We start from the raw sequence: 55556 nt of genomic DNA, 5'->3' as shown, positions 1-55556 counted from the left end.
AGATTGACGGCCAGCCAGACGACGACGCCGAGCAGGATGACGTACGTGGCATAGCGTTGGAAGACCGCCTTGCGGTCGATCGTGGAGGGCGCCACGACGCTGGTGGCAGTTGCTGCCATGAAGGTCCTCGCGAGGGGTTGGGCTGACGATGTGGAGGGCCGGCCGCGAAGCCGGTCGCGGGGCGGGCGGCACCCGGTCGGATGCCGCCCGCCCCGCGGGCCTCAGGTCAGCTGGTGACGGGCCACGGCTTCAGGAAGTTCTCGGTGTTGTTCTTGACGTTGATCACCGAGATGTCCAGGACGTCGACGTCACCGGTCTTCGGGGAGATGGTGAGCTTCTTGCCCACGGCCGAGACGTCGGCCGGGATGCTGATCCCGCTGCCCGAGAACACCTGGTCCCGGATGCTCTTGCGGGTCCCGTCGGATCCCTCGATCGCCTTCAGCATCACCTGAAGGGCCTCCACCGCGTAGAGCGCGTAGTTGGTGGCCGGATCGGAGCCGTACTTCTTCTTGTAGGCGTTGAGCAGCTTCGCGCCGACGCCGCCCTGCTCGCGCAGGGTCGTGGTGGTCAGGCCCGCGAAGGTGAGGTACGAGCCCTGGGCCTGCGCCAGCTTGTCGAAGTCCGGGTAACCGCTGAAGCCGTCGGGGGCGATGAGCTTCACCTTGGAGTTGTCGCCGAGGACCTTGACTTTGTCCTTGACCAGCTGGCCGCCGTTGTTGTCGAAGATGCCGCCGAGGTAGACGCAGTCCGGGTTCGCCGCCTTGATGCTGGTGAACAGCGCGGTGTAGTTGGGCTGCTTGAGGTCCCAGGCCTGGTTGCCGAGCACCTTGATGCCCTGCTTCTTCGCCTCGTCCGCGAACGCCTTGGCAACTCCCTGACCGTAGGTCTGGTTGTCATTGAGGACGTAGCACTTCTTGACGCCGAGGTCCTTGGCGGCGAACTGGGCTCCCGCCGCGCCCTGGTAGTCGTCGGTCGCAATGACACGGGCGTAATTGCGCTTTCCGGACGGGAAATACTTCTCCGGCTCGCCCGGGTCCCAAGCCTTTGTCAGACCGGGGTTGGTGTTCGCGTGGGACACCATCAGCATGGGGCCCTTCGGGTCCTGGTTCAGAACCGGTACCTCGATCTTCGCGCAGCCGGAGTTGTAGGTGCCCATGACCGCGACCTCTTCGGTGTTGGCCACGTGGTCCTGCGCGTTCTTGGCGCATGTCGCGTCGTCCCAGGCGCCCTTGGCGGCCGTCGAGTCGTCGTAGACCTTCAGCTTCACCTTGAACTTTCCGGCTTTGCCGCCTATCTGGTTCAGGTAGAGCTGCATCGCGTTGACCGTCGATTCGGACGCGTCCTTCGACGCTCCCTGAAGCGGCAGGTCCACACCGATGACGAGCGTGCCTCCGCTCGACGAGCTGTCGTCCGAGCTGCCCGAGGCATTGCCTCCGCAGGCGCTCACTGCGAGCCCGGTCACCGCGACCATGGCGAAAATCTTGGCTGATCTGGACATCCCACTCCTCATCACCGCAGGTAGGGTGGAATTTGGAGTGCCAGTGTTACGGGAGAACACCTTCCATTGTTCTCATTGTGTTTCGGAATTGAACTGTGACCGTACTGCGAAGTAAGCAGAGGACACGCCAAAGGAAGCGGCCAGTAGGCGGATTGGGTCGCCCTGGGCCCGCCATCCACCTGGCAGTAGTGAATTCGCGCTACGCAGCTGTCAATGCTGCCGAAATACTGTGTGCGACCCGGATGACGAGTTGTTTCGGTCGCTTGTTGCCGCCCTTGTCCCTGGACCCGCCACCCCTGAATTGCTCGCGGTTGTACGGCGCGGCGGCGACTCCGCGGCGCCTCACGTGAGGGGAGGAGCTGAGCAGTTCGTCGAGCGCCTCGACCCGCCCCTGGTCCCACGCACGGCCTGCCACAGCTTGTATGGCAGGGGACAGTAGGGAATCGGCCTAGAGCTGTCAATCCTTGATCTCCCTCTTCCCACCCGTGTCCGTTGCCGTGGCACAGCGCGAGAAGGAAAGGAGGGGTGCCGGATGGTCAGGACGGCGCCCCGGTGTCGCTCCATTCCGGCCGCCGGATGCCGTGCAGATTGCGGTAGGCGGCCCGGGCCGGCGGGGTCCAGCCGTCCAGCAGGGCGCTGTCCGGGCGGAGGATCTCGATGCCGAGGGGGCGGCACACGTCCAGGGGGTCGCGGGCTTCGGGGCCCCACAAGGGGACCGACAAGTCACCGCCGGGGCAGGTGGACAGGGCGCACAGCAGGTCGGTCTCGGCGAAGAACTCGAAGTAGTCGCCCTCGCGCGCGGGGCAGTCCTTCATGAAGTACTGGTCGTCGGCGTTGAGCCCGGTGCACTGGAAGACGTTCAGCACGTCGTGCACGTCGAACTCGGTGAGGCCGTACGGCAGGACGGCCCGTACGAGGTTCGAGTGGCAGTGGAAGTCGAAGTCCTCGCCGGTGAGCATCCGGTTGACGTACGGGTCGCAGCGCGTGCCCAGCAGGTCGTGCACGCGACCGCCGTCGGCGTCGACACCGTAGTCGGCGAGACTGTCGGCGGTGACCGTGAACAGGGGCCGCAGGAAAGGCAGGTTGGACCACACCCGGTCGTACGTGGAGATGTGCGCCCGCTGGAGCTGGCGGGTCCGGGCGGCCCACATGCGTTCGCGCGGATCGTGGAGGTTCCACACGTTGAGGTCACCGACCTGCGGTCCCTCGATGGTGACGATGCGACAAAGATGACCCTGCGGAACGGTCCAGGCCCGGCCGGAGCGGATCGGTATCTCGAAGGCCTCCACCGGTTCGTGGCGTACGCCCGCGAAGCGGTCGTAGAAGTCCCGGTCGACGTCGAGGGCGCCGCCCTCGGTCGACCGGTAGGCGGCTGCGGCCTTGGACGGCTGCGTGGTCATGGGGGCGTGCCTTTCGTCCGGGAGTCCGCGCGCACGGCGTCCAGCACCTGGCGTTCGGAGTCGTCGAGGTAGAGCCTCAGAGCATCCTTCGCGTCCTGGCGGCGACCGCCACGTACGAGATTGCAGATTTCGCGATCACGGGCCACCCATGGCTCCTGGTATTCCGCCTCGTCGGCCATGACGGCGAAGGCCAGCCTGAGTTGGGCGACGATGACGCGGAAGAACGCGTCCGTGCGGTGGCTGCCCAGCAGGGCAACCAGGGCCTGATGGAAGCGCAGGGAGGACGTGCCGACTTCGTTCCACGCCTCGGCGGTGACCGCGGCCTCCGCCGTCGCGACCGTCGCCTCCAGCGCGTCGAGCAACGGCTCGGCTGCGAACGGGCTTTCCTCGACGGCGGCGAGCTCGATGGCCCGGCGGGCGATGAAGATGTCCCGCACGTCCGTAGCCGAGAGTGTCGTCACCGCCGTGCCCTTGTGCAGTCGCTGCACCACCAGGCCCTCGTCGTGCAGGGTGCGGAGTGCTTCCCGCAGCGTGTTCCGCGACACCCCGAACTCGGCTGCCAGCGCCACGTCCCGCAGGGGCGTGCCGGGCGGCAGCCGCCCCGCCACGATCCGCTCGCGCAAGGCGTCGGCCACCCCTGCGAAGCGGCCGAGGCCCGTGATGGTCTGCGACATGGCGGCAGGATAGCGCAGGAATGTTGAACAACAACTATGGCGTTACACGGCAGAAACCACCACAGGGCACCCTGTACATCACCCGATTGTTGAACAGTTCCGGGACGAGACCGCGCCGCTGGACAGGAGTGCCGTATGCCCGACCCGATCCGCCCGGTGTCCGGCACCGACGTCCCCCGCTTCGCCGGAACCGGATCCTTCGCACGGCTGCCCGAGATCGACCGGGTCGGCGACTACGACGTAGCCGTGCTCGGAGTCCCCTTCGACGCCGGCACCTCGTATCGCCCCGGTGCCCGGTTCGGCCCCATGGCCGTGCGCCAGGCGTCCCGCCATCTCCGGCCCGGACACCACGTCGAGTTGGACACCGCGCCCTTCGACCGGATCCAGGTCGTCGACGCCGGCGACGTCCCGGTCACGCCCTTCTCCATCGACACGGCCCTCGGCCAGGTCGAAGGGTACGCCCGGGAGGTCGGGTACGGCGGGCGCAGGGTGCTGGCGATCGGCGGCGACCACACCGTCGCGCTGCCGATGCTGCGCTCGGTGGTACGCGAGCACGGGCCGGTCGCGCTGGTCCACTTCGACGCGCACCTGGACACGTGGGACACGTACTTCGACGCCCCGACGACGCACGGTACCGTCCTCCGCCGCGCCTTCGAGGAGGGGCTGCTGGTCGAGGACCACTCCATCCATGTGGGGATTCGCGGCCCGCTGTACGAGCGGGCGGACATGGACGAGGACAAGCGGCTCGGCTTTCGCACCATCCGGGCGAGCGACCTCGACGACCTCGGCGCCTCCGGTACGATCCAGGCCGTCACGGAACGGGTCGACGACCTGCCGGTGTATCTGTCCATCGACATCGACGTACTGGACCCGGCCTTCGCCCCCGGTACGGGCACCCCGGAGTCGGGCGGCCTGACCAGCCGCGAACTGCTGCGTGTGCTGCGCGGACTCACGGACGTGCACCTCGTCGGCGCGGACGTGGTGGAGGTGGCCCCGGCGTACGACCACGCCGAGATCACGTCGATCGCCGCGGCAACGGTCCTGTTCGACATCATCTGCCTCATGTCCCGCAGGTAGAAGGCGCGAACCCGCGGTCCTGCATGACGAGGGGTGCCCGGTCGTCGCCTGTTCCTCCCCCAGGGCGTCGGTGATCCCGTGGGCCGGCCCCAGCTCGCCGTCGCCGGCGGGTCGCGCGCCGACCACGTCCCAGGCCACACCTGCTCGGCCGACCGCGAAGCCGTGCTCGTCCACGAGCGCACCCGATGGGGCTGGCTCGCCTGGACCGTCCCCGGCGACGGCAGTCCGCCCGAGATCCCTCACCAGATCGGACAGGTGCAGGGATCCGGGGAACGGCGCCAGGGCGAGGTGCTGGGCAGGTCGCCGGGTCAGCCGGCGCAGTGTGCTCATCCCGGCCGCGACCTGTGCGCAATGCCTGGCCCACCCCGTGCGTCGCCCTCATCGGCCTGTTCACGGGGCTGGTCGCCGCCCGCCACGGCGTCCCTGTCGACATCACGCGTGCCCACGTGGACATCGACTGGTTCGCCTGGGCGGAGGACGCTCCTGCATTGACCGGCGGCCTGCTGCGTTCCGGCTGTGAGCCGCTGTCCGGGTCGCCTGCCGACCAGCAGCTCGATTTCTGCAAGGAGGACGTGGAGAGCGGCTTCGCTCTCTTGAGCAAGGACCGGTTCGGGCGCGTTGTGGTCGCCGGCGGCCCCTGGGCCGGGGAGGTGTGGCCAGCGGGCATGCTCGATGCTCCTGTTGGCCACATCGGGGCACTGCGGTGCCGGATCATCAGTCCCCGCGGCCAGATCAAGATCAAGCTGATGATGCCGGTTCGGGTTCCGGGCCGGTCCCGCCGCAGGAAGGACACCGAGGACATCGCCCGGCTGGAAGCGGCCCTGCGGGAGCAGGGCACTCGCCCGGCATGAGGGCGTGAACACGCGTGCAGCCGCTGACGTCTGCACGTGGCAGAACCGCTGCGCTTAGGCCAGATCGATGACGACGAGGGCCGCCGGCTGCTGAGAATCATGCGCCGTGGCTCCGGCTCGGTGGTGACCTGGCGGCGCGCGCAGATGGTGCTGCCGTCTGCCCAGGGCATGTCCGTGGTGAAGGTCGCCGAGGTGACGTTCACCAGTGCGGACCGGGGCCCGGGACGTGATCCACAACTTCAGTGCCGACGGCTTTGAGGCGCTCCACCCGAAGTACAAGGGCGGTCGGCCCAGGACGTTCACCCAGCCCGAGCGGCGCGAGATCAAGAAGATCGCCACGTCCAAGCCAGCCGAGCACCGCCTGCCGTTCTCGACCTGGAGCCTGGCCAAGCTGGCCGACTTCCTAGTGCCGCATCAGTCAACGTTCGCCCTGATGAGGAACCAAGCCAACACCGCCACGCCGATGGGTAGCGCAACAAGGTAGCCGACGAGGATACCGACGCCCGGATCAGCGAGCGCAGGAAAGGCCCAGTTCACTGCTGCAGCCACGAGCAGTCTCACCGTTGCCAGCACAAGGAGAGCGGCGACAACAGCAAGCCGACGCGGCGGGGCGGCCCCGCGGTACAACTCAGCCGCAGGCCCGATCGCGATCAGGCCCGTCATGAGGCCGACGAGACCGGTGTCGGGCAGCCACCCGAACGGCCACCCCACCAGAGCGACCAACCCGGAGAAAGCGAGGCCGACCAGTTCCAGCTCGACGGTGGACACCACCGGGTCCCACGAGGGGTGTCGGATCGAGCCGCTCCCACTGTCTTTTTCATCGGCCACGTCGTCAGAGTAGCCATCGGTAGGGCGAACGTTGCCTGATGCGGCGCTAGGTGGCTGTCCCGTGCGGGGCTGGGCGTGCGGCCCTGCTGTTCCCGACAGTCCAGCGGGCCCTCGGCAATGGTGGCGATCCCCGAGCGGCGGCCCGCCGCATCGTCGGCGCAACTGGCCCTGTGACCAATCGATTTCCGGCTCCGGCGTGCCTCCAGCACGTTTTCCGCGGAACACCAGCGGATAGGGTGACATCGAGTCGAACACTCGGGCCAGACCTTCCGCGGGGGCATGCGTTGGTGACGATCGCTGTATTTTTCGGCCTGCTCGCGGGAGCTGTGGGCACGCTCGTCTGGGTGTTACTTCGACGCGACAACGGGCCGACGGAGAATGCAGACGGCCTGCTGATCGAGGAGGCGCGGCGCCAGGCTGCCGACCGCGATCGGAGATCCTTCAACGCGCTGGCCCAGCACAATATGACGCCCACCATGGGGGACAGCTACCAGACCAAGCGCTGAGCCTGTCAGTTATCCAGTGCGGCGGGGTTTCGTGCCGACCTTGTGGTGAGCAGGCCGGAATTGGTGCAGGGGGTTGTGGTCAGCCGTTCTGCGATGAGCGGGTGTCCGCAGTCGTGTCGTTGAGGACGGCTGGGTCGAAGCCGGCCTCGGTCAGTACGTTGGCGGCCACTCCGCGACCGACCTGGGCAAGGCCGATCAGCAGGTCGTCGCAGTCGATGTACTCGGAGCCGTTCTGCTCGGACCACGCCTCCGCGATGGCGATGGCCTTGCGGGAGTAGGGCGTCCATGCGATGCGTTCGGCTGCTTGGGAGGCGCCCATGCTCAGCCGGGTCCCGACGGACCGGTGGACCGTCTCCGGTGAGACGCCGGCGGCCTGCAGGAGCTGGGTGGCACTGTTGTCCTGTGCGGTCAGCCCCCAGAGCAGGTGCTCAGTGCCGATGTAGTTATTGCGGTGCTGCACCGCCGCCTGTTTGACGTGGACCATCGCCTGGCGGAGGTCGTCGGTCATCGTCTCGGGGCCGTATCGCTTGTGCGGTGCGTGGAAACGCTGCTGGACCGCCTGTCGAGTCACGCCCAGGGCGGCTCCGATGTCGGTCCATGAGGAGCCGTGCATCCGGCAGTGCTCGACGTAGTCCTCGACCAGGTCATCTGCCAGCGCCTGCATCTGGCCTGCGAGTTGGGCGGCGACGGTCAGGATGGCGAGCCAGTCCGGCTGTTCTTGTCCGCCGGGGCGGTGCGCGGTGTCGCATCTGCGGTCGACTTCCGCGATGAGATCGTCCAAGTCTGGAAGAGCCATGAGGCAAGTACGCCTTGACAATTCAACATTGTCAAGGCGTACTTGCCTTGCTTCATGCGCGTGTCGGGGGAGTCTCCGCATCGGGATGATGTCGGGACCGGTGGGCAGGGGAGGACGTGCGGCTTCTGGCGTGGCCAGCGGAGCGACGATGGTCACGGGCTGCTGGCAGTGCTGGCAGTGCTGGCAGTGCTGGCAGTTGGGGGTTGCCGCGGGCTCCAACGGGTCTCGTTGGGCGACGAGTTGGTGCCCGGGGCGAGTGACGGCTTTGGGCGGTGGCGGGAATTCTGGCCCTGTCTGCGGCGGTGGAGCGCCGCTTCACCCAGGCGGCGGGCCAGGGCCTCTTCGCGTTCATGCTCGCGCTGCCGTTCGGCATCCTTGCGGCATGCGGGCGAGCAGTGGACCCGCCGCACCGTGGAGGGGGGCGTCGAAGACGTTCTCGAAGGTCGGGCAGGTCCGCAGCTCGTGGTCCTCGCTGCTGTTGAACGCTTTGTGCCGGCACTGGGGAGAGCAGCAGACGCGACGTTTCGCGCGGCCGTAGGCGGTCAACTCGCCTGCGTAGACCGGGCAGGCCATCTGCGTGGGATCTTCTGCCGGTTGGCCTCGCGCCAGGTGGGTGAGCAGAACACCTGCCGGCTGGTGCTGCTGGCGATGGCGAAGACGGTTTCGCAGACCGGGCAGCGTCGGGTCATAGCGTCGGTGCCCTCGGCGATGATGGGCTGGTCAGGAGACACGGGCGTTCACTCCCATCCGCAAGGCGTCCGCCTGGTTCTGGTGGTTGCGCCGCCGGTAGGAGGGGCCGTCGATGCCGACGAGACCGCGGCTCGGTGCAGGAGCCGGTCGAGCATCGTCGCGGCAACGGTGCCGTCGCCGAAAGTGCCTGCCCAGTCGGCGATCCCGACATCGGGCGTCAAGATCGTCGAAGACTTCAGATACCGCTGGTTGATCACCTGGAAGGGCGGAGGCGCCGTCCTCCAGCAGCGGCAGATAGCCCAACTCGTCAACGATCAGCGGTTTGGGGCCGACCATCAAGCGCACGCAGGCTGTCCACGACACACCAGGACCAACGACACCATCGACACCGCCTCCTCAACCGTCACGGTACGAGGAGCACTTCGCCGCAGGAGAGCTGTACCTATCCTCGTTCAAGGCGCTGACATGGCGCCCTGCCGACAGTTGGCACTCAACGGACCGAGGAAGCGTGGCGCAATGACCAGCCGACTCATCGCACTCTCCTTCGACGCGCACCAGCCGGAGCGCCTAGCGCACTTCTGGTCCGGGGTCCTGGGCTTGGAGAGAGCCGACGATTCCTACGACGACGTCGCCCTGATGTCCGGGAATGACGCCGGCTACCGCCTCGGCTTCCGTCCCACCCAGGCGCAGAAGGTCGCCCAGAACCGGCTGCACTTCGACCTGACCAGTTCCTCCTGGGAGGACCAGCAGGAGACTGTGGCCAGGGCGCTCGACCTCGGCGCGCAGCACGCCGATGTCGGCCAGGGACCGGACGCGTCCCATGTGGTGCTCGCCGACCCCGAGGGCAACGAGTTCTGTGTCATCGAGCCGGGCAACAGATTCCTCGCCGGCTGTGGCTTCATCGGGGCGCTCGCCTGCGATGGTTCGCAGGCCGTGGGCTACTTCTGGAGCGAGGCGCTGGGCTGGCCGCTGGTCTGGGACCAGGACGAGGAGACCGCCATCCAGTCGCCGAACGGCGGTACGAAGATCACATGGGGCGGTCCGCCGTTGATGCCGGACCCCGGCAAGGACCTGCACTTCGACCTCGCACCGGACGGCGATCAGCAGGCGGAGGTCGAGCGCCTGCTCTCCCTCGGAGCCAAACATCTCGACTCCTCCCACCGCGAGGACGGCGCGGTGCTGCTGACCGACCCCGACGGCAACAAGTTCCGCGTGCTCAGACACCCGTAGCCGGCACCCACGGGAGCCCCGGTCGGCGGTGGCTGCGGCGGGCAACGCAGCAGAAATTCAAACAGGTACCCATCACCAAAACGGCAGCTCAACGCGTCCCACGAGGAGTGCCACATCCAGCTCCCAATGGCTCTTCCCCGGCCGCCATCCCGGACAGCCGATGAACCCGGTCAGCCTCCAGGCCCATCTGCGCGAGATCGGCGTCCCGCCGCAGCGCGGCAGGGCCTCCGCAATCAGACACCTCGTCCTCCAAGCCCCGGCCCCGTCATCGCGAAGGCGCTCGGCTATCACGACAAGACCACTACCCGCCTGGTCACCGAGGCCGGTGGAACCTGGAGCCGATTCGCCTCCGGCGATCACTGAGAGGTGTGTCGTCCCTGATGGGGCCACGTGCTTGTCAGCCCTGCTCGGTAGGGTCCGCATCGCAGCCAGCCGCGGAAGGACTCTTGCATGACAACGTTTGACGAGCTCACTGCCTGGGCCGGCACAGGGAACGTCACACGGGCAGACTCGGCAGTCGTGTCGGGCTGGCAGATCCCCGAGGATCAGAAGGCACTACTGGTTGAGGTCGGGATCCCCATCGTCGATCAGTTGATCGAGTACGTATCGTTCCAGGTGGAGGCGGCTCCAGCACTCCAGACGGCAGATGGTGGGTCGCTCTACCGCCTCACCCGGAATCACCATGGCGACCTCGTGCCCGGCATGGAATGGTCGTTCGGCGTCGAACCCGGGACAGGCACGGTCCACTACGTCCTTCCCCAAGGCGAGGCATGGTTCGCCAACTCATCCATCGACCTGTGGCTGCGGACCCTGCACCGCTACGGCCTGCACGTCAGCGAGTCCGAGATCCTCAGCGATCCGGATGACCGCGAGGATGAAGCCCTGGCCGAGCTCAGCATGCTCGCTGACGAACTCAAGAAGATCGATCCGCCTGCCTTCGGCGGCTACAACGGGTTCATCTGGGCCGAGTTCCTCGACCGCTGGCTCTGGTAGTTGCCCGTGGCCGCCACGATCCCGAAGCGATCACTCACCGTGTCCGGCGCGTCGAGCGGCTCGCGAATACGCGAGACCGCAACATGCGAGCCCACCAGTCCAGAGGCCGGTCACCGAATGGACCAACGTCCTGACCACCCTTCACCTCAGCTGACGGCCAGCTCGATCGTCGCCCGGCTCACGGACGCGCTGACGTCCGGCAGGTGCCTCTCCGTCATCGACGGCTCGCGCGGCATCGCCCCCGTCTCCGAACAGGCTCAGGTCGCCTACATCGACCTGTCACCGAGTGGCGCCCCGGGCCCGGTTCGCCCACGCCCGAGGTCATCGCCGAGCACGGGGATCTCGCCCGCGAGCCGTGACCGGCGACCCTGTTCTCGGCCACGGCACCTCGCCCTCGGGGCCGGACTCCGCGCGGCCCGGACCCGGCCCTTTGCGCTACTGCAAGGCGCCAGGGGCACTGCGCGATGCCCCCCCCGGTCGGCGATCTCACACGTATGACCTCAACGATCACGGGCAGAAGCCTGGCATGCGGCGGGCTCGCGCCTGCCGCAGAATTCGCCTCAGCGAAGCTGCACGTGGTGGAGAGAGGGTGGAAACGTGGCCGGTGCCGTGTCCGACGGAGGGTCCGATCCGGGGCCGGCGCAGGTGTCGAAGGCGGTCACGGAACTGCCCCGGCAGGTGCGCGAGGAGCTTACGCGCCGGCTGCGGCGCAAGAAGTACGCCTTCCGAACTGACGACGTACAGGTCGTCGAGCCGCCGCTGCTGCGCCGCGCGGTCGGCGCCTCGGCGCTCGGCAACTGCATGGAGTGGTTCGACTTCGGCGTCTACAGCTACCTGGCCGCCACCATCGGCAAGGTCTTCTTCCCGGGAGCCTCTTCGGGCGCGCAGGTCGTCTCGTCCTTCGCCACGTTCGCGGCCGCGTTCGTCGTGCGGCCCCTCGGCGGTCTGGTCTTCGGCCCTCTGGGCGACCGCCTGGGCCGGCAGAAGGTACTGGCCACCACCATGATCATGATGGCGATCGGCACCTTCGCCATCGGTCTCATCCCCAGCTACGCGACGATTGGCATCGCCGCGCCGATCCTGCTGCTCGTCGCCCGGATGGTGCAGGGCTTCTCCACCGGAGGCGAGTACGGCGGCGCCACCACGTTCGTGGCCGAGTACTCACCGGACCGGCGCCGCGGATTCCTTTCCAGCTGGCTGGACTTCGGCACCTTCGTGGGCTACGCACTCGGCTCCGCACTGGTGACCGTGCTGAACCTGGCGCTCACCGACGACCAGATGCTGGCCTGGGGCTGGCGGCTGCCGTTCCTGATCGCGGGACCGCTGGGCGTGATCGGCCTCTACATGCGGCTCAAGCTGGAGGAGTCGCCGGCCTTCCAGCAGCAGCTGGACGAGCACGAGAAGAGCGTGGCCCAGAAGTCGGCGGGCAGCGAGCTCAAGTCCATCGTTACGAAGTACTGGCGGCCGCTGCTGATCTGTATGGGGCTGGTGCTCCTGTACAACGTCACGAACTACATGGTCACCGGTTTCCTGCCGACGTATCAGACGGAGACGTTGAACCGCTCCAGCAGCTCGGCTGACGTGCTGGTCCTGACCGGCATGGTGTGGATCGTCGTGCTGATCACCTTCATCGGCCGCCTCAGCGACCGGATCGGCAGGCGTCCCGTCTACGGGGTATCGGCAGCCGCGATGATCGTGCTCGCTGTGCCGTCCTTCCTGCTGATCAAGATGTCCGGGACGTGGCCGCCGATCTTCGGCGTGCTGATCCTCTCCACGCTGCTTGCCTGCTTCGCGGCGCCGAGCGCCGCCACCTTGCCGGCGCTCTTCCCGACGGCCGTCCGGTACGCCGCGATGGGCATCGGTTTCAACATCGCGGTCGCGGCGTTCGGAGGCACCACCCCGCTCGTCACCGAAGCCCTGGTCAACCTCACCGGCGACGACATGATGCCCGCCTACTACCTGATGTTGGCCGGGGTGATCGGCCTGGTGACGGTGAAGTTCCTGCCGGAGACCGCACAGGTCCCGCTCAACGGCTCGCAGCCGATGGTTGGATCGCGTGAGGAGAGGCAGGAACTGATCACCATCTCCCAGGAGCTGTACCAGGTCTCTGCGCATCAGCGCGAAGGTGCCCCGCAGTCGGAGTCGTCATCCCGCTCCCGCCGGCCCTGACGCGGAGAACCGCGCGGCAAGGTACAGCGGGCAGGTCTGGGCACCGGCGGAGCAGCGCGTCGATCTGGACATCGCACTCGCCGCCGCAGACGACTACGCCAGTCACACGTACGCGGCACATCCGGCTACGAACGGCTCCCCAGGACCGCTTCGACGCCGGGGACCTGGTCGAGGATGCTCTGTTGGACCCCGGCGAACGGGACGGCGCCCCGCCCCGGATGAGCTCGCCGTCCGCCGGGCGCCAGCTCCGGCCGTCGTACGCCGCCAGGAGCGCGCGGATGCTCCGAACAGGACCTCCAACAGCAACTCCGGCGGTGCCTCAACGACAACACCATCCCCCGGGAGCACGCGTCATCGGCGCCATGGTCAGGCTCTATGCCGTCCCCGTCTCTCGCACCGTCGAACTGACCACCGACCGCTTCCACCGTGACGAGAACGGCGCCTACCTCACCCTCGACCGCCACCCCGTTCTCTTGCCGCCGAAGCCGGCCCTCCTCATCAAGGAACAGATCCCCCGGCCCGTGACCGACTCACGGATGCTCCAGCAGTTCGGCCTCGGCGGACCGGACTTCACCGACCACACGCCCCGGCTCGTGATAACGGCTGGACCGGAAGATCAGCCCTCGGCGGATGCCTAAGAGCTCGTAACACGATCATGATCGCGTTACGAGCCCTTACGCCCATCTGGAAGAAACGCGATCGAGGAGTTCACCTCCGACAGTGCCGAGTAGGCCTTCTTCCGGTTCAGTTTCTTCATCGGCAGATCTTTTGGCCTCGCCGTTCCTGCTTTCAACTTCAGCGGTCGGCTTGGGCCGATCACTTGACCTTTCGGAGGCGGGTTTTTGCATAGCGACCGCGGATCCACCAGCCACTCCGATCGCGGCAAGCAGGACAGGGGTGGCGATCAAAATGGCGAAGACTCTAGGTGCACGCATGGTTTCCCGCCTCGTCTAGGACAACGTCGCCACGAAGCTACCTCGCTGATCATTCCGAAAAACCGCTCAGCGAACTACGCACTCGCATGGCCGAGCGCGCCAGCCCTCTGCGAGATGGTCAAATTCACCGGCCTTGGCTCAAGTAGTCGTGTCGTGGTGAAGCGTGGGAGCGTGGCCCTGGGTCGTGGGCGATGGCCTTAGTGGGGAAGCGGGGCGGGATGAGCGTGGTGTGGGCGGCGACGTCGCCGGAATCGGGACTGTTCGATCCGGTTGAGCGACGTACAGAGGTGAAGGATCTGTCAGATCACTTCAGTGACCTGCGTTCCTGTGGCCAGGGGTACGTCGAGGTTCGGTCGCCGAGCAGGGACTTCCCGGTGCTGACCCTGGCCTTCCGAGATGATCACGCGGTCGTCCACCTGATGAGTGACACCGAGCGGATGTCTCTGCTCGTAGGAGACGGCACCGCGCCCTCGGGTGCCGAGGTCGAAGTCCCGATCATGGACGACCTCGCCGCGTTCACGGGCGATTTTGTCCTGGCTGTCGATCGGGCGTGGGACCTGGTGCACGTCTTCACGCAGACGCGGGAGGCCGGCCCTCTGGGTGAGTGGTGTGAGTTGTAGCCAAAAGTACGTGCCACGATCATGATCGGTGCTGATCGGTGCTTCTTCAGCCGCCGCCAGCAGATGAGGCCGCGGGCCAATGAGACGCAGGCGTCGTGGAGTTCGGTTTTGCGTTCCCACCGCGACCGTGCAGAACCCGATGAGCAGCGCCATGACGAGCAGCACGGGCACCGACAGTAGGTCGAGCAGCCGGCTCACCGGAATCGACACGAGCAGCCCGGCACGGACGACATCGCTGAGGATCAGCAGCGGCCGCTTGGGCCGGCGGTCCAGCCAGACACCGGCCAGCAGGCTCAGGACGAGGTAGGGCACGTACTCCATGGCCACCAGGGCACCCATCTCCAGCAGACTGGCGTGCAGGGTGCGGCTGGCGATGAGGGGGACCGCGATCGCGGTGATCCTGGCGCCGTTCCTGGACAGTGCTCTATCGCGCGGCCGCGGAGGTCGTCCCGGTCCGGCGGGTAGCCGTACGGCCACTCGCCAGACCGGTGGTGAGCACCGCCCTCGCCGTCCTGCCTGGGTCTCCGGGTCCCGCGGTGCGGCGGCTAACGGACTGAGGGGCAGGGCGCCCGTCCTGCGGTCGAATCAGCCTGTCCCACGAGCAGGTCGGCCTGTCTCGCGGCCAGGACCGGCCTGTGCGGCAGCCAATAGCGGCCCGTCCTGCTGTCAGGTCCCGACCGGCCGGTGGCCAGGGATCAGCCGGCTCCTACGAGGAGGGGCTCAGAGGGCCTCCAGCCCCTTGCCCGTCACGGCCACCAGTGTCTTTTGGCGGTGTTCCTCGCCGAAGGCGATCTCTAGGACGGCACGGGCGACCCCGGCTGCGTCGAGCGGCACCGGGAAGTGGTCCCTCAGATAAGCCTCCGCCGTCTGGCCGCTCTCGGCACCGTACGCGGCGGCCGCGGCCTCACCGATCGTGGTGCCCACCAGCAACTGGCCCGGGACCAGGGCGACGAACCGGATGCCGAGCGCGCGGGCGTCGGCGGCAGACTGAAGGTAGTCGGCCAGGAACATCTGCGCCCGCTTGGCGCCCGCATAGCCTCCCGACAGCGGTGAGCCGCCGAGCCCCGCCCCACTCGACACGATCACCACCGTCGAGTCCGCCCGCAGCGGCCGTGCCAGTGCGGCCCGGCCCACCTCGAAGGCGATCTTGACGTCGACGTTCCACGGCGCCGAGAACGACTCCCAGCTCTGCTCCCCGATGGGCGCCATCCGCGGACGTGTCCCCGCGGTGACCACGACGAGATCCGGGTCGGCCTCGTCGAGGAGCGCGGCGACCTGCGCGGGATTCGTGGCGTCCCGCTCGTGGCCGGTGGCCAGGACGTCGACTCCGGCGGCGGTGAGGGCGTCGGCGGTGGCGCGGCCCACGCCGCTGCCGGCGCCGATGACGAGGGCGTTGCGGATGGTCATGGTGTTCTTCCCTGGAGGGGCGAAGCCGCGGACCGCCGCTCGTGCGTCACCGGGTTCGGGAATGCGGCAATGAGGGCGTCGATAGGTGTCACTTGCTGTCGTACTCGTCGTGACGGTGCCACCACATGCCGGTCTCGTTGCGGCCGAGCGGGGCGCGGTCGAGCCACTGGTACATGCCCCACAGGCCGTCGAGGCCGCGCTCGTACGCCGAGTAGGTGTGGTAGACCATCCCGTCCTCGCGCGCGAACGCGCTCAGGCCCGGTCCCTCTCGCCGGTAGGTGTCCCAGTCTGTTCCCACGCTCGACGCGAACTCGGTGAGCTGGACGCCCAGTTCGCCGCACGGCAGCCGGAGGTCCCTGTTCGCACGGTAGTTGTAGGTGACGGCTCCCGCGCGCCACTCCTGCTCGGTGTGAGCCACCCCGAAGTCGTAGTTGAAGTCGCTGCCGTACGACGACGCCCAGGGGAAATTCCAGCCCATCCGCTGTTTGTACGCCTGCAGTTGCGCAAGCGGCGCCCGCGACACCGCGCAGAGCGTGACGTCGTGATGCGCGAGGTGGACGACGGAGCCGTCGAAACCGTCCGCGATCGCCGAGCAGGACCGGCATCCCGCCTTGTATTCGGGCCCGAACATGAAGTGGTAGACGAGGAGTTGGGAGCACCCGGCGAAGAGGTCGTCAAGGGACGCCGGCCCCGCTTCGGTCTCGAAGCGGTACTCCTTGTCGACACGGACCCACGGCAACTCCTGCCGCCGCCGCGCCAGTTCGTCGCCACGCCGGGTCAGCTCCTTCTCGGCTTGGAGCAGGTCCAGCCTGGCCGCGAGCCACTCCTCACGGGTTCCCGTCTTGTGGTCGGTCATGGTCTCTCGCTTTCCTGTGCTTCGTGTCGCTTCTTCTTGTTCTTCGGATGTGTGCGGTCCGCGCCGCCGATGACGTCTCACATCGATGGCATGAGACCGGGAACGGACGAGGGCACGGTCAGGATCAGGAGTCCGAGTCCGATGATCGCCAGCCCCGACGGCACATCGAGGGCGGCTCTCGCGGGCAGCAGTTTCTGCGCGAGGACGAGGACGGCGATCAGGGACATCCAGGTGCGGCTCATGACGCCCAGCGCGAGCAGCATCAGCATCAGCCCGATGCACGAGCCGACGCAGAGGAGCCCGAACGCGAGCCCGGAGCGGACTCCCTCGTGGCAGTGCCGCCGGAAGTACCGCTTGAGCGGTGTGAGTTCGTAGGCGCCTGCCGCGATCACCACCACGCCGGCGATGAACGATCCGTGCGGCCGGTACACCGCGTACCCGGCGACGCCGACGAGGGACCAGACTGCGAGATACGTGCCGACGAACAACGGCACGGCGACCAATCCGCGACCGCGGTGGGCGTGGGCGTGCCGCAGGGCCGCCGGTGTGGCGCCCGGCAGCATCATCGCCGCCATCATCGGAACCCACAGGGCGGCGAAGGACCCGAAGGAACCGAGCCGGGTCGCAACCCCCATGTCCATCGCCCCGTTCATCTGCCGTACCGCGACGGCCCAGGACACGGCGATGAGCCCGAGCATCGCCACTGCGGTGAGCCCGAGCGTCGCCGTCGGCGCAACCGCAGTCGAGGGCGTCCGGGTGCTCGCCGCACCGCCGACATCTGCGCCGGCTCGGCCCTCCGGCTCAGGACTCGGCACGCTGCGCCGCCGAGAACTCCGCGAACTGCAGCTCCAGGGCCTTCGCCACGCCTCCGCGCCAGCCCTCGGCCAGCGACTGGGACGCGGGGTCGGGGAAGATGTCCTCCTCGTCCTGCTCCACCCCGTCGAAGACGGCCCGCGCGACGGACGGGGCGGATGCCTTCGGGGCGTCGATACCCCTGCTCATCTCGGTGTCCACGGGACCGGTCAGCACGGCGTGCACACGCACGCCCTGTTCTGCCAGCAGGGTGCGCAGTGACTGTGTCAGGGAGAACGCGGCCGCCTTGGAGACCGCGTAGGACGCAATCAGCGGGAAGGGGGCGAGGCTGTTGGTCGACAGGTTGTTGACGATCGCTCCCTTGGAGCGGAGCAGCAGCGGGAGGAACGCTCCCGTCACCTCGTAGGTGCCGAAGAGATTGACGGCGAGGTGCCGTTCGAGGACGGAGCGGTCGCTCAGGTCGTCGTACAGCGCGATGCCGGCGTTGTTGACGAGCACGTCGAGGACGCCGTGGGATTCGACCTCCTCGGCGGCCCGGCGCAACTGGTCCGCGTCGGTCACGTCCAGCGTCAGGGGAGTGACCCGCTCGTCCGGGTGGTCCAGCGGCACGCGCGTACCGACGTACACCCGCGCCGCGCCCCTCCTCAGGGCCTCCTCGACCAGCGCCCGGCCGATGCCGCGGTTGCCTCCGGTGATCAGTACTGCACTGCCAGCGATGTTCGTCATGGTGACGATCTCCTTTGTTCCTCGTGAAATGCGGTGTGGCAACCGGTGTGAAATGCGGTCGCTTGTTGAGACACGGCCGCATCGAGGAAGTCACCGATGACTTTTGGGCCCGGACGGTGTCCTTATCGGGAGGACCAGTCGACGAGGCGAAGCGAGGACGTTGTGGTGATCGAATCGACCCTGGCGCGGGCGCGGGCGGGTGACGGGGAGGCGTTCCGGGAGCTCACCGAGCCCTACCGGCGTGAGCTCCAGGCGCACTGCTACCGGATGCTCGGCTCCGTGCAGGACGCGGAGGACACGGTCCAGGAGACCCTGCTCGCCGCCTGGCGCGGGCTCGGGGGATTCGAGGGGCGGGCCTCGGTACGCGCCTGGCTGTACCGCATCGCGACCAACCGCTGCCTGAACGCGCTGCGCGACACGGCCCGCCGCCCCCGCCCCCAGCAGCCGCCGGCCGGCCCCCCGCTCGACGTGCCCGAGCCGACGCGCCGCTCCGAACCGCTGTGGTTCGAGCCCTACCCGGACACCCTGCTGGAGGACCTGCCGGACACGGCGCCGGGACCGGCCGCCCGCTACGAGTCGAGGGAGTCGCTGGCCCTGGCCTTCGTGGCGGGACTCCAGCGTCTGCCGCCGCGGCAGCGCGCGGTGCTGGTGCTGCGCGACGTGCTCGGTTTCCGCACGGCGGAGGTGGCCGACCTGCTCGACAGCAGCGGCGTCTCGGTGAACAGCGCTCTGCAGCGGGCGCGCGCGGCCCTGGACGGCCAGTTGCCCGCGCGCGACCGCGACCGGGCGCCGCTGCCGCGCTCACCGCGTGAACGCGAGCTCGTCGGGCGGTTCGTGGACGCGATGGAGGGCTCCGACGTCGACGGGCTGGTCGCCCTGCTGGCCGATGACGCCTGGCTGACGATGCCGCCCGAGCCCCTCCAGTACCAGGGACGTGTGGCCATCGCCCGGTTCTACGAGACTCTCGCCTGGTGGGGCGGCAAGGCGCTCCGGCTGGTGCCCGCGCGGGCGAACGGCCAGCCGGCGTTCGGCTCCTACCTGCGCGATCCCACCAGCCCGCTCGCGCACGCCTACGGGCTGGTGGTGCTCTCGCTGGAGGGCGACCGGATCTCCGCCATCACCCGCTTCGGTGACAACGGCCTCTTCCCCATGTTCGGACTGCCCCGAACGCTCCGCGACTAGCCTCGACGTTTCAGGTCCGCCGACGGAGTCGGTGGACCGTTTTCGTGCTGTGGGCGAAGGCTGTGCAGGCCCGGGGATCCATTGCTCAGCCGAGATTCGGCAGGAGTGGGCGTCGCTCAAGAGCGGTGGTGATGTGGCTGGTCCCGGGCCGGCGCCGGGCCAGGCGGAGGATTCGCCGACCGGCCGGTGGTCACGAGTTGTCCGGCCGTTGTGAACAGGCGGAGCCGCAGGCGGCGGGGCTCCCTAGAGGCTGGCCTTGCCGATCAGGGCCGGCGTCGGCATCCAGGCCAGCAGGTCCAGTGCGATCCGCACGATCCCCAGCCGGATCCGGTTCTGGGCAGTGCGGTGCAAAGGGAGATTCCGCAGGCCGGTGGCCCGGGCGGCGCGGAGCGTTCTCGGCCCGGGCCCGCAGCCGGTGACGGAGCTCCAGCTTGGCGATCGGCCGGCCCAAGGTTGTTGGTGGCGAAACAGGTCAGCCGCATGCCGTCCGCGTCCGTGAGCCGCAACTGAGCCCCTGTGCGGACGTTCCTTCCTGACGATCAGCCGCATGCCCTTCGGCCAGCCGTCCAGGAGGTCGCCGGTGAGTTCGGCGCCCCGAGGGCTGTCCCGCAATCGGCCTTTGGCTTCGATCGACTGCAGGGCCGCGGGCTGTCGGGCGCGAGCGATTGCGTACTCGACGGGATCGAGGGCCTGCCTGGCGACATCGACTACGTCGAACTCGACTTCTGAGCAGTGGCCGGCCGGAGGCATCGCAGCCGATTGAGCCAAAGCACGATAGTTGTCACCACGGCAGGCGTGCTGTCACCAGGGCCAGCGGGCGGCGAGTGTCGAGCGGTGTTCTGGACCGCGGTGCAGTCTCAGCTGTCCACCCCGGCTTCCCACTTGCGCCGGCGCAGCACGTGGTCGCTGAAGAGGTGTCGGCTCCGGTCGAGCAGTTCACCCACCTCCGCGTCGCCGTGCGGCCCCTCCGGCGACGGATGCCAGCGCTGCACTGATTGCGCGGCCCAGGTGCGCAGCTTCACGTCGGGATCCTCGAACAGACCGACTGCCGCCCGTAGCGCCACGACGCCGCCGCGCGCGTCGAGCAGCCGGAACGCACCGACGCGGACGTGCCGCGGTCGCTCGGAGCCGGTGCGCTCCAACAGCCAGTCGGCGGGCAGTTCCTTGGCCGAGGGCAGCAGGGCGGCGGCGGTCTCGCGGACGACCCCGGCGGCAGGGTCGTCGAGGAGCGGCCGCAACTGCTTCGCATCCGTGCAGTCCAGCGCCCGCAACCCTGCCACCGCTCGCGCCCGCACCCCGGCCGCCGGGTGCGCGAGCAGCGGCCGCAGCAGCCCGGCGTCCGCGCGGTTGCCGCACTCGGCCAGCCCGATGACCGCACCGGGCGGCAACTCGGGGTCGTCCGGTGCCGTGCACCGCTCCCGGTACCAGGCCGCCGGGTCACCGCCCTGCTCTCGTACGACATACCGGGCACAAGCACGCACGAGCGCGGAACGGTCGCTGAGAAACAGCTGCGCCTGCCCCGACCGCCCCGCCCGTCTCAGCGCGGTGACGCCGGCCGAACGGACCCGCGGGTTGCGTGCGGACAGCAGTGGAGGCAGCACACCCTCGTAGGCGTCCTCATCTCCCAGAGCCGTGAGCGCCGCTGTGGCACACAGGTCCTGGACCACGGTGTCCTGGTCCCCGGCGGCCGCGCGGGCCAGCTCGGCGGGGCGGAGCAGTCGGCCCTCGATGGCCAGCCGGTACGCGAACCGACGGACGGTGCGGTCGGGGTCAGCGAAGAGAACAGCGAGCTGCCCGTGGGATGCCTGGCTCAGGATCTGGCCGAGCACATCGATGCCGAAGGCACCTCTGTCGCGGCGGCCGACGCGGAGGATGAGCGCCGCGAGGTCCACGGCAGAGTCCACATTCAAGGCCTCGCGCAGCAGCCGCCGGGCGTGCTCGCGCACCGGGCCGGCCCAATCGGCGCAGCGGATCACGACCAACGGCAGCAGCCCGGGGTATCGGACCGACTGACGCACCGCCTCCTGACGGATCCGCCCGTCGCGGTGGCAGAGGGCGAGTGCGAGTCGAGACTCGCCGAGCTGAGTCAGGTCGGCGGGCAGTGAGGCGGAGTGCTCCCAACCCGGCAGGAACTGCGTGCGGTGCCAGGCCACCGCACGCACTCCTGCGTCCAGCGTGAGCCAGTCAGCGGGGTCGGCGACATCAAGCGTGCCGTGCAGCGGCGCACCACACGCGAGCCGCGTCGCTGCCGCTGTCCCGTCCTCGATGTCCTCAAGCATTCCCGCCCCTCCAGCAGTCGTACCAGGTGATCGTAGGAGACGGGGTTCGTGTAGGGCGCGCGAAATATGGCCCGTGATCGCCGAGGTCCGCCGCCCGGCACCCACCAGAAGCCGAACGCGGTGACATCGCCCCCGCTCGCCTGCCGCTCGTGACAGACAGCGCGCCGCATCGGTGACGACCACCATGCTTTGCGCTACTGAAGCCGCAGGCCGGCGGATGCCGATGGTCGGGCGCAGCTCTTTCCCTGAAGCCGGCCACGCACATGGGATAGCTGTGCACCGCCGAGCAGCTGTCCCCGTAGCGGCACCTGTGACGGTGCAGGACACCGACCTCGGGTGGCTCGCCTCGCCAGTATTCGACATGAAGCCGGAGGGAGTCGCCACCACACCGCACTGGCTGGAGGAGATCAAGGACAGCCCGTTCCGCCTCACCAAGGCTGTTGAGCACCTCGCGATCCGCATCGCAATCCACTGTCGTGCAGCACCTTGCCGGGCTCGGAGCGGACACTGTTCCTACTGCTTGGCTTCGCCTGCGGATGGCTTCAGGGGCCTCCTCGGAAACGCCGCTCCGGTCCCGCCGCGAATCTGGCCGCCTCATCCAGCACGCGGCGCGGCGCCCGCTGGATGCCGTCGTCGCTCTTGCGGAGAGTGCGGGTGACCGCTTCGGCCGGCAGCTGAGCACTTCAGGTCGGTAATCCGCTTGAACTACGGGCGGGTGGGCGTGGCAGGCTTGCGCGGTGATCGTCGAGCTGGCCCCCCGTTTTCTGACCTGGGGCGATGTGGATCCCGCCCGTCATTTCTTCGACAGCGCGTCGGCGCCGCAGGTGGTGCGGTCGCTCGGGCCTGCTCGGAGGGTGCCCAGCCGCCCTGACATCCCCCTCGGTGACCCGGCGATGAGTGCCTGGAGCTCGGGCGACGGGCAGCCCTGGGCCGATGCCATGGCGCACGCCCTCGCCGAGCGCTACGGCCGCTGGACCGTGGGCTGGCGCTGGGCGCACGACGAAGGCGACTTCGACGGAGGACCCATCGGGAACTGGTGCTGCCCGCGGGACTCGATCACCATCCCGGAGGAGACGCTCGACCGAGTCGTCGCGGCGCTGTGCGAGTGGCGCGAGTGGCTGGAGAGCCTCGCCGGGTGGTTCGACGCGTACCCGCTGAACCTGGCCGAGGTCGGCGACCAGCGGATCTTGTGGGAGCGCGCCGCCCGAAACCTGATCCTGCAGGTCACTGACCGCACCGGCTGCGGCAGTGGCTGGCACGGGCACTGCCATCAGGTGCTCACCTGGTTCCTCAGCCGCTGGAACGTCGCACCCGACGCCGCCGAGAAACTGGTCGACGAGGCGATCGGCGGGCGGTTCAAGAGCTGGACCGGCCCCGACCCGGTACTGGTCGAGGACGTCGCCGAGCGGCTCTCGCGCTCGCTGCGGCCGGACCACGCCGTACGAGCGGGCGGGCTCGCGCAGGACCACCTCGAGCGGTGGCTCGCGGTGCGCGAAACCGTGCCCTGGCACGAGGCCCCCGACGGGGGCGGCGAGGAACCGGTGACCCCGTCACGCGACGGCGCCGTGGAGGACATCCGTGCCTTCGACGGCGCCATCGACCCCGCCCGCGCCGCGGGCCTGCTCGCCGCCCTGGAGCTGCTGCGGGCCGACGCGGCACGCGGCGCCCGACTCGACTTCGAGCTGCTGCGGCGCTGGCAGCAACATGTCCTGCGCACGGAACAGTTGCCCCCGTTCCGTGAGCTGCCGGCGTTCGCCAAGGGGGGCCGGGAACGCTACGGCATCGGCCCTCACACCCGAGCCCGCCTCGACGCCTGTCTGGCCGAGAGCGCGCGGGACGCCGAGCGGCCCCTTCCGCTCACCGCCCGAGCCGCACGTGCCTATCTCGACGTCTGCTTCTTCCATCCCTTCGACGACGGCAACGCCCGGTCCGCCTTTCTCGCCCTCGTCTTCGTCCTCGCCCGCGAGGGCGTCGCGCTCGACGGGGTCAGCCTGCTGCGTCGCGTCACCTTCCAGGCCGATGAGCCGCGCGACGCGCTGACCCTCACGCGGTACGTCGACATCCACCTCGCGGAGACCCGACGCAACACCGCATCCCTCGGCTCCTAGCGGTTGGACAAGAAGGCGCTCACCGCCAGACGTGGCAGGTCCGGCTTCATGTTCTGGCGGTCCGTGGGCGGAGAGCGCCTACTTCAGTCGGTAAGCGATCGCGCAGACGGCCGAGCCCAAGGAGTCTGCGGCGACCAGCCGCTGGGGACCGTCAGCCGACGACCACCTGGTTTGTCCGGGCCGGGGAGGGGGCGGTGTCACGCGGGGGTGCTGAGCGGGGGGTGTTCGAGTACGTGGGGTTTGTACTCGACCAGTTGGATGCGGTCGTCGAAGGTGCGGTGCGCGGTCATCTCCAGGGCGATGTCGGGGTAGCCGTCGTAGATGCGTTCCTGGCCGGTGGCTCCGGTGATCACGGGGAACATCACGACGCGGAAGCGGTCGACGAGGCCGGCTCGGATCAGGGACCGGCACAGGCTGAGGCTGCCGATCGTGCTGAGGAGCCCCGTGCCGCCCGACTTCATGGTGCGGACCGCGTCGACGGCGTCGTCGCGGACGAGTGTGGAGTTGGCCCATGTCAGTGGCTCTTTGAGTGAGGTGGAGAACACCACTTTGGGTGCTTGTGTGAGCTCGTCGACGGAGGCTTCTTCTTCGGGCCTGAACTCGTCTTGGCCTTCTGGTAGCTCGCCTGCGGCGAAGCCCGACATCAGGCGGTAGGTGTTGGCTCCCATCAGGTAGGTGGCCTGGGGCTGGTCACCGAGCCATGCGAGGTACTCCGGGCCGTCCAGGCCCCAGAAGCCGGGCCATCCCTCTCCCGAGGCGTAGCCGTCGAGGGAGGTGATGAAGTCGACGAGAAGCTCCGACATGACGGCGTCCTTTCCTGGGGTGTCACGAGTCTGGACCGTCCCGGAGCCGCAAACTCATCGGCCACGCTGTGGAGCATCGAGAAACCCATCTCGTAGGGCTCGACACGGAAGTGGGACAGGACGCCCAATGCGGCGTCAGCGCACCGTTCAGCGGCGAGACGCGTCGAGGTGTCGGGCAACGCCGTGTGAAGGAACAGCAGTCGCTGAACGAGCCGGTCACCGCGCCCCGGCCGGCGTCGATCACGGCGTGCCCCTTGCTCCCCGTCGCCCGCCACCGCGGCGAACTCCTTGGCATCCCGTCTGCGACGCCCCGTACGCCCGCGCCGCCGCGTCGGCACACAGGACGTCGCTTTTCAGCCATGCCTTCACAACGTCCCTGTACGGAAAGGTACTTCCGTCCACGGGCATGCACCTGACATCTTGCTCCCACCACTCGTTTCGTACGGCCCGGTCGGTGCCACCAGCACAGCCGGGCCGTCTACGGAGGACGCATTGATACCCCACAGATCCAGCCGACCGAGACGCACGCTGGTGCTGGCGGCCACGCTCGGCGCCGCCCTCGCGTTCGGCGCCCCGGGCGCCCTCGCGGGAACGCTCCCGGTCGTCCCCTCCGCCGCGGCGGCCGCCAAGGCCCAGGCGCCGGCCGCCAAGCCGGCTTCCCAGACTGCGGCCTGGGTGGCCGGCACGCGTGCCTACCTCGTGATCACCGCCCCCGGTGACACTTCGGCGGTCCGCTCCGCGATCGCGGCCAACGGCGGCACCGTCTTCTCCAGCTTCGACGCCATCGGTGTGATCGTCGCCCACTCGGCGTCGAGCGGATTCGCCGCCACCATGCGCGGCGTCGCCGGCGTGCAGCAGGTCGGCGCCACGCGCACCTCGGACGTCCCGGCGGACGCCTACAACCCGGCGCTCCCGCCCAATCCGGCCCAGTCCTCGACCCCGGCCGGAGAACCGGTCCGGGCCGACATGAGCCAGATCAAGGCCGACCAGGCCTGGGCCGTCAACCCGGGCTCCCCCTCCGTCACGGTCGGCATCCTGGACACCGGTGTGGACGACCAGCACCAGGACCTGGCGCCCAACTTCGACGCGGCCGACTCGGTCTCCTGCGCCTACGGCAAGCCCGACACCCGTACCGGCGCGTGGCGGGACGTCGACACGCACGGCACCCACGTGGCGGGCACCATCGCCGCCGCCAAGAACGGCAAGGGCGTCGTCGGCGTGGCACCCGGCGTGAAGATCGCCGCGGTCCGGGTCGCCGAGCCGGGCAACTCCTTCTTCTTCGCCGAGAACACCATCTGCGGCTTCGTCTGGGCCGGTGACCACGGCTTCAAGGTCACCAACAACAGCTATTACACGGACCCGTGGCAGTTCAACTGCCCGGACAACATCGACCAGTCGGCCATCATCGAGGGCGTCAAGCGCGCCCAGGAGTACGCCGAGAGCAAGGGCTCCCTCCAGATCGCCGCGGCGGGCAACGAGAACTACGACCTCGCCCACAAGACGACCGACTCCGCGAGCCCGAACGACTCGACGCCGGTCACCCGCACCATCACCAACGCCTGCCTCGACATCCCGACCGAGCTGCCGGGTGTGGTCACGGTCGCGGCCAACGGCACCGGCGTCACCAAGGCCTCGTTCTCCAACTACGGTCAAGGTGTCATCGACGTCGCGGCGCCGGGCAGCAACGTGTACTCCACCGTCCCCGGCGGCGGCTACGGCAGCAAGAGCGGCACCTCGATGGCCACCCCTCACGTGGTCGGCGTGGCGGCGCTCATCGCCAGCGCCAACCCGGGCATCACCCCGGCGCAGCTCCGCGCCAAGCTGGCCGAGCAGGCCAACGACATCGCCTGCCCCTCGGACAGCCGTTGCACGGGTACGACGGCCAACAACTCGTTCTTCGGCGAGGGGCAGGTCGACGCGCTCAAAGCAGTCGGTGCCACACCGCCGCCCGGCAAGTACTTCGAGAACCTCGCGGACTTCGCCATCAACGACAACGCGACCGTGGAGAGCCCGATCGCCGTCACCGGTGTGACCGGCAACGCCCCGGCCACCCTCAAGGTGGGTGTGGACATCAAGCACACCTACATCGGTGACCTGAAGGTCGACCTGGTGGCGCCGGACGGCACCGTCTACACGCTGCACAACCGCACCGGCGGCAGCGCCGACAACATCGCCCAGACCTACACCGTGAACGCCTCCTCGCAGGTCGCCAACGGCACCTGGAAGCTGCGCGTCAACGACAACGCCGCCTCCGACACAGGAAAGATCGACGCCTGGAACCTGACCTTCTAGCGCAGGGCTCTGCAACGCCCGCGTACAGACGGGGCGAACTGCTGGGCGGCGGACGGAACATGGTGACCCCGACGGCGGTGTACGCCGCAGTCGGGGTCACCATGCCGGAGCCGTCCAGGAAGGCCGCGAACGGCCTGGAGAGGCATGCAGCTGACGGACGCCTATGACCCTGGTGGTCTGGGGCCTTCTGCCGTAGGCGTTCGTAGAGGCCGAACTCGTCAGTCGTCGACCACCCCTCAGCGACCAGGAAGTCAACCGGCTTGTCCAGGGTGCAAGTCGAGAACGGCAGGCTGTGCTTGCCCGGCTGGACTTGGCGCTGTTATTGATCTCGGAGGCGATCCGTGCTGGTGAATGGGCCTCGCCACGGTCGGCGTCCGTCTCGCGTGACCTGATGTGCGTCAGTCCGGCAGCCAGTGCAGCTCGTGCGCCAGGGTTTTGGCGACGGTACGGATGCGGCGGTGCAGTGGTGACGGCACGCGCGGGAGGACCAGGTGGATCGTCAAGGGGGGTGCGCCCAGCAGTGGTCGCCACGTGAGGCCGGCCGGTGATGTCGTGGCCGCGGCTTCACCGGCCGGCGCGAGGGTGAGCCCGTCGCGCAGGTCACGCTGAGACATGTCGAAAGAGACTGCGGGCGTGTGGAACCGGAGGTCTGGTCGGGCGTCGCGGAACAGTGCGGACAGCTGATCGTGGATCACGGGGTTGGCCGTACGGCCGGGCAGCCGCAGCGGATACGCGGCCGCATCGGCGATCTCGATCTCCGGGTGTTCGGCCAGTGGATGATGCTGCGCCAGTTGGACCCCGACGCGCTGACGCCGCAGCAGGAACCGGCGCACGCCACGACCCGGCTGTTCACCGCGGGTGATCCCGGCATCGATGCGGCCGTCGGCGACCGCGGGCGAGATCTCCGGTGTCACCATCGGGAGCGCGCCGACCTCGAGTCCCGGGCTGCTGCGCATGAGCCTGTCCACCAGGGCCGGTGTCGTCTCGGCCCCCGTGCTGAGGCTGTATCCGATGCGCAGCGTGCCCAGTTCCCCGGCCCCTGCTTTCCGGGCGGCGTCCCATGCCTGGTCCAGCGCCGCCAGCGCGGGCGGCGCGGACTCCGCCAAAGCCGCACCGGCCGGGGTCAATTCGACGCTGCGGGTGTTGCGCATCAGCAGGCTCGTACCGAGTTCCGCCTCCAATCGGCGCATCCGGGCACTGAGTGCGGGCTGTGCGATACCGATCCGTGCGGCCGCGCGGGTGAAGTTCAACTCCTGCGCCAGCACCAGGAAGTACCGCAGGCTCACCGTGTCCGGCGCCACATGCCCTCCCCGTCGATTGATAACGATGCGTTCTGAGTCTATGTCGAACCGGTCTTTCCCCCGGCCACGCATCAAGCCCTAGCCTGCGCATATGACGATCCAACCGACCGCATTACCCATCGCCGGGATCGATCGATCCGAGTGTCAATTCGAAGTCGGACCTGTCCGGTCGAACACAGGAGGTTTCCATGGCTAAGGGCTACTGGGCCAGTGTCTACCCCGCCACCTCCGACCCTGAGAGCCTGACCGCCTACTTCGAGCTGGCCGGTCCGGCTGTCCGGGCTGGGGGCGGGCGCACCCTGTCCCGTGGGGGTCGAGTCGTCGCTCACGAGGCCGGAATCACGCAACGCGTCGTTCTGATCGAGTTCGACAGCTTTGAACAGGCCGTCGCGGCCTACGCGAGCGAGGCCTACCAGAAGGCGCTGGTGGCCCTCCCCGACGGCTTCGAGCGCGACTTCCGCATCATCGAGGGCGTCGACTGACCGGCGGGCCCAGCCGACGGGTGGCCGCCGACCAGCCGGTTAGCGGCGTCGTAGCTGTATTCGGTCAGCGTCGCCGGGCTGATCTCGCGACTCCAGGTGCTGCGCAGGTGTCCGGTGCCATCGTAGTGGTACCACTGCACAGTCTTGGCCGTGGCCGCCGAGGCGCCCGGCTCGGTGGACCACTGCTTGATCTCCTTCACTGTTCCGGCGTACTCGCCGAAGGCCGTGTCGGTGGCCGTGGTGGTGCTGGAGTACAGAAAGTCCAGCAGTCGGCAGCCCTTCGCCGACGGGGTCGTCGCACACGTGGCGTTGGACACCGCGCTGGTCGGCGCGATCAGACACTTCGGGCACGCCAGGGGCTGACTGCCCACTATGACCTTCTCCGAGACCACCGTGGAGTTGGCGGTGGGCAGATAGGAGGTGGTGGCCTGCCAGGCGGTGGCGGCCGGGTCGACCTTGGCGCTGCGGGCGTGACCGAGGACTTTCCGCTGGCGATGATGTACGCCCACCTGCGGACGTTGAGGCTGGCTGACCGGTCCCGACGAGGTCCACAAGCGGGCCATCGCCAAGCATGACTGCGCCAGTATCGCGACGCGGCAGTGGTGAGCTGACATGGCCGGACCGGATCTCACCGGCCGCACCGCCGTCGTCACGGGTGCCTCACGCGGTATCGGGCTGGCGTGGCGCAGGCCCTCGCCGCAGTCGGCGCGAACGTCGTCCTCACCTCCCGCTCCCAGGAGGCGGCGGACGCCGCCGCGGCCCAGGTCGGCGGCACAGCGGTCGGCGTCGGGGCCCACGCGGTCGACGAGGAGGCGGCCCGGCGCTGTGTCGAGCTGACGCTCGAACGGTTCGGCAGCCTGGACATCCTCGTCAACAACGCGGGGACCAACCCGGCCTTCGGGCCCGTCATCGACCAGGACCACGGCCGGTGCGCCAAGACCTTCGGTGTGAACCTGTGGGCTCCCGTCCTGTGGACGGGCCTGGTCACCCGGGCCTGGATGGGCCGGCACGGAGGCGCGGTCGTCAACACGCATCGGTCGGCGGAATGGCCTTCGAGGCGAACATCGGCCTCTACAACGCGTCGAAGGCCGCACTGATCCATCTCACCAGGCAACTGGCCCTGGAAGTCTCACCGAAGGTCCGCGTCAACGCGGTGGCACCCGGTGTGGTGCGCACCAAGCCGGCCGAGGCCCTGTGGAAGGAGCACGAGCAGGCCGTCTCCGCCTCGACGGCACCGGGGCGTATCGGGGAGCATGCCGACATCGCCTCGGCGGTCGCCTTTCTCGTCTCGGACGCGGCGAGTTGGATCACGGGCGAGACGATGGTGATCGACGGCGGCCAACTCCTGGGTGACGCGGTCCCGTTCAGGCAAGGAGCCGGTATCGGCATCTGAGGCGTGTTGCACGGAGGCGGTTCAGAGACCTGCGCGGCTGAACGTCACATGCGTGACCCCGCTGGGCGAGGAGGTGGCCTCGACCCGGTAGTCCTTCTCGACGCTCTCCAGTCCGTCCCAGAGGCGTACGCCCCGGCCGAGCAGGATCGGGACCACCACGACGTGCAGATGGTCGATGAGCCCGGCGGCGAGGAAGTCGCGGATCACGGTGGGTCCCCCGCCGATGCGTACGTCCTGGCCGCCGGCGGCCTCGCGGGCCGTCTCCAGCGCCTCGGCGGGCGATGTGTCGAGGAAGTGGAAGGTCGTGCCGCCCTCCATCTCGATCGACGGGCGCGTGTGGCGGGTGAGGACGAAGGTCGGTGTGTGGAAGGGCGGGTTGGGCCCCCACCAGCCCTTCCACTCCTCGTCTTCGTGCCATCCGGGGTAGCCGTACTTCCCGGCGCCCATGATCTCGGCGCCGATCCCGGGCGTGAACTGCCGCACGAAGGCGTCGTCGAGGCCGCTGGTCCCGCCCGGCTCGCCGGTCATCTCGTGCCACCACCGGGTGGCGAACATCCACTGGTGCAGCCTTTCACCGGCGTGGCCGAACGGCGCTTCCCGGCTCAGACCCTCACCGGTGCCGAAGCCGTCGAGCGAGAGGGAGAAGTTGTGGACGCGGGCGAGCGACATGGCTGGCGACTCCTCTTCTTCTGCTGGTCACGGGCCGGGCGGTGCCGACAGATGGATCAGGATGCCGCACACCTCGTCCACTATCTCCCGGGCCTCCGTCTCATCCCGGCAATCGCCCAGCTCGCGCGCCGCCCCGCCGATGACGGTGGTCAGTACACTCACCCGGACCCGGCCGGCACGTCGTCGCTCGTCCACCTCCAGCAGCCGGGCGTTGCGCCGTACCCATGCGCGGTCCCACTGGCGGCGCAGCGCGTCGAAGCCCGCGGGGCCGTCGTCCTCCACGAGGAGCATGCCGAGCCTGCGATTGTCCCAGGCGCCCTCCAGATACGCCCTGGTTCCCGCCACGAACAGAGCAATGGGGTCGTCCACACCGCGGCCGCGCTCGGCGGCCAGCGTGGCCGCGGTCCTGCGCTCCTGTTCCTCCCGGAACTCCTCCCACAGGGCCAGGTAGAGCCCTCGCTTGCCGCCGTAGTGCTGGAAGAGGCTGCCCACCGGGATGCCGGAGCGCGCCGCGATCTCGGTGAGGCCGGCGTCGGTGTAACCGCGCTCGGTGAACACCTCCAGCGCGGCATCCAGCAGCGCACGCCGGACGGTTCCGTTCTGCTCCGCGTGCCCCTCCGACAGGGCCGACTCTCCCTGCTCGCCCGACAGTTGATGTGCCGCCTCGGTTCCGGCGGACTCCACGATGCCGCTCACCGGCCCTCCTCACCTTCCCTGGCGCCGTCGCGGATGGCGAGGGCGACCAGTAGTTCCAGCAGGTCGGCGATCCGGCGCGGATTGCGGCCGGTGCGTTCCTCGATCCGGCGCAACCGGTAGTGCGCCGTGTTGTGATGCACCCGCAGCCGGTCGGCGGCCAGCCGCAGATTGAGGTCGGCGTCCGCGAAGGCCCGAATGGTGGCGGCCAGCGTGTCGCCCCGCCTGCGGTCCTCCTCCAGCAGCACCCGCACCCGCGGATCGACCAGCTGACGGGCCAGGTCGTCGGCCCGCAGCGCGAGGTAGTCGAAGGGGGAAAGCCGCGGCAGCGCAGCCACCCCGCCCCCGCTCGGCACCAGGTCAAGGGCTGCCCGCGCCTCCTCGTACGCGCGCGGCAGTTCACACGCGCCCTGCGCGACCGTACTGATCCCCATGGAGAGCATGGTCCCGCCCCGCGCGAGCCGCTGCTGCACGGCCTCGAAGTGGGCGCATATGTCGTCCGCGGTCATGCCGGCCCGGACCACGGGCACGGCCACCACCTCTTCGTGGCGTACGACGACCAGGGTCCGGCCCGCCCACGGCCCGGCCACGCTGATCGACGCGGTGGTCGCATACCCGTGCTCGGCCGACGTGAGGTCCCCGGTGCGGGTGTCGCCCACACACACCGCCACGACCGCCATCATCGGCGAGTGCGGCCCGATGCCGTACGCCTGCGCGGCGGCGGACAGCGGACCGCGCGTCGGTGCCACGCCGGCCAGGAGCTGGTCAAGAAGGTCCCGGCGCTCCCGGTCGGCGTCCGCCACCACGTGCTGCTGGTACTCGACGTAGGCCTGCGCGGCATGGGTGCTGGCGTAGTCGACGTACCGCATCAGCGGGGTGACCAGGGACAGCGCGGCCTGCTGGGCCTCGGCGGACGTGCCGGCGCAGTCCAGCAGCGCGTCCCACAGCACTTGCCGGCCGACCCGGAAGGCACTGATCCAGTCCTCCAGGGCGAACCCGGCCCGTGCCCGCCGCATGGCCGCGGCGCGGCTGAAGACCAGGTCCTCGGGGGCGATACCGCGATCCCCGGCCAGCGCCGCCAACTGCATCCGGTAGTGCTCGAGCACCTGCTCCCGTACGTCCGCGAAGAAGCGTTCGTCCTGCAGTGCGTACGACGGGATCTCCGCACGCATCACCCCCACGGCGGTGTCCGCCACCTCCTCGACCCGGTCGTGGACGGCGTGCAGGATCCGCCACCGCTCCCGGCGGAGCGGTTCGGAAAGCAGGGGAGCGCCCGGAGCGGGCCCGTGCGGCATGGTGCCGATCGTCGCCGCCCGCCTCGTGCTCAGTCAACAGGCTCGGAGTGAGACATCAAGCGTTATCTGTGCGCGGCGCACAGTCCGACGGCCGGGAAGTTGGGTGCTCGCACCCAATGTGCGCCCCGAACGCCCCCACCTACTGTGACGCTCTCCCACCCCCCAGAACGTCGGAAGGGGCGTCACTCATGCTCGCGGTCGACGGTATCACCGTGCGTTTCGGCGGGATCACGGCACTTGACGGTGTCGCGTTCACCGTCGAGCCGGGCACCGCCGTAGGGCTCATCGGACCGAACGGAGCCGGCAAGACCACCTTGTTCAACTGCCTCACCAGGCGCTGCACCCCCGACGGGGGAGACGTGCGGTTCGAGGGCGAGGACCTGCTGACCCTCCCTCCGCACGCCGTGGCCGGGCGCGGCATCGCCCGCACCTTCCAGAACCTGGGCCTCTTCCCGCAGCTCACGGTCCGGGAGAACGTCATGGTCGGCGCCCACAGCCGGGGGCACACCGGACACCTCGCCGCGGCGCTCCGGCTGCCCCGCGTCCGGCGGGAGGAGAGGGAACTGTGTGATCAGGCGGACGACCTGCTACGGCGGCTCGGTCTGGCGGACGTCGCCGACCACCTCGCCGCCGGGCTGCCGTTCGGCACGCTCAAACGCGTCGAACTCGCCCGGGCCCTCGCCGTACGGCCCCGGCTGCTGCTGCTCGACGAACCCGTCAACGGGCTCAGCCACGGCGAGGTCGGCCAATTCGCGGACCTGGTCCGGTCGGTGCGTGAGGAGTTCGACCTCACGCTCGTGGTGGTCGAACACCACATGGGGTTCGTGATGGGCCTGTGCGACAAGGTGGTCTGCCTCGACTTCGGCCGCAAGATCGCCGAGGGCACGCCGGAGGAGATCCAGCGCGATCCGGCGGTCGTCGAGGCGTACCTGGGAGTGGCCGCATGAGCGAGCCCACCACCACTGAGACCACGCAGCCGGATGCCCCGACTGCGGAACCGGACTTCCTGAAGGTGTCCTCACTGCACGCCGGATACGGCCAGGCCCGCGTCCTCCAGGGCCTCGACTTCTCCGTCGCCCGGGGCGAGGTCTGCGCGATCCTCGGACCCAACGGCGCGGGCAAGACCACGACACTGCGGGCGCTGAGCGGCATGGTCCGCGGCCGCGGCTCGGTCACCCTGAACGGCACGGAACTGCTGGGCCGTTCGCCCGAACAGGCCGCCCGGCTCGGCGTGGCGCATGTGCCCGAGGGACGGGGCACCTTCAACGAGCTGACCGTCGAGGAGAACCTGCGCATCGGCGCCCACCTGCGCACCGGCTCCGGATGGCGGAGCCGCGCCGAGAGGGCGGCCGTGGCGGCCGACCTGGAGCGGATCTACGGCCACTTTCCCAAACTGCGCCAACGCTCGCGGCAGGCCGCCGGCAGCCTCAGCGGCGGGGAGCAGCAGATGCTCGCCATCGGCAGGGCCCTGATGCTGCGGCCCTCGCTGCTGCTCCTCGACGAGCCGTCCCTGGGCCTCGCGCCACTGGTCACCCGTGAGCTGTTCGAAATCGTCCGTGCCGTCAACGAGGAGGAACGCACCACCGTGGTCGTCGTCGAGCAGAACGCCCAGCTCGCGCTGGACATCGCGCACCGGGCGCACGTACTGGAGGCCGGCCGCCTGGTGCTGTCCGGGCCGGCCCGGCAGATCCGCGAGGACGGGCAGGTCGCCGAGGTCTACCTCGGTGTCTCCCTCGGCTCCCGCAAGGCCGGGTGAGCGCCGTGACCGACTTTCTCCAGCAACTGGTGGAAGGACTGGGCTCCGGCGCGGTGTACGCCAGCCTGGCTCTGGCCCTCGTACTGATCCACCGGTTCACGGGCATCGTCAACTTCGCGCAGGGTGAGCTGGCCATGCTCTCCACGTATGTCGCCTGGCAGTTGATGGCATCCGGGATGCCGTTCTGGCTGGCGCTGCCGGTCACCCTCGCGGTGTCCTTCGCCGGCGGCATGCTGGTCGAGCGGATCGTCATCCGCCCCGTGCAGGGCGCGCCCGAGCTGACGGTGGTCATCGTCACCGTCGGCCTGTTCATCTTCGTCAACGCGCTGGCCGGCCTCATCTGGTCGTTCACCGTCAAGGACTTCCCGCAGCAGTTCCCCGACGGCGGGCTCGACCTGGCCGGAGTACGCGTGGACTGGTCGACGCTCGGGATCCTCGGCGTGGTGGCCGGCGTGATGGGCCTGCTGTATCTGCTGTTCCAGCACACCTCCATCGGCCTGGTGATGCGGGCCGTCGCCTGCAATCCGGCCTCCGCACGGCTGTCGGGCATCCGGGTGGGCCGGGTCCTGATGCTCGGCTGGGGGCTGGCCGCGACGGTCGGCGCCGTGTCGGGCGTGCTCGTCGCCCCACTGCTGTTCCTGGAGCCCAACATGATGGGCGGGGTGCTGATCTACGCCTTCGCCGCGGCCACCCTGGGAGGCTTCGACAGCCCCGTGGGCGCGGTCGTCGGCGGCCTGTTCGTGGGCGTCGCCGAGACGCTGACCGGGGCGTACGTCGACGTGGTCGGTGCCGATCTGAAGGTGGGCGTACCCCTCGTGATCATTCTGGCGGTGCTGCTGGCGCGGCCCCAGGGCCTGTTCGGACGGGCGGCGGTGGAGCGCGCATGAGCACCCTCACCACGGCACTCGGCACCGGCCGGGCCCGGCGGCTGCGAGCCGCCCTCACCGCGCTGCTCGCGCTGGCGGTCGCCTGCGGCGCACCGTTCTACTTCGCCCCGTTCCAGGTCTTCCAGCTGACCATGGTGCTGCTGTACGCCGTCGCGCTGGCCGGGCTGAACCTGCTGGTCGGCTTCGGCGGGCAGATCTCGCTCGGGCACGGCGCGTTCTTCGCGGCGGGGGCCTACTCGGCGGCGGTCATGCTCGACCGGTACGACACCGGCCACCTGGCCACGCTTCCGGTCGCGGCCGCCGGATGCTTCCTGCTGGGCCTCGGGTTCGGAGTGCCCGCGCTGCGGCTGCGCGGGCTGTATCTGGCCCTGGTCACCCTCTCCTTCGCGGTGTTCCTGCCGCCCCTGCTCAAACGGCTCGAACCGGTGACGGGCGGCTCCATGGGCCTGACCGTGGACAAGCTGCAGCCACCCGCGTGGAGCGGTCTCGCCGAGGACCAATGGATGTACTTCGTCGTCCTCACCGTCGCCGCAGCGGCCCTGCTGCTCGCCCGCAACCTGCTGCGCTCCCGGGTCGGCCGGGCCCTGCTCGCCGTACGGGACAACGAGAGCGCCGCCGAGGTCATGGGCGTACGGCTGTCCATGCACAAGACGCTCGCCTTCGCGTGGAGCGCGATGTTCGCGGGGGTCGCCGGGTGTCTGTACACCTGGGTGATCGGCTTCGTCTCGCCCGACTCCTTCAGCTTCGTGCTGTCCATCACCCTGCTGGCCGGCCTGGTGGTCGGAGGGCTCGGCTCGCTGTACGGGCCCCTGCTGGGCGCGGCGTTCGTGATGTATGTGCCGAGCGTCTCCCAGGACCTCAGCGAGGCCGCGCCGGGAGTGGTGTTCGGCCTGCTGATCATCACGGTGATGTTCGTGGCCCCGACGGGACTGGCCGGTCTGCCGGGCCGTGTCCTGGGCGCCGTCGCCCGCCGCCTGCCCCGTACCGCAGCCACTTCCACTGCCACCGCCGTCGACCGGACGCCGGAGAACGAATCCGCGCCCGATCCGGAGCCGAACGCGCAGGCCGAGACCGGACCCTCCGCGACCCTCACCCCTGCGGACCCCGCAGTAGCCGACGCCGAACCCGTGGGCGCCCCGCCCCGCACGGAAAAGGACTGAATCACATGCGTAAGACCACCGCTCTGCGGGCTGTCGCAGCCGCCACCGCCGCCCTGCTCACCGCGACCGCCTGCAGCAGCCAGCGAGGGCAGGCCCCCCAGGACACCGCCGCCGATGGCGCGTGCAAGGGGCAGCAGACCACCGGCATCACGGACAAGACCATCAAGCTGGGCGGGATCTACCCGCTGTCGGGACCGGCCTCCGCGTACGGCACGATCAGCAAGGGCGTCGCCGCCTACTTCAAGTACGTCAACGACAAGGGCGGCATAGACGGCCGCAAGGTGCAGTTCGTCGTCCGTGACGACGGCTACCAGCCGCCCAAGGCGGTCGAGGAGGCCCGCAGACTCGTCGAGCAGGAGAAGGTCTTCGCGGTGTTCCAGACGCTGGGCACCCCGTCCACGGCGGCCGTGTGGGACTACCTCAACAAGCAGAAGGTGCCGCAGCCGTTCGTCGCCACGGGTGCCTCCGTCTGGGGCAGCGACGACAAGCACCCCTGGACCATCGGGTGGCAGCCCAACTATGTGGCCGAGGCCCGGGTGTACGCCAAGTACCTCAAGGAGGAGAAGCCGAACGCCAAGGTCGCGGTCCTCTACCAGAACGACGACTTCGGCAAGGACCTGCTCGGCGGGTTCAAGAAGGCCGTCGCCGGCAGTGGCATCAAGGTGGTCGCCGAGGAGAGCTACGAGGTCACCGACCCGTCCGTGTCGGCACAGATGGCGAGCCTCGCACGCTCCAAGGCCGACGTGCTGTTGAACATCACCACTCCCAAGTTCGGCAGCCAGGCCCTCGCCGCCGACGCCAAGAACACCAAGTGGAACCCGCTGCACATCGTCAACAACGTGTCCTCGTCCGCGGCCGTGCTCCAGCCCGTCGGGTTCAAGAACGTCCAGGGTGTGGTCTCGGCGACGTACTTCAAGGACCCCGCCGACCCGCAGTGGGCGAAGGACCCCGAGATGAAGACGTACACGGATGCCCTGCACAAGTACGCACCGGACGCCGACCCGGCCAACCAGTTCAACGCCTACGGCTGGGCCGTCGCCTCCAGCCTGCACCAGGCCCTGGACGCGATGAAGTGTCCGACCAGGGAAGGGCTGCGGGACGCGGTGCGCCACCTGAAGGACGTGAAGGTGGGCCTGCTGCTGCCCGGGGTCACCCTGTCCACGGGCCAGGACGACGCCTTCCCGATCGAGACGATGCAGCTGATGCGGTTCAAGGGCGAGCGGTGGCAGCTGTTCGGCAAGCCGGTTGACACCCGCAAGGAGTTCGGCCCGCTGGCGAAGTGAGCCGGCGGGGGCGGTCCCGGTCGATGCCCTGACCCTCGGGACCGCCCCCGCCCCTGCCCCGTCAGCCGAGGGGGAGCGGACAGGCGGCATCCATGCCGGCGGCCCCGTGCTCAGACGGCGTTCAGCCCTCCGTCCACCACCAGGCTCTGCCCGGTGATGTAGGAGGCCCGCTCGGAGAGCAGGAAGGTGACGGCTTCCGCCACCTCCCGGGCGGTGCCCTGGCGCCCGAGCGGTATGCGGGTGAACGAGGCCGAGCGCGACGCCCGCCCGGCCGAGCGACCTGTCCTGGCGGGTGGCCGTCGTCTCCGAACCGGAACTCGCCGAGTTGCTGATCGACCGCTATCTGCGCCCACTGGAGGCGGAGGGTGAGTTCGGAGCGCTCATTGAGGAGTCGGTGCGGGGATACCTGGAGAAGGGGCGGCACATCCGCGAGGTCGCACGCAGCGCACACGTCCATGTCAACACCGTCCGCTACCGGCTGCGCCGGTTCGAGGAACTGACCGGTGTCGGCCTGGACAGTGCGGATACCGCTGTGGAGCTCAGCTGGGCCCTGGCGGCACGCGACCTGAGGACACCCCCGCGCGGCCCGGCGGGCCCTGTTCATGGCGCGGTCCCGTAGCGGCTGGCTACGGACGTTGCCAGAGTGGGACTGTCCCGGTACAGCGGTGGAGAAGCGGATGACGGAGTTCAGCGAAAGCCACGACGATCCGTTCGCCCTGCACCTCGTCGCCCTGGCGGTGCTCGACGACCGGGGAGTCGTGGTCGGATGGAACCAGCGGGCGCAGGAGCTGCTCGGCCACCCGGACACGGCCGTGATCGGTCGTCCGGCCTTCGAGTTTCTTGTCGGCCCGAGCGAAATGCCGGCCGCCAGGGAGGCCGCGGCAAAATGCAGAAAGGCCGGCGGCTGGTTCGGGCTGCTGAAGGTGCGCCACCGCGACGGGCGGCTCGTGGAGATGGGGCTCAGGGCCCATGCGCTCTCCCGCGACGGCCAGACCTGTGAGTGGCTCCTGGCCGGGGCACTCGCGGCCGACGTCCTGGAGTGGCAGCGGGACCGTGCGGTCCTCGACGGTCTGTACCGTCAGTGCCCGATCGGACTGGTCGTGCACGGCACCGACCTGAGGCTTCTCAGGGTCAACCGGGCCATCGAACGCTTCAGTGGCGTCCCCGCGGCGGGCTTCGAAGGGCTGCCCAGCGGACAGATGCTCATCCCCGACGACGCACGCAAGGCCCTGGACCGGGTGCGCCAGGTGATGGAGACGGGAAGACCGCTCGTCTACTCCGAGCAGTTCGTCCGCCTGGAGCAGGATCCGGGACGGGAACGGGTCGCCCTGGTCTCGTCCTTCCGCATGGAGGATCCCGCGGGCCGCATCCTGGGCGTGGCCGAGATGATCGAGGACATCACCGACCGTCATCGGGCCCAGCGCCGGCTCGCGCTCCTCGACCAGGCCGGCAGCCGTATCGGAACCACCCTCGACGTGGCGGAGACCGCCCGGGAACTCGCCGAGGTGATGGTGCCCCACCTCGCCGACCACGCGTCGGTGGACCTGCTCCAGCCGGTGACGCGCGGCGAGGAACTGGCACCGGCCCTGGCGGGGCCCGTCGTACGGCTCGGCGCCAGCAGCGTGGGGGCCCAGCAACCCGGCCCACCGCACCCCTACGGCGAGCCGGTGGACTTCGCGCCCGACTCACCCCAGGCCAGGTGCCTGTCCGAAGGGCGGCCCGTCCTGGAACCGGTGCTGCCGCCCGACTGGCTCTCGACGGAAGGCCACCAGGGAGCCCACGCTCCGGACCTGGGCGTCCACTCGCTGATCGTCGCACCCCTCGCCGCGCGCGGCATGGTGCTGGGCGTGATGACCCTGTGGCGTTCGCGCCGCCCCGACCCCTTCGAGGCGGACGATCTCACCCTCGCCCAGGAACTCGCCTCGCGCGCCGCCGTCGCCATCGACAACGCCCGGCGCTTCACCCAGCAACAGCAGACCGCGTTCACCCTGCAGAGCAGCCTGCTGCCCCGGGCGGTCCCGGACCAGCCGGCCGTCGAGGTGGCGCTGCGGTATCTGCCGGCCAGCGCGGCTCCGGGCCTGGGCGGCGACTGGTTCGACGTGATCCCCTTGTCCGGGGCCCGGGTCGCCCTCGTCGTCGGCGACGTGGTGGGACGTGGCATCCACGCAGCCGCCACCATGGGCCGGCTGCGGACCGCCGTACACACCCTGGCGAGCCTCGACCTGGAACCGGACGAGGTCCTCTCCCGGTTGGATGACATGGTCAACCTGCTGGCCGTCGAACAGGAGGCGGCGGGCGAACGGCCCGTGGGCGAGCAGGTCGTCGGCGCCACCTGCCTGTACGCCGTGTACGACCCGGTCTCGCGGCGGTGTTCCGTGGCCCGCGCCGGCCATCCGCCGCCCGTGGTGACCACTCCGGACGGACACGTCGCACCGCTCGACCTGCCCGCCGGCCCGCCGCTCGGCCTGGGCGGCCTGCCCTTCGAGGCCCGGGAGGTCGAACTGGCCGAGGGAAGCCTGCTGTGCCTGTACACCAACGGCGTCATCGGCGAACGCCACCTCGACCTCGACGCGGGCCTGTCCAAACTGTGCGCGGCGCTCACCCGCCCGGCGGACGCCCTGGAGCGAACATGCCAGGCTGTGGTCGACTCGCTCGTACCGTCGCGCCCCAGCGACGACGTCGCCCTGCTGATCGCCCGTACGCGCACGCTGCCGCAGGACGACGTCGCCTCGTGGCAGCTGCCGCCGGAGCCGGCCAGTGCCGCCCGCGCACGGGCGCTGACCTCGGCCAAGCTGACCGAATGGGGTCTGGAGCATCTGGCGTTCACCACCGAGCTGATCGCCAGCGAACTGGTCACCAACGTGTACCGGTACGCGAGCGGCCCCGCGACTCTGCGGCTGATCCGCGAACGGACCCTGGTGTGCGAGGTCAGCGACACCAGCCACACCTCCCCCCACCTGCGCCGCGCCCGTACGACCGACGAGGGCGGGCGCGGCCTGTTCCTGGTGGCGCAGATGGCCGAACGGTGGGGCGCCCGCTACACCCGCGAGGGCAAGACCGTGTGGACCGAGCAGTCACTGACCGGCATGCTCACCTGACCCTCTCAGGCCGCGGTCATTCCGCTGCGGCGAGCAGCCGTGCCTCGCTCTCGTCGTACAGTCGCCGGTTCACCCGGCTGTCGGCGGCGCGGCGCCGGTGGTCCAGGCGGCTGCCCAGCCACCCGGCCAGGTAGCCGAACGGGATGGAGATCAGCCCGGTGGACTGCATCGGGAACAGGTCGAAGCCGGCGTTCGGGAAGACGGCGGACGGTGTGCCCGAGACGGCCTTGGAGAAGATCATGAGCAGCAACGCGCAGGCCGCACCGCCGTAGAGGGTGGCGAGCAGGCCGGTGCGTGTGAATCCGCGCCAGAACAGGGAGTAGGTGAGCGCGGGTGCCACCGCCGACGCGCCCACGCAGATGGCCAGAGTGGTCAGCACACCGACGTTCCAGTTCTGGACGAGCGTGGCGAGCCCGATGGCCACGGTTCCCACGCCCACGCTCGTCCACGCCGCCACCGTCATCTCCGTACGCGGCTCGGCCTGTCCCCGCCGGGCCGCGTGGGCGAACAGGTCGTGGGCGAGCGAGGAGGCCGCGGCCAGGGTCATCCCCGCCACCGACGACAGCAGGGTGATGAACACCATGCCCGCCACGGCCGAGTAGAGAATCGTCGTGCCCGCGGAGGAGGCTCCGCCGAGCACCTGCGACAGCATGAGCACCGACGTCCGGCCCTGCGGGTCGGCCGCGGTGATGTACCGCGATCCCACCAGCGCCGCCGCGCCCGTACCCATGACGATCACGAGCAGACAGAAGGTGGTGACCGTGCCGACCGCCCACGACATGGAGCGACGCACGGCCGGCACGTCCTGCGCGGAGTACAGACGCATCGTGATGTGGGGGAGACAGGCCACGCCGAGGACCACGGTGATCTGGAGACCGACGAAGTCCAGCCGGTCGACGGCCGAGGTGCCCAGCTGAAGGCCCTGCTGGAGGAAGGCCGGGCCCGCGCCGCTGCCCTGCTGGGCCGCCCTGAGGACGTCGCCGGGATTCCAGTCGAATCGGTTCAGCACCAGAGCGGCGACGACGAAACTGGTGCCGATCAGGATCACGATCTTGATCATCTGGATGAGCGCGGTGCCCCGCATACCGCCGAGCGCCGCGTAAATGATCATCAGGCTGCCGACGATGACGATGCAGGCCGTCCTGGCGCCCGCCATGTGCGGGATGCCCAGGATGAAGGTGAGCAGTGACCCGGCCCCGGAGAGCTGGACGACGAGGAAGGGCACGGTCGCCGAGAGCGTCACGACGCAGGCGGCGACCCGCACCGCCCGCCCGGGCATATTGCGGGCCAGGACGTCACCCATGGTGAATTGGCCGGCGTTGCGCAGGGGTTCGGCCAGCAGGAACATCAGCAGGACCAGGGACAGGGCCGTGCTGACCGCGAGGACGTAGCCGTCGTAACCGGCGAGCGCGATGATGCCCGTGGTGCTCAGGACCGTGGCCGCGGAGATGTAGTCGCCCGCGATGGCCAGGCCGTTCTTGAGCGGGGTGAGCGAGCGGTAGCCGGTGTAGAAGTTCGTCAGATCGTCGCGTTCCGGTCCCGCCATCACGCACATCATCAGCGTGACGGTGACCAGCGTGGTGAACAGGACCAGGACGACAGCATGCGTCCCGGAGCTGAAGTCGTTCATCTCGCCGTCCCCGCGTTCCGGCCGGCGGGGACCGCCCGCTCCCTGACGGCCAGGGCCAACGGATCCACCGAGCGCTGTGCGCTGCGTCCGTACCAGAAGACCGCCGCGAAGGTGACGACGAGCTGGAAGACCCCCAGGGCCATTCCCAGGCTCAGCTCCCCGGCGACACTGGCCCCCATCAGGCCGGGCGCGTAGCAGGACAGCACGACATACACCACGAAGGAGCCGAGCGCGGTGAGGGTGGAGATCCGGCGGAGCGCGCGGTAGGCCGAGCGCAGGGCGGCGAGGTCGGCGTGGGGCCGCTGGGTCTCGTGCGCGTACGGCTCGTCCCAGGAAGCCTGTCCGTACGGCTCGGTCCACGAAGCATGCCCGTACGACTCGGTCCAGGGGGCTTGCCCGTACGGCTCGTACCGCGGGGCGTTGTGTCCGTACCGCTGGTGCTCGGTGTGGGGCGGCGGCCACCCCGTGTCCGAGGGTGGATACCGGTTCTCGTCGGCGAATGTCATCGCAGGGCCTTCCGCTACGGCGATGGCTGTGAGCGGCGCACAATACCGACTGGTTGGAATGCCCATAAGGTCGTCGCGGGTCACGTTTCGGGGTCGGTACGGCTCTCTGGGTGCAGGTCGGCGGGCGGCGTGCCGGCGTGTGGCGAACATCATGCACCAGGCATACCTACTGGTCGGTACCCTGCGGCGGAAGCCGTGAACGACAGGAGGCGCGATGTCTGCGACCAACCGCCAGATCCGTCTGGCAGCCCGCCCCGTGGGCGAGGTCAAGCCCGAGGACTGGGAGCATTTCGCAGGGCCCGTGGACGAGCCGGGCCCGGGCCGATTCGCGGGCCGGACGCGCGTGATCTCCCTGGACCCGGCGATGCGGGGCTGGCTGGACGACCGTCCCTCCTACCTGCCGCCAGTGGGCATCGGCGAGGTGATGCGCGCCGGGTCGGTCATCGAGGTCACCGCGTCGGATCACCCCGACTTCCACCCGGGCGATCACGTGGTCGGCACGTTCGGCGTCCAGGAGTACGTGGTTTCCGACGGCAAGGGTGCCCTGAAGATCGACACCTCCCTCGCCCCGCCCTCGACGTATCTCGGCGCGCTGGGCATGCCCGGCATGACCGCCTACTTCGGTCTGCTGGACGTCGGGGCGCTGAAGGACGGTGAGACCGTCGTGGTGTCGGGAGCGGCCGGGGCGGTCGGCACGATCGCCGGCCAGATCGCGAAGGCCAAGGGCTGCCGGGTCGTGGGCATCGCCGGAGGCCCGGACAAGTGCGCCATGCTCGTCGACGAGCTGGGTTTCGACGCGGCCATCGACTACCGCGCCGAGGACGTCAGGAAGGCGCTGCGCCGGGAGGCCCCCGACGGCATCGACGTCTACTTCGACAACGTCGGAGGGGACATCCTCGACGCGGCCCTGACGCGGCTGGCGATGCACGCGCGGGTCGTGGTCTGCGGTGCGATCAGCCAGTACAACAACGCCACGCCGGTCAAGGGCCCCTCCAACTACCTCTCGCTGCTGGTGCGCCGCGCCCGCATGGAGGGCTTCGTCGTCTTCGACTACGCCAAGCGCTACGCGCAGGCGGCGCAGGAGATCTCCGCCTGGATCGGGGCCGGCCGCATCAAGGTCAAGGAGCATGTGGTGAAGGGGAGCGTGGACGACTTCCCCCAGACGCTGGGGATGCTCTTCCGCGGGGAGAACGTCGGCAAGCTCGTCCTGGAGCTGGCATGACGGCCGTCGAGAGCGCCGTCGCCGCCCGGCCGGGACAGGCGGAGGGCGCCGCGCTCCAGGGCAAGGTGGCGATCGTCACCGGCGGTGCCAGTGGACTGGGCCGGGCCACGGCACTGGCGCTGGCGGAGGCGGGGGCACGCGTGGTCGTCGCGGACCTCGACGCGCGGGGCGGCCGCGAGGTGGCCGGCCTGGCCGGCGGCCGTTTCCGCGCCTGCGACGTCTCCGATCCCGACGCCAACCGCGCGCTGGTGGACTTCGCCCAGGAGCAGTACGGCGGCGTCGACATCGCCTTGCTCAACGCCGGGGTGGCGACCGGATGCGGCGTCGGTGAGGACTTCGACCTGGCACGCTACCGTCGGGCGATGGGAGCCAACCTCGACGGCGTGGTCTTCGGCACCCATGCGGTGCTGCCGGCGCTGCGGGCCCGCGGGGGAGGGGCCATCGTGGCGACCGCGTCCCTGGCGGGCCTGGCCGCCGTACCGCTCGATCCTCTGTACGCGGCCAACAAGCACGCGGTCGTAGGGCTTGCCCGTTCCCTGGGGCCGGCTCTCGCGGCGGACAACGTACGCTTCAACGCTGTCTGCCCCGGCTTCGCGGAGTCGCGGATCATCGATCCGCTGCGCGACATGCTCTCCCAGCAGGGGCTGTCGGTCATTCCGGCCGAGGTCGTGGCGGACACCGTGCTGCGGATCCTCACCGGAGACGGCACGGGGGAGTGCTGGTTCATCCAGCCCGGCCGCGATCCGGAGCCGTTCCGGTTCCGTACGGTCCCTGGTCCCGGCGAACCTGTCGGCGTCTGAGAAGACCGTCAGGCGGTGGTGGGCTGAGAGGCGAACGCGCGCTCGAGCAGTGCGTACAGAGTGTCCTGCTCCTGCTCGCTGAGTCTGCTCAGCCCGGCCAGCGTCTTGTTCATCTTCCCGCGGATCGCGTCGATGACCTGCTCGCCCTCCTCGGTGAGCAGGACGTTCTTGACGCGCCGATCGGAGGGGCTCGGCTCGCGGCGCACCAGACCGCGCTTCTCCAGCCGGTCGACGATTCCGGTCATGTTGGAGGCGTCGCAGGTCAGCGTGGTGGCCAGTGTGCTCATGGAGGCGGGTCCCCGGCGCAGCACGTTGAGCGTCTTGCCCTGGCTGGCCGTGAGGTTCTCGCTCGCGGCGGCGACCGTGAAGTCGCCGTAGTAGGCAGCCAGGGACACCGAGAGCAGCTCCATGAGCCGGGAGGTGTCGACGCGAGAGGGTGCTGTCATGAGCGTCACCTTACGCCTGAAAACTTGACGATCTCAAATATTGATGGCTACGGTCTCGCCATTACTTGAAGTTCTCAAGCGTCGATGTTCTCAAGTAGTTCGTCGAGCTCTCACGTAGGGAAGAGATCCGTGCCTCACGCGCAGAAGACGGCGCCCCGGAGACAGTCAGCCGACACCGCGGTCGTCCTGGTGCTGGGCCTCGCCGCGATGGTCGTCTCGATGATGCAGACGCTCGTCGTCCCGATCCTGGGAATCATCCAGAGCGACCTGCGGGCGACCACGGCCAACGTCAGCTGGGTGACCACCGCCACGCTTCTGTCGGCCGCGGTCTTCACACCGCTGCTCGGCCGCTTCGGTGACCAGCACGGCAAGAAGCCCACCCTCGTGGGCGTGCTGCTCGTGATGATCGCGGGCTCGGTGCTCGCCGCCACCACCACCTCGCTGACGTGGCTGATCGTCGCCCGAGTGATGCAGGGTGCGGCCACCGCGATCTTCCCGCTCGCCCTCTCCATCCTGCGTGAGGAGATCAGGCCGGAGAAGCTGCACGGCGCCATGGCCCTGGTCAGCGGCACGCTCGCGTTCGGCAGTGGACTCGCGCTGGTCGGCGCCGGGCTTCTGACCCGCGGCTCCGACCCCGACTACCACCGGGTCTTCTGGCTCGCGGTGGTGCTCGCGGTGATGGCGCTGGCGGGTGTGCTGTTCACCGTGCCCGCTTCCCGGACGACCACGGGCGGGCGCACGGACTGGCTGGGCGCGGGCACCCTGGCGATGCTGCTGGTGCTGCTGCTTCTGCCGGTCTCGCAAGGACACGAGTGGGGATGGATGTCCGGCCGTACGCTCGGCTCCTTCGCCGGGGCCGTCTTCATGGCGGTGGTGTGGGTCGTCGCCGAGCGCCGGGTCAAGGAACCCATGGTGGACATGAAGATGTTCGTCCACCGGCCCGTTCTCTTCACCAACCTGGCCGGGCTCCTGCTGGGCTTCGCGATGTTCGCCCAGTTCATCGGTGTCTCGTATCTCGTCCAGATGCCGGAAGGCGTCGTCGGCTACGGATTCGGCGCCTCCGTGCTCGAAGCGTCCGTGGTGTATCTGCTGCCGACCACACTCGTCTCGCTCGTGGGCGCCCAGTTCGGCGGGGTCCTGGTGCGCCGGCTCGGTGCGCGCTTCACCCTGGCCGCCGGGGCCTGCTTCGGAGTGCTCGGCTTCACGTGGCTGAGCGTCGCGCACGATGTGACGGCCTCGGTGATCGGCGCCGGCATGGTCATCGGCCTGGCGATCAGCTTCGGCTACGCCGCCATGCCCGCGCTCATCGTCGCCGGCGTGCCCGCCCACCAGTCCGGTATCGCCAACGGCATCAACTCCATCTCCCGCTCGGTCGGCAGCGCCGTCGCAAGCGCGGTGATCACCTCGTTGCTGGCGTCGAAGACCATCCCGCTGCCGGGCGGAGGGCCCGCGCTGCCGCAGGAGAGCCAGTTCACGACGACCTTCGTGATCGCCGGAGCGGCCTTCGGCCTGGTCGTCGCCGTGGCCCTCGTCGGCATCAAGTCGTCGCACGCCCCTCGTACGTCCGTGCCGAGGAAGGTCGCGGACTCCTCGACGGCGGGGCTTGCGGAGGCGGAGGCCGGTGCCGAGCTCGTGTGACCGTGCTTCAGGCGCTGTCGCTGTCTTCTGGCTCTGCCACTGTCTCCAGGCGTTGCCGCCGTCCGGAATCATCGACAGGTTCAGCCACGACAAAGCAGTCCTCACCCAGCCGTCTGCTTGACCCCGCAGTCTCCTTGAACCCGCAGTCTCCGAAAGGCATGTCACGATGACGACGTCCGACCACACCCAGCACGCGCCCGCTGCCACCACGGTCGATCACCGCACCGCGGTCGCGGCGGAGACCGCCCGGTTCGTCGCGGCGGTCAAGGACGCCGACCTGGCCACGGCGGTGCCCAGCTGTCCCGGCTGGACGCTGGCCGACCTGGTCAGGCACACGGGCAGCGTCCACCGCTGGTTCTCGGTCCTGCTGCGGGCGCGCATCCAGGAACCCCCGCGCACGCGTGACGTGGACCTTCAGCTCCCCGGCCAGGAGGACGGATACATCGACTGGCTGGCCGAGAGCGCGACCGTGGCCGCGGACGCCTTCGCGGTCACCGACCCGGACCTGCCGATGTGGGCCTGGGGCGCCGACCAGCACGCCCGATTCTGGGCACGCCGGATGCTCTTCGAGACCCTGCTGCACCGGGCCGACGCCGAGGTCGCACTCGGACTCCGGCCCACGATCGACCGCCCGGTCGCGGTGGACGGGATCGACGAGTTCCTCGTCAATCTGCCCTTCGCCACCTTCTTCGCGCCCAAGGTGGCCGACCTCCGTGGCTCCGACACGACCATCCGCTTCCGCACGACCGACGGGGACGACGGCTGGGTCGTCCGCCTGCGACCCGACGGCTTCGGGCTCGACCCGGCTCACCCGACCGCGGCCCCCACTGACGCGACCGTCCAGGGAACCGCGGCCGACCTGCTCCTCCTCGTCTACGGCCGACTGCCCTACCAGGCAGAGGCCTTCGCCCACGAGGGCGACGAGCACCTGCTGACCCACTGGTTCGCCAACTCCGCGTTCTGAGAAGGCGCCGGCCCCCTCACACGCTCACCAACTGGGCCTGGCGACACCGGCGTAGGACCAGGTGGAGCCCTTCGACATCTCGAAGTGCAGAGGCGGCCCGGTCGCGTTGCCGGTGGAGCCGACCTTGCCGAGCCGCCTTCCGGCACGGACCTTCTGACCGGCCTTCACCTGCCGTTCCGAGAGATGGCAGGAGGTGGAGATGTGGCCGTTGTCCGCGTGCGGCCCGATCCATTGCCCGTAGGTTTTCCCGTCCGGTTCCGGCTTCCAGGCGTACGGACCACGTGCTTGAAGCTCTCCTCTCCCTTCGCAAACTCATGCTGTCGGGGTTCTTCACCGCATCAAGTACAGGGCGGTACGGCCCCTTCAGTGCCGTACCGCCCCTCCGATATGGGTCAGACGGCGGGTTCGGCGGCCGGTGCGCCCGCGGTTGCCTCCGCCTGTGCCGCTGCGGCCCGGCCGGGCAGGGTGAGCACGGCCAGGAATCCGGCGACCGCCACGGCGGCGAAGAAGTAGAAGCCCCAGGGGTGGCCGATGCCTGCCGCCACGAGGGCACCGGTGATCGACGGGCCGACGATGGAGCCGATACGGCCGATGCCCGAGGCCGAGCCGAGGGCGGTGCTGCGGACCGAGGCCGGATAGAAGTTCGTCACGTACGCGTAGATCAGCACCTGGGCGGAGAAGACGAACACGCCGGTGAGGAAGACGACGGTGTCGAGGAGCAGGTCGCTGTGCATCCTGATGCTGAGGCAGGCCAGCATGGCCACCGATATCGCGAACCAGCCGAGCGCAGTGGGCTTGATGCCGCGCCGGTCGGCCACGAAGCCGCCCAGCACCAGGCCGGCGACCCCGCCGACGTTGAGGATGAGCAGTTGGGTGACCGCCGTGGGGATGGGGTAGCCGGCCTCGTTCATGAGCTTGGGCAGCCAGGTGTTGAGGCCGTAGACGAGGAGCAGGCCCATGAAGGAGGCGACCCAGATGCCGATGCCGGCGCGGAGGTAGGCCGGCTTGAGGAGTTCGCTGAATGCGACGCGCTGGGAGGCGGGCGCTTCCTTGGTTCGGACGAACGCCTCCGACTCCGGCAGGCGGAACCACTGAATGACCGCGATGACGAGGCCGGCGGTGCCGAGGACGTAGAAGAGGACCTGCCAGTTGTCGGTGACCTGCAGGGCCAGCAGGGACGTGATCACGGCACCGGTGTGGTAGCCGGTCATGGTCAGGGTGCTGGCGCGAGCCCGGCGTGCGGCGGGCATGTGCTCGGCCATCATGGTCAGCGACGCCGGCATGCAGGCGCCGAGACCGATACCGGCGACGAGCCTGAGCGCGGCGAACATCGTGACGGAAGTGGCCATGGGCAACAGGAGGGTGAAGACGGAGAACTCCACCACCGAGCCGATGAGCAGCAGGCGTCGTCCGAAGCGGTCGGCGAGCGGGCCGACCAGGACGGCGCCGATGGCGACGCCTACGAGGGAAAGCGTGGCGACCGTGGTGGCGTCCGCGGCCGTCATGCCCAGGTGATGGGTCTTGAGCAGGGTGGGGATGATGGCGCCGAGGACGACGAGGTCGTACCCCTCGAGCATGACGGTGATCCAGCACAGGACCACGGTCCAGACGTTGCGGTCGGACGTGCCTGTTCTCGAGGCGGCGTCGGTGGTGTTGGGTGAGGTGATGGGTGTCATGGCTGAGTTCCCTTTGTAGCGGCTACGGGGGAGGGGACGGGGGACGGGGGAGCGGGGATCAGAACGGGTAGTCGGCGATGTCCGGGCGGACGGTGACCCACTGGACCTCGGTGAAGGCCTCGACGTTGGCGGCGGCTCCACCGAAGCGGGACCCGGTGCCGGAGGCCTTGACTCCGCCGAACGGGGCGTTGGGCTCGTCGCTGACGGTCTGCTCGTTGATGTGGACCTTGCCGGAGTCGATCTGGTCGGCGAGCTTCATCGCCGTACCGACGTCGCCGAGGATGCCGACGGACAGGCCGTACTCGCAGTCGTTGACGATCCGCGCGGCCTCCTCGAGCGTGGAGAAGCCGATGACGGGTGCGACGGGGCCGAAGATCTCCTCGCGCCACGCCCGCATGTCGGTGGTGAGACCGGTCAGGACGGTGGCCGGGTAACCGGCACCTTCGATCTCACCGCCCGCGGCCAGCGTCGCGCCCGCCGCGACGCTGTCGGTGACGATGCCGTGCACCCGCTCCAGCTGCCGCCGGTCGATGATCGGGCCGAGCGCCACGTCCTCGCGGGCGGGGTCCCCGACGGGCAGCGCCCGGGCCTTCGCGGCCAGCGCGGCGCTGTACTCGTCGAGCAGCGACTCGTGCACGATGTGGCGACCGGTGGTCATGCAGATCTGCCCCTGATGCAGATACGAGCCGAACGCACCGGCGGAGGCCGCCTTCTGCACGTCCGCGCCCGGCAGCACCACCAGCGCGTTGTTCCCGCCGAGTTCGAGGTGGGCGCGCTTGAGCAGACGGCCCGCCAGCTCACCGATCGCGCGGCCGACCGGAGTGGAGCCGGTGAAGGAGATGACCCGTACCTCGGGTGCTTCGACGACCGCCTGGCCGACCTCGCTGTCGCCCGGCAGCAGATGCAGCACTCCGGAGGGCAGCCCGGCCTCCTCGAAGATCCGGGCGATGACCACGCCACCGCTCACCGCCGTACGCGGATCGGGCTTCAGCAGGACCGCGTTGCCGAGCGCCAGCACGGGTGCCACCGAACGCAGTCCGAGGGCGAGCGGGAAGTTGAACGGCGCGATCACGCTCACGACGCCGGCGGGGCGGCGCCGGGCGAACGACCAGCGCACCTCCTCGGACGTCAGTACTTCTCCCTGAGGGTGCGTGGGCAGTGCCGCGCACTCGAACGACTCGCCGATCGCCAGCTGCACCTCGAACGCCGCCTTGGCCCGTACCGAGCCCGCCTCGCGTATCAGCCAGTCCTCGATCTCGGCGGCGTGCTCGGTGAACAGCTCGCCCGCGCGGCGCAGTACAGCCGTCCGCTGCTGCGGGGGAGTTGCCGCCCAGGACCGCTGCGCCTCGGCGGCCCGGGTGGCGGCGCGGCGCACGTCCTCGGGCGTGGCCAGGCCGGCGGTGCCGAGCTGCGCGCCGGTCGCCGGCTCGGTGACCTGGTGCTCGCGGGTGGCTTCCTGCCAGCCGTCGCTGAGGAATTTCTTGCTCCAGACGTCGTTGTCCAGGAGTGTCATCGCTCTTCCTTCCGTTATCTGAGGGGGATGACTTCTGTGAGGTGTGTTCGTGGGGTGGGCATCGTGGTCAGGACGGTGTCGTGAGCGCTGTGTCGACCTGGACGAGCCGGGGTCCGTCCGGGCGCCGGGACAGCACCGCCCGTAGTTCGTCCACGCTCTCGACGTGCTGGGCGGACACGCCGTAGCCCTCCGCGATGCGGGTGAAGTCCAGGCCCGGGATGTCCATGCCCGGTGCGTCCGGGACACCCAGCAGGCCGCTGAACCAGCGCAGCGCGCCGTAGGTTCCGTTGCGCAGCAGCACCACGGTCACGGGCAGGCGGTGCTGGGCGGCCGTCCACAGGGCGGTGATGCCGTAGTTGGCCGAGCCGTCCCCGATCACGCCGACGACCGGCCGGTCGGGCTGGGCCATGGCGACCCCGACGGCGCCGGGCAGGCCGAAGCCGAGTCCGCCCGCTGCCGGGAAGTAGTAGGAGCCGGGCCGCCGCAGGTCCATCTGGCGCCACCACGAGGAGTTCGTCGAGGTCGACTCCACCACGTACGCCGTGTCGTCGGGCAGTTCGTCCCGGAGGGAGGCGAAGACCTCCTCGGGATGGAGCCGCGTCCCCTGTCCGGTGGCCGGCGCGGGGACGGGCCGGTAGTCGCCCGCCGGCTCCGTCGCCGCGTCGAGCTCCTCGAGCAGCAGGTCGATGACGGCGGCCGGGTCGGCGACCAGAGCCTCGCCCATCGGCGCGCGGGCGGCGGCGGAGGCGTCCTCCGTGACCTGGATCAACCGGGTGCCCTCGGGCAGATACCGGCCGGGCAGGTACTCGTGATAGCGGAAGACCGGTGCCCCGAGCACCAGCACGAGGTCGTGACCCTCGAAAGCCTGGGAGACGGGTTCGATCCCCGCCGGCAGCACCCCGCGGAACTGCGGGTGGCGGTTGGGGAAGGGCAGCCGGAACAGCGACGGTGCCGCCCACACCGGAGCGCCGAGCCGCTCCGCGAGCCGCACCGCGTCGTCGAAGAGACCGTCGGAGTCGATGTCACCTCCCAGCACCAGTGCGGGCCTGCGCGCGGAGGTCACCGCGTCGGCCAGCCGGCGTCCCTGCTCCGTGCCGGGCACTGCGGCGCGGTGCACCTGCCGGTCCAGCACGGCCGATGCGTTCTCGCCCGCGTCCACCGCCCAGTCGTCGTAGGGGACGGAGAGGTAGGTGGGCCGGCGCTGCAACCCCGCCTCGAAGACGGCCTGGGCGAGGGCCCGGGGCACGTCCTGGGCGCAGGCCGGTTCGGCGGCCCAGCCGACGAGCGGCTTCATCAGGGACGGGGCGTCGACGTTGGAGAGGTTGGCCTCCGGTCCGATGGCCGGCCGCACCTGCTGGCCGGCCAGAACGACCAGTGGAGTGCGCGAGGCCACGGCGTTGGTGAGCGCGCCCATCGCGTTGCCCGAGCCGGACGCGGCATGCAGGTTGACGAGCACCGGACGCCCCGTGGCCTGTGCGTAGCCGTCCGCCATGCCCACCACGGCGCCCTCGTGCAGCCCCAGGACGTATCGGAAGCCGTCCGGCAGGTCGGCGAGGAAGGGCAGCTCGTTGGAGCCGGGATTGCCGAAGACGGTGGTGAGCTCCTGGCGTTGGAGGAACTCATGGCAGACACTGCGCACGGAGGGCACAGACGTTCCTTTCGCAGCGACGTCGAAGTGACGCAGGCCACGCTAGGCAGCGCACGACATTCGGACCAATAGATGTTGACGGGCTGCGATATAGGCTCGCTCGATATGAGCAGCTTCGATCTCAACCTCGCCCGCGTCTTCGTGCTCCTCTACGAGACCGGCAGCGTCACGGCGACGGCGGAGACGCTGCACGTCACCCAGCCCACGGTGAGCTACAGCCTGGCCAAGTTGCGCCGGCACTTCGACGACGAGCTCTTCCGGCGCACCGGCCGCGGCCTGACCCCGACCGCCGGCGCTCAGCGCCTCTACGAGCCCTTGCAGCGCGCGCTGGCCGGCATGGACGCCGTGATCCGCCAGGACAACGACTTCGACCTGACCGCCATGTCAGGGCGTTTCACCGTCGCCCTCTCCGACCTGGGCCAGGCCACCCTGCTGCCCCGGCTGGTCGCGGCGGCCCGCGAGCGGGCTCCCGGCGTGTCCTTCACCGTCCGCCCGTTGGACGTGGACGCCGTCGAGAGCCAGCTGCGCCGCGGTGAAGTCGACGCCTTCGTTGCCACGCCGGTCCTCACGTCCCACCGCACCGTCCGCATCCCGCTCTTCCACGAGCGTTACGTCGGTATGGTCGCCTCCGACCATCCCCGCATTCGCGGCGCCTCCGTCACGCTGGCGGACCTCGCGGCCGAACACCACGCGACGGTGTACGGCCCCCACGGCCACGTCGTGCCCCGCTCGCTCCTGGCCACGCACGGCCTCCTGGAGCGCGTCGCCGTCGACGCGACCCGCTTCACGGTGCTGCCCTACCTGCTGGAACACACCGACCTCATCGCGATCGTCCCCGAGTACGCCGGTGAGGTGTTCACCGCCTCCCACCGCCTCCGCCTCGTGAGTCTCCCGTTCGACACGGAACCGATCGAAGTGGCGCTCTACGCCCGGCACGAGGCATCACGCAGTCCGTCCCAACGGTGGCTGGTGCAGTTCATGGCTGATGTTCTGGGGGAGCTGGTCAGCCCTGCACAGCTGCCGCCGAGTGCGGGCTGAGCGATCGGCCGCGCTCTCGCCATGCGCACAACGCGCCGGTCGTGCCTTGCCGGGCGGCCTGGTCGGCGGCGGACGGCCCGGCGGGCCGGAAGAACAGCTGGCAGCTCGCCGAGCACACGGGCCATGCCACCCAGTGCGGCTTGCAGCGGCTGCTGACGTGGTGTCAGTGGGATCCAGGCGAGATCCGTGATGACCTGCAGGAGAAGAACGGCAGTCTGGCCCGCGCTAACAGTGATGCGGCCTGATCCGAGTTCCGGAGCATGCTGGAGTACAAGGCCCCGTGGTACGGCCGCGAAGTGATCGCTATCCACCGGTGGTTCCCCTCCTGCAAGCTGTGCTCCACCTGCGGCAGCTTGCAGGACAAGATGCCACTGAACGTCCGTGAGTGGACGTGCGCCTGCTGGACGACCCACGACCGCGACGTGAACGCGGCGAAGAACGTCCTGGCCGTCGGGCTGACGGTGTCGGTCCGTGGAGCTGGTGCAAGACCTCAACGGAGCACTCCGGGCGAGCAGTCGGTGATGAAGAGGTCGGCGACGTCGTCGCCTTCCTCGCCTCTCCGCGCAGTGTCGCCATCAACGGCGACGCGATTCCCGTGGGCGGAGGGGCGCCGGGGTCCATCCATTACTGAGTCACTCGCGCACCATCCTGTGCCCGGCCCGGTGTCCACCACCGTGCCGGGCACGGTCGTTCAGGCCGCTTCCCCGCGGGCCGCGGCCAGGTCGAGAGCCACATCGGTGATCATGCCCTCCTGCCCGCCGACCATCTTGCGCCGGCCCACCTCGACCAGGATGCCGCGCGTGTCGAGGCCGTAGCGCTCGGCGGCGGTCTAGGCGTGGCGCAGGAAGCTGGAGTACACGCCCGCGTGGCCGAGGCTGAGCGTCTCGCGGTCGACCCGCACCTCGCGGTCCTGCAGGGGGCGTACGAGATCGTCGGCCGCGTCCATCAGCGGGAACAGCTCGTAGCCGTGCTTCCAGCCCATCAGGTCGGCGGCCGCGATGAAGGCCTCCAGCGGGCCGTTGCCCGCGCCGGCGCCCTGGCCGGCCAGCGAGGCGTCGACCCGGGTGACGCCGTTCTCCACGGCGACCACGCTGTTGGCCACTCCGAGGGCGAGGTTGTGGTGGGCGTGGATGCCCAACTCCGTCGCGGGGTCGAGGACTTCGCGGTAGGCGCGGAAGCGGTCCGGCGACGACTGCTGACAGGGCTGCTCCGTACCGGATTTGTCCCCAGCCGATCATGGCAGGGCCTTTCGTCGTCCTCACCGTCCTGGCTGAAGCAGCGCACTACGAGGGACGCGTCGTCCTCGACCTCACAGGCCGCGCCGTGTCCTCGGGCCGTGACCAGGCATCGACGCCTTGCGCCCGCGAGCACTCACCGGACGCCGGCCAGGGGCAGGCAGCGGTGCGGAGTGGTGGTGAAGGGTCAAGAGTTGGATCCCTTGTGGATCCCTTTCGGCAAGGAGGGTGGACGAGGGGTCGGGCCCGGGACGATCGTGAACGACATGAGCGATCAACGCGTTGTACCTGTCGCGGCCCATGAGCCGCCCTACTACGCCGTCGTCTTCACCTCCCTGCGCACCGAGGCGGACGGTGGATACGGCGAGACCGCCCAGCGCATGGGCGAGCTGGTGAAGGAGGTTCCCGGGTTCCTCGGCGAGGACTCCGCCCGCACGCCCGGCGGGCTCTCCGTCACCGTCGCCTACTTCCGGGATCTGGCCGGGATCGA

At 69.5% G+C, this 55556-nt stretch carries 51 protein-coding genes and 7 pseudogenes (2 of these 58 cut by a window edge); 29 read left to right on the top strand and 29 right to left on the bottom strand.

The window, feature by feature from the left end; all coding sequences use genetic code 11:
• The 4 genes from ACWC1K_RS29450 to ACWC1K_RS29435 all read right to left on the bottom strand — a co-directional run.
• On the bottom strand, positions 1-119 hold the beginning of the coding sequence (locus ACWC1K_RS29450) for a branched-chain amino acid ABC transporter permease (RefSeq protein WP_450835763.1). The gene continues 928 nt to the left of window position 1, outside the view; the window shows 119 of its 1047 coding nt (coding positions 1-119); its start codon is at positions 117-119; its stop codon lies beyond the left edge, outside the window.
• A 107-nt stretch (positions 120-226) separates the two neighbouring features.
• Entirely contained in the window at positions 227-1498 is a 1272-nt protein-coding gene (locus tag ACWC1K_RS29445; protein WP_450835761.1) for a branched-chain amino acid ABC transporter substrate-binding protein, read from the bottom strand.
• 536 nt (positions 1499-2034) lie between these two features.
• The gene (locus tag ACWC1K_RS29440; RefSeq protein WP_450835759.1) at positions 2035-2898 is read right to left on the bottom strand and encodes an urea carboxylase-associated family protein; all 864 of its coding nucleotides are present in this window, start codon (positions 2896-2898) and stop codon (positions 2035-2037) included.
• Entirely contained in the window at positions 2895-3572 is a 678-nt protein-coding gene (locus ACWC1K_RS29435; RefSeq protein WP_450835757.1) for a GntR family transcriptional regulator, read from the bottom strand. Before ACWC1K_RS29435 ends, ACWC1K_RS29440 begins: the two co-directional genes overlap by 4 nt.
• A 135-nt stretch (positions 3573-3707) precedes the next feature.
• Here ACWC1K_RS29435 and speB point away from each other — a divergent pair, with 135 nt between their 5' ends.
• The 3 genes and pseudogenes from speB to ACWC1K_RS29420 all read left to right on the top strand — a co-directional run.
• Positions 3708-4649 (top strand): agmatinase, encoded by a 942-nt coding sequence (gene speB / locus ACWC1K_RS29430; protein ID WP_450835756.1) that lies wholly within the window; start codon positions 3708-3710, stop codon positions 4647-4649.
• 446 nt (positions 4650-5095) lie between these two features.
• Entirely contained in the window at positions 5096-5500 is a 405-nt protein-coding gene (locus ACWC1K_RS29425) for a nucleotidyltransferase domain-containing protein (protein ID WP_450835754.1), read from the top strand.
• A gap of 36 nt (positions 5501-5536) precedes the next feature.
• Positions 5537-5909: pseudogene (locus ACWC1K_RS29420) on the top strand (helix-turn-helix domain-containing protein); the annotation flags it as partial.
• A 5-nt stretch (positions 5910-5914) separates the two neighbouring features.
• Here ACWC1K_RS29420 and ACWC1K_RS29415 read toward each other — a convergent pair.
• The gene (locus tag ACWC1K_RS29415; RefSeq protein ID WP_450835753.1) at positions 5915-6328 is read right to left on the bottom strand and encodes a hypothetical protein; all 414 of its coding nucleotides are present in this window, start codon (positions 6326-6328) and stop codon (positions 5915-5917) included.
• Positions 6329-6615: 287 nt separating this feature from the next.
• Between ACWC1K_RS29415 and ACWC1K_RS29410 the strand changes: the two genes are divergently transcribed.
• A complete protein-coding gene (locus ACWC1K_RS29410; RefSeq protein ID WP_450835751.1) occupies positions 6616-6834 on the top strand; it encodes a hypothetical protein in 219 nt (72 codons plus the stop codon).
• Between the two features lie 79 nt (positions 6835-6913).
• Here ACWC1K_RS29410 and ACWC1K_RS29405 read toward each other — a convergent pair whose 3' ends face one another.
• Positions 6914-7630, bottom strand: coding sequence for a Clp protease N-terminal domain-containing protein (locus tag ACWC1K_RS29405; RefSeq protein WP_450835749.1), 717 nt, complete (start codon positions 7628-7630; stop codon positions 6914-6916).
• Between the two features lie 737 nt (positions 7631-8367).
• Entirely contained in the window at positions 8368-8577 is a 210-nt protein-coding gene (locus ACWC1K_RS29400; RefSeq protein WP_450835747.1) for an ATP-binding protein, read from the bottom strand.
• Between the two features lie 259 nt (positions 8578-8836).
• Here ACWC1K_RS29400 and ACWC1K_RS29395 point away from each other — a divergent pair, with 259 nt between their 5' ends.
• The 4 genes from ACWC1K_RS29395 (at position 8837) to ACWC1K_RS29380 (ending at position 13350) form a co-directional block, all read left to right on the top strand.
• Positions 8837-9550 carry a VOC family protein gene (locus ACWC1K_RS29395; protein WP_450835745.1) on the top strand — a complete coding sequence of 238 codons (714 nt, stop codon included), beginning with the start codon at positions 8837-8839 and terminating at the stop codon, positions 9548-9550.
• 450 nt (positions 9551-10000) lie between these two features.
• Entirely contained in the window at positions 10001-10543 is a 543-nt protein-coding gene (locus tag ACWC1K_RS29390; RefSeq protein ID WP_450835744.1) for an SUKH-4 family immunity protein, read from the top strand.
• A 597-nt stretch (positions 10544-11140) separates the two neighbouring features.
• Positions 11141-12712 carry an MFS transporter gene (locus ACWC1K_RS29385; RefSeq protein WP_450835742.1) on the top strand — a complete coding sequence of 524 codons (1572 nt, stop codon included), beginning with the start codon at positions 11141-11143 and terminating at the stop codon, positions 12710-12712.
• Positions 12713-13074: 362 nt separating this feature from the next.
• Positions 13075-13350: a hypothetical protein gene (locus ACWC1K_RS29380; RefSeq protein WP_450835740.1), complete on the top strand. Its 276-nt coding sequence runs from the start codon at positions 13075-13077 to the stop codon at positions 13348-13350.
• A gap of 596 nt (positions 13351-13946) precedes the next feature.
• Here ACWC1K_RS29380 and ACWC1K_RS29375 read toward each other — a convergent pair.
• From ACWC1K_RS29375 to ACWC1K_RS29355, 5 genes are all read right to left on the bottom strand, one after another.
• Positions 13947-14744 (bottom strand): MFS transporter, encoded by a 798-nt coding sequence (locus ACWC1K_RS29375; RefSeq protein WP_450835738.1) that lies wholly within the window; start codon positions 14742-14744, stop codon positions 13947-13949.
• Positions 14745-14987: 243 nt separating this feature from the next.
• Positions 14988-15674 carry an SDR family oxidoreductase gene (locus tag ACWC1K_RS29370; protein WP_450835736.1) on the bottom strand — a complete coding sequence of 229 codons (687 nt, stop codon included), beginning with the start codon at positions 15672-15674 and terminating at the stop codon, positions 14988-14990.
• 88 nt (positions 15675-15762) lie between these two features.
• Positions 15763-16530, bottom strand: a complete 768-nt coding sequence (locus ACWC1K_RS29365) for a DUF899 domain-containing protein (protein ID WP_450835735.1) — start codon at positions 16528-16530, stop codon at positions 15763-15765.
• A gap of 77 nt (positions 16531-16607) precedes the next feature.
• Complete coding sequence (locus tag ACWC1K_RS29360) at positions 16608-17228, bottom strand: copper chaperone (protein ID WP_450835733.1); 621 nt, start codon at positions 17226-17228, stop codon at positions 16608-16610.
• Between the two features lie 103 nt (positions 17229-17331).
• Complete coding sequence (locus ACWC1K_RS29355) at positions 17332-18069, bottom strand: SDR family NAD(P)-dependent oxidoreductase (protein WP_450835731.1); 738 nt, start codon at positions 18067-18069, stop codon at positions 17332-17334.
• Between the two features lie 165 nt (positions 18070-18234).
• Here ACWC1K_RS29355 and ACWC1K_RS29350 point away from each other — a divergent pair, with 165 nt between their 5' ends.
• On the top strand, positions 18235-19251 hold the full coding sequence (locus tag ACWC1K_RS29350) for a sigma-70 family RNA polymerase sigma factor (protein ID WP_450835729.1): 1017 nt from the start codon (positions 18235-18237) through the stop codon (positions 19249-19251).
• Between the two features lie 85 nt (positions 19252-19336).
• Here ACWC1K_RS29350 and ACWC1K_RS29345 read toward each other — a convergent pair.
• Positions 19337-19851 (bottom strand): annotated as a pseudogene (locus tag ACWC1K_RS29345) (transposase); the annotation flags it as partial.
• On the opposite strand from ACWC1K_RS29345, the gene ACWC1K_RS29340 reads away from it, so the two are divergent.
• Positions 19768-19980, top strand: coding sequence for a hypothetical protein (locus ACWC1K_RS29340; protein WP_450835812.1), 213 nt, complete (start codon positions 19768-19770; stop codon positions 19978-19980). The pseudogene ACWC1K_RS29345 and the gene ACWC1K_RS29340 overlap by 84 nt on opposite strands.
• 128 nt (positions 19981-20108) lie before the next feature.
• Here ACWC1K_RS29340 and ACWC1K_RS29335 read toward each other — a convergent pair whose 3' ends face one another.
• Positions 20109-21530 carry a hypothetical protein gene (locus ACWC1K_RS29335; protein ID WP_450835727.1) on the bottom strand — a complete coding sequence of 474 codons (1422 nt, stop codon included), beginning with the start codon at positions 21528-21530 and terminating at the stop codon, positions 20109-20111.
• Positions 21531-22267: 737 nt separating this feature from the next.
• Between ACWC1K_RS29335 and ACWC1K_RS29330 the strand changes: the two genes are divergently transcribed.
• Positions 22268-23638, top strand: a complete 1371-nt coding sequence (locus ACWC1K_RS29330) for a Fic family protein (protein WP_450835726.1) — start codon at positions 22268-22270, stop codon at positions 23636-23638.
• Positions 23639-23835: 197 nt separating this feature from the next.
• Here ACWC1K_RS29330 and ACWC1K_RS29325 read toward each other — a convergent pair whose 3' ends face one another.
• A complete protein-coding gene (locus tag ACWC1K_RS29325) occupies positions 23836-24441 on the bottom strand; it encodes a dihydrofolate reductase family protein (protein ID WP_450835724.1) in 606 nt (201 codons plus the stop codon).
• A gap of 531 nt (positions 24442-24972) precedes the next feature.
• On the opposite strand from ACWC1K_RS29325, the gene ACWC1K_RS29320 reads away from it, so the two are divergent.
• Positions 24973-26733 carry a S8 family peptidase gene (locus tag ACWC1K_RS29320; RefSeq protein ID WP_450835808.1) on the top strand — a complete coding sequence of 587 codons (1761 nt, stop codon included), beginning with the start codon at positions 24973-24975 and terminating at the stop codon, positions 26731-26733.
• Between the two features lie 398 nt (positions 26734-27131).
• Here ACWC1K_RS29320 and ACWC1K_RS29315 read toward each other — a convergent pair whose 3' ends face one another.
• Entirely contained in the window at positions 27132-28106 is a 975-nt protein-coding gene (locus ACWC1K_RS29315; protein WP_450835723.1) for a LysR family transcriptional regulator, read from the bottom strand.
• A 116-nt stretch (positions 28107-28222) separates the two neighbouring features.
• Here ACWC1K_RS29315 and ACWC1K_RS29310 point away from each other — a divergent pair, with 116 nt between their 5' ends.
• Positions 28223-28516, top strand: a complete 294-nt coding sequence (locus ACWC1K_RS29310) for a DUF1330 domain-containing protein (RefSeq protein WP_450835721.1) — start codon at positions 28223-28225, stop codon at positions 28514-28516.
• Here the strand turns inward: ACWC1K_RS29310 and ACWC1K_RS29305 are convergent.
• The gene (locus ACWC1K_RS29305; RefSeq protein WP_450835719.1) at positions 28444-29025 is read right to left on the bottom strand and encodes a hypothetical protein; all 582 of its coding nucleotides are present in this window, start codon (positions 29023-29025) and stop codon (positions 28444-28446) included. The genes ACWC1K_RS29310 and ACWC1K_RS29305 overlap by 73 nt on opposite strands.
• Before the next feature lie 171 nt (positions 29026-29196).
• On the opposite strand from ACWC1K_RS29305, the pseudogene ACWC1K_RS29300 reads away from it, so the two are divergent.
• Positions 29197-29909 (top strand): annotated as a pseudogene (locus ACWC1K_RS29300) (SDR family oxidoreductase).
• Between the two features lie 21 nt (positions 29910-29930).
• Here the strand turns inward: ACWC1K_RS29300 and ACWC1K_RS29295 are convergent.
• The 3 genes from ACWC1K_RS29295 to ACWC1K_RS29285 are packed head-to-tail and all read right to left on the bottom strand — an operon-like array spanning position 29931 to position 32566.
• Positions 29931-30578 (bottom strand): dihydrofolate reductase family protein, encoded by a 648-nt coding sequence (locus tag ACWC1K_RS29295; RefSeq protein ID WP_450835717.1) that lies wholly within the window; start codon positions 30576-30578, stop codon positions 29931-29933.
• Positions 30579-30605: 27 nt separating this feature from the next.
• Entirely contained in the window at positions 30606-31274 is a 669-nt protein-coding gene (locus ACWC1K_RS29290; RefSeq protein ID WP_450835715.1) for a TetR/AcrR family transcriptional regulator, read from the bottom strand.
• A complete protein-coding gene (locus tag ACWC1K_RS29285; RefSeq protein WP_450835713.1) occupies positions 31271-32566 on the bottom strand; it encodes a PucR family transcriptional regulator in 1296 nt (431 codons plus the stop codon). The genes ACWC1K_RS29290 and ACWC1K_RS29285 overlap by 4 nt, the downstream gene beginning before the upstream one ends.
• A 188-nt stretch (positions 32567-32754) precedes the next feature.
• Here ACWC1K_RS29285 and ACWC1K_RS29280 point away from each other — a divergent pair, with 188 nt between their 5' ends.
• The 5 genes from ACWC1K_RS29280 to ACWC1K_RS29260 are packed head-to-tail and all read left to right on the top strand — an operon-like array spanning position 32755 to position 37652.
• A complete protein-coding gene (locus ACWC1K_RS29280; RefSeq protein ID WP_450835711.1) occupies positions 32755-33513 on the top strand; it encodes an ABC transporter ATP-binding protein in 759 nt (252 codons plus the stop codon).
• Entirely contained in the window at positions 33510-34322 is an 813-nt protein-coding gene (locus tag ACWC1K_RS29275; RefSeq protein WP_450835709.1) for an ABC transporter ATP-binding protein, read from the top strand. The genes ACWC1K_RS29280 and ACWC1K_RS29275 overlap by 4 nt, the downstream gene beginning before the upstream one ends.
• 5 nt (positions 34323-34327) lie before the next feature.
• Entirely contained in the window at positions 34328-35209 is an 882-nt protein-coding gene (locus tag ACWC1K_RS29270; protein WP_450835707.1) for a branched-chain amino acid ABC transporter permease, read from the top strand.
• A complete protein-coding gene (locus ACWC1K_RS29265) occupies positions 35206-36369 on the top strand; it encodes a branched-chain amino acid ABC transporter permease (protein WP_450835705.1) in 1164 nt (387 codons plus the stop codon). The genes ACWC1K_RS29270 and ACWC1K_RS29265 overlap by 4 nt, the downstream gene beginning before the upstream one ends.
• 5 nt (positions 36370-36374) lie before the next feature.
• Entirely contained in the window at positions 36375-37652 is a 1278-nt protein-coding gene (locus ACWC1K_RS29260) for an ABC transporter substrate-binding protein (protein ID WP_450835703.1), read from the top strand.
• Positions 37653-37762: 110 nt separating this feature from the next.
• On the opposite strand, the gene ACWC1K_RS29255 is transcribed toward ACWC1K_RS29260, so the two are convergent.
• Positions 37763-38005, bottom strand: coding sequence for an SDR family oxidoreductase (locus ACWC1K_RS29255; protein ID WP_450835702.1), 243 nt, complete (start codon positions 38003-38005; stop codon positions 37763-37765).
• Between ACWC1K_RS29255 and ACWC1K_RS29250 the strand changes: the two genes are divergently transcribed.
• Complete coding sequence (locus ACWC1K_RS29250) at positions 37945-38271, top strand: helix-turn-helix domain-containing protein (RefSeq protein WP_450835700.1); 327 nt, start codon at positions 37945-37947, stop codon at positions 38269-38271. The genes ACWC1K_RS29255 and ACWC1K_RS29250 overlap by 61 nt on opposite strands.
• A 58-nt stretch (positions 38272-38329) precedes the next feature.
• On the top strand, positions 38330-40750 hold the full coding sequence (locus ACWC1K_RS29245; RefSeq protein WP_450835698.1) for a SpoIIE family protein phosphatase: 2421 nt from the start codon (positions 38330-38332) through the stop codon (positions 40748-40750).
• 16 nt (positions 40751-40766) lie between these two features.
• On the opposite strand, the gene ACWC1K_RS29240 is transcribed toward ACWC1K_RS29245, so the two are convergent.
• Together ACWC1K_RS29240 and ACWC1K_RS29235 are read right to left on the bottom strand one after the other, a co-directional pair.
• On the bottom strand, positions 40767-42380 hold the full coding sequence (locus ACWC1K_RS29240) for a sodium/solute symporter (RefSeq protein ID WP_450835697.1): 1614 nt from the start codon (positions 42378-42380) through the stop codon (positions 40767-40769).
• Positions 42377-42886, bottom strand: a complete 510-nt coding sequence (locus tag ACWC1K_RS29235) for a DUF485 domain-containing protein (RefSeq protein WP_450835695.1) — start codon at positions 42884-42886, stop codon at positions 42377-42379. Before ACWC1K_RS29235 ends, ACWC1K_RS29240 begins: the two co-directional genes overlap by 4 nt.
• A gap of 214 nt (positions 42887-43100) precedes the next feature.
• Here ACWC1K_RS29235 and ACWC1K_RS29230 point away from each other — a divergent pair, with 214 nt between their 5' ends.
• Both ACWC1K_RS29230 and ACWC1K_RS29225 read left to right on the top strand, forming a co-directional pair.
• A complete protein-coding gene (locus ACWC1K_RS29230) occupies positions 43101-44108 on the top strand; it encodes an NADP-dependent oxidoreductase (protein WP_450835694.1) in 1008 nt (335 codons plus the stop codon).
• The gene (locus tag ACWC1K_RS29225) at positions 44105-44908 is read left to right on the top strand and encodes an SDR family NAD(P)-dependent oxidoreductase (RefSeq protein WP_450835692.1); all 804 of its coding nucleotides are present in this window, start codon (positions 44105-44107) and stop codon (positions 44906-44908) included. The genes ACWC1K_RS29230 and ACWC1K_RS29225 overlap by 4 nt, the downstream gene beginning before the upstream one ends.
• 8 nt (positions 44909-44916) lie before the next feature.
• Here the strand turns inward: ACWC1K_RS29225 and ACWC1K_RS29220 are convergent, their stop codons facing one another.
• Positions 44917-45354 carry a MarR family winged helix-turn-helix transcriptional regulator gene (locus ACWC1K_RS29220; RefSeq protein ID WP_450835691.1) on the bottom strand — a complete coding sequence of 146 codons (438 nt, stop codon included), beginning with the start codon at positions 45352-45354 and terminating at the stop codon, positions 44917-44919.
• Positions 45355-45483: 129 nt separating this feature from the next.
• Here ACWC1K_RS29220 and ACWC1K_RS29215 point away from each other — a divergent pair, with 129 nt between their 5' ends.
• Positions 45484-46992 (top strand): MFS transporter, encoded by a 1509-nt coding sequence (locus ACWC1K_RS29215; protein ID WP_450835689.1) that lies wholly within the window; start codon positions 45484-45486, stop codon positions 46990-46992.
• Between the two features lie 166 nt (positions 46993-47158).
• Entirely contained in the window at positions 47159-47956 is a 798-nt protein-coding gene (locus ACWC1K_RS29210; RefSeq protein ID WP_450835687.1) for a maleylpyruvate isomerase family mycothiol-dependent enzyme, read from the top strand.
• A 24-nt stretch (positions 47957-47980) separates the two neighbouring features.
• Here ACWC1K_RS29210 and ACWC1K_RS29205 read toward each other — a convergent pair.
• From ACWC1K_RS29205 to mdlC, 4 genes and pseudogenes are all read right to left on the bottom strand, one after another.
• Positions 47981-48190: pseudogene (locus tag ACWC1K_RS29205) on the bottom strand (M23 family metallopeptidase); the annotation flags it as partial.
• 158 nt (positions 48191-48348) lie between these two features.
• Positions 48349-49632 carry an MFS transporter gene (locus tag ACWC1K_RS29200; RefSeq protein WP_450835685.1) on the bottom strand — a complete coding sequence of 428 codons (1284 nt, stop codon included), beginning with the start codon at positions 49630-49632 and terminating at the stop codon, positions 48349-48351.
• Between the two features lie 58 nt (positions 49633-49690).
• Positions 49691-51145 carry a benzaldehyde dehydrogenase gene (locus ACWC1K_RS29195; RefSeq protein ID WP_450835683.1) on the bottom strand — a complete coding sequence of 485 codons (1455 nt, stop codon included), beginning with the start codon at positions 51143-51145 and terminating at the stop codon, positions 49691-49693.
• 67 nt (positions 51146-51212) lie between these two features.
• Positions 51213-52793 carry a benzoylformate decarboxylase gene (gene mdlC, locus ACWC1K_RS29190; protein WP_450835681.1) on the bottom strand — a complete coding sequence of 527 codons (1581 nt, stop codon included), beginning with the start codon at positions 52791-52793 and terminating at the stop codon, positions 51213-51215.
• 105 nt (positions 52794-52898) lie between these two features.
• Between mdlC and ACWC1K_RS29185 the strand changes: the two genes are divergently transcribed.
• From ACWC1K_RS29185 to ACWC1K_RS29175, 3 genes and pseudogenes are all read left to right on the top strand, one after another.
• Positions 52899-53831, top strand: coding sequence for a LysR substrate-binding domain-containing protein (locus ACWC1K_RS29185; RefSeq protein WP_450835679.1), 933 nt, complete (start codon positions 52899-52901; stop codon positions 53829-53831).
• 74 nt (positions 53832-53905) lie between these two features.
• Positions 53906-54034 (top strand): annotated as a pseudogene (locus ACWC1K_RS29180) (IS701 family transposase); the annotation flags it as partial.
• A pseudogene (locus tag ACWC1K_RS29175) lies at positions 54035-54361 on the top strand (zinc ribbon domain-containing protein); the annotation flags it as partial. It lies immediately after the preceding pseudogene.
• Between the two features lie 161 nt (positions 54362-54522).
• On the opposite strand, the pseudogene ACWC1K_RS29170 reads toward ACWC1K_RS29175, so the two are convergent.
• Positions 54523-55014: pseudogene (locus tag ACWC1K_RS29170) on the bottom strand (4-hydroxy-2-oxovalerate aldolase); the annotation flags it as partial.
• Positions 55015-55332: 318 nt separating this feature from the next.
• Between ACWC1K_RS29170 and ACWC1K_RS29165 the strand changes: the two are divergent.
• Positions 55333-55556 carry the 5' portion of an antibiotic biosynthesis monooxygenase family protein gene (locus ACWC1K_RS29165; RefSeq protein WP_450835678.1) on the top strand. It continues 127 nt past the right edge of the window, so only the first 224 of its 351 coding nucleotides appear in the window; its start codon is at positions 55333-55335; the stop codon falls past the right edge of the window.

Source organism: Streptomyces sp. NPDC001492, assembly GCF_053597275.1.
Note: the sequence above shows the minus strand (reverse complement) of the source record. Positions and strands in the feature narration are given on the sequence as shown.

Excerpts from the sequence above, each read along its gene's own strand:
- speB (WP_450835756.1), top strand. The coding sequence starts at position 3,708 with ATGCCCGACCCGATCCGCCCGGTGTCCGGCACCGACGTCCCCCGCTTC.
- ACWC1K_RS29210 (WP_450835687.1), top strand. The coding sequence starts at position 47,159 with ATGACGACGTCCGACCACACCCAGCACGCGCCCGCTGCCACCACGGTC.
- ACWC1K_RS29280 (WP_450835711.1), top strand. The coding sequence starts at position 32,755 with ATGCTCGCGGTCGACGGTATCACCGTGCGTTTCGGCGGGATCACGGCA.
- ACWC1K_RS29295 (WP_450835717.1), bottom strand. The coding sequence starts at position 30,578 with ATGTCGCTCGCCCGCGTCCACAACTTCTCCCTCTCGCTCGACGGCTTC.
- ACWC1K_RS29390 (WP_450835744.1), top strand. The coding sequence starts at position 10,001 with ATGACAACGTTTGACGAGCTCACTGCCTGGGCCGGCACAGGGAACGTC.
- ACWC1K_RS29445 (WP_450835761.1), bottom strand. The coding sequence starts at position 1,498 with ATGTCCAGATCAGCCAAGATTTTCGCCATGGTCGCGGTGACCGGGCTC.
- ACWC1K_RS29200 (WP_450835685.1), bottom strand. The coding sequence starts at position 49,632 with ATGACACCCATCACCTCACCCAACACCACCGACGCCGCCTCGAGAACA.
- ACWC1K_RS29230 (WP_450835694.1), top strand. The coding sequence starts at position 43,101 with ATGTCTGCGACCAACCGCCAGATCCGTCTGGCAGCCCGCCCCGTGGGC.
- ACWC1K_RS29260 (WP_450835703.1), top strand. The coding sequence starts at position 36,375 with ATGCGTAAGACCACCGCTCTGCGGGCTGTCGCAGCCGCCACCGCCGCC.
- ACWC1K_RS29440 (WP_450835759.1), bottom strand. The coding sequence starts at position 2,898 with ATGACCACGCAGCCGTCCAAGGCCGCAGCCGCCTACCGGTCGACCGAG.
- ACWC1K_RS29225 (WP_450835692.1), top strand. The coding sequence starts at position 44,105 with ATGACGGCCGTCGAGAGCGCCGTCGCCGCCCGGCCGGGACAGGCGGAG.
- ACWC1K_RS29380 (WP_450835740.1), top strand. The coding sequence starts at position 13,075 with ATGGTCAGGCTCTATGCCGTCCCCGTCTCTCGCACCGTCGAACTGACC.
- ACWC1K_RS29240 (WP_450835697.1), bottom strand. The coding sequence starts at position 42,380 with ATGAACGACTTCAGCTCCGGGACGCATGCTGTCGTCCTGGTCCTGTTC.
- ACWC1K_RS29285 (WP_450835713.1), bottom strand. The coding sequence starts at position 32,566 with ATGCCGCACGGGCCCGCTCCGGGCGCTCCCCTGCTTTCCGAACCGCTC.
- ACWC1K_RS29315 (WP_450835723.1), bottom strand. The coding sequence starts at position 28,106 with ATGCGTGGCCGGGGGAAAGACCGGTTCGACATAGACTCAGAACGCATC.
- ACWC1K_RS29405 (WP_450835749.1), bottom strand. The coding sequence starts at position 7,630 with ATGGCTCTTCCAGACTTGGACGATCTCATCGCGGAAGTCGACCGCAGA.
- ACWC1K_RS29435 (WP_450835757.1), bottom strand. The coding sequence starts at position 3,572 with ATGTCGCAGACCATCACGGGCCTCGGCCGCTTCGCAGGGGTGGCCGAC.
- ACWC1K_RS29325 (WP_450835724.1), bottom strand. The coding sequence starts at position 24,441 with ATGTCGGAGCTTCTCGTCGACTTCATCACCTCCCTCGACGGCTACGCC.
- ACWC1K_RS29365 (WP_450835735.1), bottom strand. The coding sequence starts at position 16,530 with ATGACCGACCACAAGACGGGAACCCGTGAGGAGTGGCTCGCGGCCAGG.
- ACWC1K_RS29275 (WP_450835709.1), top strand. The coding sequence starts at position 33,510 with ATGAGCGAGCCCACCACCACTGAGACCACGCAGCCGGATGCCCCGACT.
- ACWC1K_RS29245 (WP_450835698.1), top strand. The coding sequence starts at position 38,330 with ATGACGGAGTTCAGCGAAAGCCACGACGATCCGTTCGCCCTGCACCTC.
- ACWC1K_RS29185 (WP_450835679.1), top strand. The coding sequence starts at position 52,899 with ATGAGCAGCTTCGATCTCAACCTCGCCCGCGTCTTCGTGCTCCTCTAC.
- ACWC1K_RS29355 (WP_450835731.1), bottom strand. The coding sequence starts at position 18,069 with ATGACGAACATCGCTGGCAGTGCAGTACTGATCACCGGAGGCAACCGC.
- ACWC1K_RS29370 (WP_450835736.1), bottom strand. The coding sequence starts at position 15,674 with ATGACCATCCGCAACGCCCTCGTCATCGGCGCCGGCAGCGGCGTGGGC.
- ACWC1K_RS29395 (WP_450835745.1), top strand. The coding sequence starts at position 8,837 with ATGACCAGCCGACTCATCGCACTCTCCTTCGACGCGCACCAGCCGGAG.
- ACWC1K_RS29195 (WP_450835683.1), bottom strand. The coding sequence starts at position 51,145 with ATGACACTCCTGGACAACGACGTCTGGAGCAAGAAATTCCTCAGCGAC.
- ACWC1K_RS29310 (WP_450835721.1), top strand. The coding sequence starts at position 28,223 with ATGGCTAAGGGCTACTGGGCCAGTGTCTACCCCGCCACCTCCGACCCT.
- ACWC1K_RS29220 (WP_450835691.1), bottom strand. The coding sequence starts at position 45,354 with ATGACAGCACCCTCTCGCGTCGACACCTCCCGGCTCATGGAGCTGCTC.
- ACWC1K_RS29265 (WP_450835705.1), top strand. The coding sequence starts at position 35,206 with ATGAGCACCCTCACCACGGCACTCGGCACCGGCCGGGCCCGGCGGCTG.
- ACWC1K_RS29360 (WP_450835733.1), bottom strand. The coding sequence starts at position 17,228 with ATGCTCGGGCTCATCGCCGTGTCCTGGGCCGTCGCGGTACGGCAGATG.
- ACWC1K_RS29335 (WP_450835727.1), bottom strand. The coding sequence starts at position 21,530 with ATGCTTGAGGACATCGAGGACGGGACAGCGGCAGCGACGCGGCTCGCG.
- ACWC1K_RS29235 (WP_450835695.1), bottom strand. The coding sequence starts at position 42,886 with ATGACATTCGCCGACGAGAACCGGTATCCACCCTCGGACACGGGGTGG.